Origin of the sequence: Alteromonas sp. 07-89-2 (assembly GCF_013113925.1) — a bacterium.
Classification (GTDB): Bacteria; Pseudomonadota; Gammaproteobacteria; order Enterobacterales; family Alteromonadaceae; genus Alteromonas; species Alteromonas macleodii.
This window is the reverse complement of sequence record NZ_VTYM01000023.1, coordinates 1-57,671: the sequence shown is the minus strand read 5'-3', so window position 1 is coordinate 57,671 and position 57,671 is coordinate 1. Positions and strand designations below refer to the sequence as shown.

43 protein-coding genes (1 of these 43 running past the window's edge) are annotated in these 57,671 nt (G+C 45.2%); 15 read left to right on the top strand and 28 right to left on the bottom strand.

From position 1 onward, the window contains the following. The 3 genes from F0261_RS14645 to F0261_RS14635 all read right to left on the bottom strand — a co-directional run. On the bottom strand, positions 1–224 hold the 5' portion of the coding sequence (locus F0261_RS14645; protein ID WP_014978343.1) for a hypothetical protein. Its footprint begins 43 nt before the window's first position; only the first 224 of its 267 coding nucleotides appear in the window; the start codon lies at positions 222–224; the stop codon falls past the left edge of the window. A 228-nt stretch (positions 225–452) separates the two neighbouring features. Then, a complete protein-coding gene (locus F0261_RS14640; protein ID WP_014948296.1) occupies positions 453–3,263 on the bottom strand; it encodes a bifunctional aconitate hydratase 2/2-methylisocitrate dehydratase in 2,811 nt (936 codons plus the stop codon). Positions 3,264–3,662: 399 nt separating this feature from the next. Next, positions 3,663–4,889 carry a PQQ-dependent sugar dehydrogenase gene (locus tag F0261_RS14635; RefSeq protein WP_171338331.1) on the bottom strand — a complete coding sequence of 409 codons (1,227 nt, stop codon included), beginning with the start codon at positions 4,887–4,889 and terminating at the stop codon, positions 3,663–3,665. A 117-nt stretch (positions 4,890–5,006) separates the two neighbouring features. On the opposite strand from F0261_RS14635, the gene F0261_RS14630 reads away from it, so the two are divergent. The 5 genes from F0261_RS14630 (at position 5,007) to F0261_RS14610 (ending at position 12,842) form a co-directional block, all read left to right on the top strand. Continuing rightward, positions 5,007–5,480 (top strand): hypothetical protein, encoded by a 474-nt coding sequence (locus tag F0261_RS14630; RefSeq protein ID WP_253819426.1) that lies wholly within the window; start codon positions 5,007–5,009, stop codon positions 5,478–5,480. A 112-nt stretch (positions 5,481–5,592) separates the two neighbouring features. Next, positions 5,593–7,161 (top strand): AMP-binding protein, encoded by a 1,569-nt coding sequence (locus tag F0261_RS14625; RefSeq protein ID WP_171338330.1) that lies wholly within the window; start codon positions 5,593–5,595, stop codon positions 7,159–7,161. A gap of 146 nt (positions 7,162–7,307) precedes the next feature. Further along, positions 7,308–8,453, top strand: a complete 1,146-nt coding sequence (locus tag F0261_RS14620) for an FIST signal transduction protein (protein ID WP_014978338.1) — start codon at positions 7,308–7,310, stop codon at positions 8,451–8,453. Then, a complete protein-coding gene (locus tag F0261_RS14615) occupies positions 8,450–11,749 on the top strand; it encodes a PAS domain-containing hybrid sensor histidine kinase/response regulator (RefSeq protein WP_014978337.1) in 3,300 nt (1,099 codons plus the stop codon). The genes F0261_RS14620 and F0261_RS14615 overlap by 4 nt, the downstream gene beginning before the upstream one ends. Continuing rightward, positions 11,742–12,842 carry a two-component system response regulator gene (locus tag F0261_RS14610; protein ID WP_014978336.1) on the top strand — a complete coding sequence of 367 codons (1,101 nt, stop codon included), beginning with the start codon at positions 11,742–11,744 and terminating at the stop codon, positions 12,840–12,842. The genes F0261_RS14615 and F0261_RS14610 overlap by 8 nt, the downstream gene beginning before the upstream one ends. A gap of 56 nt (positions 12,843–12,898) precedes the next feature. Here F0261_RS14610 and F0261_RS14605 read toward each other — a convergent pair whose 3' ends face one another. Genes F0261_RS14605 through F0261_RS14580 form a run of 6 tightly spaced genes read right to left on the bottom strand, consistent with a single transcriptional unit; the run spans position 12,899 to position 17,964 of the window. Continuing rightward, entirely contained in the window at positions 12,899–14,248 is a 1,350-nt protein-coding gene (locus F0261_RS14605; RefSeq protein WP_014948291.1) for a lipopolysaccharide assembly protein LapB, read from the bottom strand. Positions 14,249–14,254: 6 nt separating this feature from the next. Beyond that, positions 14,255–14,863, bottom strand: coding sequence for an energy transducer TonB (locus F0261_RS14600; protein ID WP_014948290.1), 609 nt, complete (start codon positions 14,861–14,863; stop codon positions 14,255–14,257). 3 nt (positions 14,864–14,866) lie between these two features. Then, positions 14,867–15,274, bottom strand: coding sequence for a biopolymer transporter ExbD (locus F0261_RS14595; RefSeq protein ID WP_014948289.1), 408 nt, complete (start codon positions 15,272–15,274; stop codon positions 14,867–14,869). 32 nt (positions 15,275–15,306) lie between these two features. Continuing rightward, positions 15,307–15,825, bottom strand: coding sequence for a MotA/TolQ/ExbB proton channel family protein (locus F0261_RS14590; RefSeq protein WP_012517279.1), 519 nt, complete (start codon positions 15,823–15,825; stop codon positions 15,307–15,309). A 2-nt stretch (positions 15,826–15,827) separates the two neighbouring features. After that, on the bottom strand, positions 15,828–17,192 hold the full coding sequence (locus tag F0261_RS14585; RefSeq protein WP_014948288.1) for a MotA/TolQ/ExbB proton channel family protein: 1,365 nt from the start codon (positions 17,190–17,192) through the stop codon (positions 15,828–15,830). 13 nt (positions 17,193–17,205) lie between these two features. Next, positions 17,206–17,964: a DUF3450 domain-containing protein gene (locus F0261_RS14580; RefSeq protein WP_171338329.1), complete on the bottom strand. Its 759-nt coding sequence runs from the start codon at positions 17,962–17,964 to the stop codon at positions 17,206–17,208. 76 nt (positions 17,965–18,040) lie between these two features. Between F0261_RS14580 and F0261_RS20140 the strand changes: the two genes are divergently transcribed. Then, on the top strand, positions 18,041–18,175 hold the full coding sequence (locus F0261_RS20140) for a hypothetical protein (RefSeq protein WP_301338820.1): 135 nt from the start codon (positions 18,041–18,043) through the stop codon (positions 18,173–18,175). On the opposite strand, the gene F0261_RS14575 is transcribed toward F0261_RS20140, so the two are convergent. The 6 genes from F0261_RS14575 to phoB form a co-directional block, all read right to left on the bottom strand. Further along, complete coding sequence (locus F0261_RS14575) at positions 18,172–20,868, bottom strand: TonB-dependent receptor (protein WP_171338328.1); 2,697 nt, start codon at positions 20,866–20,868, stop codon at positions 18,172–18,174. The two genes, F0261_RS20140 and F0261_RS14575, sit on opposite strands and share 4 nt — an antisense overlap. A 96-nt stretch (positions 20,869–20,964) precedes the next feature. After that, the gene (locus F0261_RS14570) at positions 20,965–25,035 is read right to left on the bottom strand and encodes a hypothetical protein (RefSeq protein WP_171338327.1); all 4,071 of its coding nucleotides are present in this window, start codon (positions 25,033–25,035) and stop codon (positions 20,965–20,967) included. A 206-nt stretch (positions 25,036–25,241) separates the two neighbouring features. Then, positions 25,242–26,033 carry a 2OG-Fe(II) oxygenase gene (locus F0261_RS14565; protein WP_014978332.1) on the bottom strand — a complete coding sequence of 264 codons (792 nt, stop codon included), beginning with the start codon at positions 26,031–26,033 and terminating at the stop codon, positions 25,242–25,244. Positions 26,034–26,095: 62 nt separating this feature from the next. Then, positions 26,096–27,124 (bottom strand): PstS family phosphate ABC transporter substrate-binding protein, encoded by a 1,029-nt coding sequence (locus tag F0261_RS14560; protein WP_014978331.1) that lies wholly within the window; start codon positions 27,122–27,124, stop codon positions 26,096–26,098. Positions 27,125–27,140: 16 nt separating this feature from the next. Next, positions 27,141–28,442 (bottom strand): phosphate regulon sensor histidine kinase PhoR, encoded by a 1,302-nt coding sequence (gene phoR, locus F0261_RS14555; RefSeq protein WP_014978330.1) that lies wholly within the window; start codon positions 28,440–28,442, stop codon positions 27,141–27,143. Between the two features lie 100 nt (positions 28,443–28,542). Further along, entirely contained in the window at positions 28,543–29,232 is a 690-nt protein-coding gene (gene phoB, locus F0261_RS14550) for a phosphate regulon transcriptional regulator PhoB (protein WP_014948281.1), read from the bottom strand. Between the two features lie 254 nt (positions 29,233–29,486). On the opposite strand from phoB, the gene F0261_RS14545 reads away from it, so the two are divergent. Further along, on the top strand, positions 29,487–31,217 hold the full coding sequence (locus F0261_RS14545; RefSeq protein WP_041449809.1) for a HAMP domain-containing sensor histidine kinase: 1,731 nt from the start codon (positions 29,487–29,489) through the stop codon (positions 31,215–31,217). Between the two features lie 117 nt (positions 31,218–31,334). After that, positions 31,335–32,246: a recombination-associated protein RdgC gene (rdgC, locus tag F0261_RS14540; RefSeq protein WP_171338326.1), complete on the top strand. Its 912-nt coding sequence runs from the start codon at positions 31,335–31,337 to the stop codon at positions 32,244–32,246. Between the two features lie 205 nt (positions 32,247–32,451). Here rdgC and F0261_RS14535 read toward each other — a convergent pair whose 3' ends face one another. Then, positions 32,452–33,015, bottom strand: a complete 564-nt coding sequence (locus tag F0261_RS14535; protein WP_061094220.1) for a helix-turn-helix domain-containing protein — start codon at positions 33,013–33,015, stop codon at positions 32,452–32,454. Between the two features lie 186 nt (positions 33,016–33,201). On the opposite strand from F0261_RS14535, the gene F0261_RS14530 reads away from it, so the two are divergent. Further along, on the top strand, positions 33,202–34,392 hold the full coding sequence (locus tag F0261_RS14530) for a benzoate/H(+) symporter BenE family transporter (RefSeq protein WP_171338325.1): 1,191 nt from the start codon (positions 33,202–33,204) through the stop codon (positions 34,390–34,392). A 126-nt stretch (positions 34,393–34,518) separates the two neighbouring features. On the opposite strand, the gene F0261_RS14525 is transcribed toward F0261_RS14530, so the two are convergent. After that, the gene (locus tag F0261_RS14525; RefSeq protein WP_171338324.1) at positions 34,519–35,355 is read right to left on the bottom strand and encodes an HDOD domain-containing protein; all 837 of its coding nucleotides are present in this window, start codon (positions 35,353–35,355) and stop codon (positions 34,519–34,521) included. A gap of 448 nt (positions 35,356–35,803) precedes the next feature. Between F0261_RS14525 and F0261_RS14520 the strand changes: the two genes are divergently transcribed. Continuing rightward, complete coding sequence (locus F0261_RS14520) at positions 35,804–37,498, top strand: Zn-dependent hydrolase (RefSeq protein WP_171338323.1); 1,695 nt, start codon at positions 35,804–35,806, stop codon at positions 37,496–37,498. Between the two features lie 82 nt (positions 37,499–37,580). On the opposite strand, the gene F0261_RS14515 is transcribed toward F0261_RS14520, so the two are convergent. From F0261_RS14515 to folB, 4 genes are all read right to left on the bottom strand, one after another. Next, positions 37,581–37,952: a histidine triad nucleotide-binding protein gene (locus F0261_RS14515; RefSeq protein ID WP_014948274.1), complete on the bottom strand. Its 372-nt coding sequence runs from the start codon at positions 37,950–37,952 to the stop codon at positions 37,581–37,583. A 177-nt stretch (positions 37,953–38,129) separates the two neighbouring features. After that, positions 38,130–38,930, bottom strand: a complete 801-nt coding sequence (locus F0261_RS14510) for an undecaprenyl-diphosphate phosphatase (protein ID WP_014948273.1) — start codon at positions 38,928–38,930, stop codon at positions 38,130–38,132. 8 nt (positions 38,931–38,938) lie between these two features. Further along, a complete protein-coding gene (folK, locus tag F0261_RS14505; protein ID WP_110288498.1) occupies positions 38,939–39,433 on the bottom strand; it encodes a 2-amino-4-hydroxy-6-hydroxymethyldihydropteridine diphosphokinase in 495 nt (164 codons plus the stop codon). After that, positions 39,433–39,786, bottom strand: a complete 354-nt coding sequence (folB, locus tag F0261_RS14500; protein WP_171338322.1) for a dihydroneopterin aldolase — start codon at positions 39,784–39,786, stop codon at positions 39,433–39,435. The genes folK and folB overlap by 1 nt, the downstream gene beginning before the upstream one ends. A 281-nt stretch (positions 39,787–40,067) precedes the next feature. Here folB and plsY point away from each other — a divergent pair, with 281 nt between their 5' ends. Further along, on the top strand, positions 40,068–40,670 hold the full coding sequence (gene plsY, locus F0261_RS14495; protein WP_014978323.1) for a glycerol-3-phosphate 1-O-acyltransferase PlsY: 603 nt from the start codon (positions 40,068–40,070) through the stop codon (positions 40,668–40,670). Here plsY and F0261_RS14490 read toward each other — a convergent pair. Next, positions 40,660–41,976 (bottom strand): ectonucleotide pyrophosphatase/phosphodiesterase, encoded by a 1,317-nt coding sequence (locus F0261_RS14490; protein WP_171338321.1) that lies wholly within the window; start codon positions 41,974–41,976, stop codon positions 40,660–40,662. The genes plsY and F0261_RS14490 overlap by 11 nt on opposite strands. A gap of 192 nt (positions 41,977–42,168) precedes the next feature. Next, positions 42,169–43,194: a tRNA (adenosine(37)-N6)-threonylcarbamoyltransferase complex transferase subunit TsaD gene (gene tsaD, locus F0261_RS14485; protein WP_014978321.1), complete on the bottom strand. Its 1,026-nt coding sequence runs from the start codon at positions 43,192–43,194 to the stop codon at positions 42,169–42,171. Between the two features lie 520 nt (positions 43,195–43,714). Here tsaD and rpsU point away from each other — a divergent pair. From rpsU to rpoD, 4 genes are all read left to right on the top strand, one after another. Beyond that, positions 43,715–43,930: a 30S ribosomal protein S21 gene (gene rpsU, locus F0261_RS14480; protein ID WP_012517258.1), complete on the top strand. Its 216-nt coding sequence runs from the start codon at positions 43,715–43,717 to the stop codon at positions 43,928–43,930. A 441-nt stretch (positions 43,931–44,371) separates the two neighbouring features. Then, entirely contained in the window at positions 44,372–44,818 is a 447-nt protein-coding gene (locus tag F0261_RS14475; protein WP_014978320.1) for a GatB/YqeY domain-containing protein, read from the top strand. Between the two features lie 203 nt (positions 44,819–45,021). Then, a complete protein-coding gene (gene dnaG, locus F0261_RS14470; RefSeq protein WP_049587032.1) occupies positions 45,022–46,800 on the top strand; it encodes a DNA primase in 1,779 nt (592 codons plus the stop codon). Positions 46,801–47,294: 494 nt separating this feature from the next. Further along, positions 47,295–49,127: an RNA polymerase sigma factor RpoD gene (gene rpoD / locus F0261_RS14465; RefSeq protein WP_014948265.1), complete on the top strand. Its 1,833-nt coding sequence runs from the start codon at positions 47,295–47,297 to the stop codon at positions 49,125–49,127. Positions 49,128–49,297: 170 nt separating this feature from the next. On the opposite strand, the gene F0261_RS14460 is transcribed toward rpoD, so the two are convergent. The 5 genes from F0261_RS14460 to F0261_RS14440 all read right to left on the bottom strand — a co-directional run bounded on the left by F0261_RS14460 (position 49,298) and on the right by F0261_RS14440 (position 57,402). Continuing rightward, positions 49,298–50,917 (bottom strand): methyl-accepting chemotaxis protein, encoded by a 1,620-nt coding sequence (locus F0261_RS14460; protein WP_171338320.1) that lies wholly within the window; start codon positions 50,915–50,917, stop codon positions 49,298–49,300. Between the two features lie 143 nt (positions 50,918–51,060). Next, complete coding sequence (locus tag F0261_RS14455) at positions 51,061–52,260, bottom strand: topoisomerase IV (RefSeq protein ID WP_171338319.1); 1,200 nt, start codon at positions 52,258–52,260, stop codon at positions 51,061–51,063. A gap of 34 nt (positions 52,261–52,294) precedes the next feature. Further along, entirely contained in the window at positions 52,295–52,699 is a 405-nt protein-coding gene (locus tag F0261_RS14450; RefSeq protein ID WP_171338318.1) for a substrate-binding domain-containing protein, read from the bottom strand. Between the two features lie 531 nt (positions 52,700–53,230). Next, the gene (locus F0261_RS14445) at positions 53,231–56,338 is read right to left on the bottom strand and encodes an efflux RND transporter permease subunit (RefSeq protein WP_171338317.1); all 3,108 of its coding nucleotides are present in this window, start codon (positions 56,336–56,338) and stop codon (positions 53,231–53,233) included. Between the two features lie 14 nt (positions 56,339–56,352). Then, positions 56,353–57,402 carry an efflux RND transporter periplasmic adaptor subunit gene (locus tag F0261_RS14440; protein WP_041449924.1) on the bottom strand — a complete coding sequence of 350 codons (1,050 nt, stop codon included), beginning with the start codon at positions 57,400–57,402 and terminating at the stop codon, positions 56,353–56,355. Between the last annotated feature and the right edge of the window lie 269 nt (positions 57,403–57,671).

Here is a 57,671-nt window from a genome sequence, read left to right as displayed (position 1 = left end):
AGGTCGCCAAACAATGCTCCCGGCGCAGAACGTTCTGCTCTCCTTACTTGATAAGATTCGTCGAGGCAGTGCTGTAGACGAGCATTCGCCACTTCGGCACTGTTGGTTTCATCTTTATCGATTTGCTCGATACATTTGTCGGTATGAACCATACTTGTGGTGCTACAGCCCCCAAGAATTAGGGCGAATAAAAGCGAAGTGAAAAATGCCTGTTGCTTTTTCATAGGTTGCCATTCCTTAGTACACAATGAAGAAATCTATTTCTGTATTACCTCAGTGTAGTACCTTGATGGCGATGTTCAATGAAATAATGGGGTCAGAGTACATTTCTAGCTGTTTATCGCTGGCTCTACAACCGTACTAATGTACTCTGACCCCATTATTTTATTTCGGGTACAAAAAAGCCCCAACCGAGGTTGGGGCTTTTAAATGCGTTTGAAAGCGTTAAGTACTTATACGCGCTTAACGGCTACATCTGCTTCGAACTTAGGCTTAACTGCCAAGTCTTCAGAAGGTGGGGCAAACTTAGTTAGGTCAATGCCTGCAACCGCTTGCTTGTACTCTTCTGTCGTTGGGAAACGACCAAGAACCGTTGAAAGTACTACTAGCGGCGTAGAGCCTAGTAGTGATTCACCTTTCTTCTCAGCAGAGTCAGCTACAACACGACCTTGGAAAAGACGTGTAGATGTCGCGATAACTGTGTCGCCTGGCTCAGCCTTTTCTTGGTTACCCATACATAGGTTACATCCAGGACGCTCTAGGTAAAGAATGTTGTCGTACTTGGTACGCGCCGCTTCTTTAGGCTTAGCATCGTCGAACTGGAAGCCTGCATATTTCGCTAGAACGTCCCAATCGCCTTCCGCTTTAAGCTCGTCAACGATGTTATATGTAGGTGGAGCTACAACTAGTGGTGCTTTGAATTCAACAGAACCGTTAAGCTTTTCTAGGTTACGCAGCATTTGCGCGATGATTTGCATGTCGCCTTTGTGCACCATACAAGAACCAACGAAACCTAGGTCTACTGGCTTACCATCGTAGTAAGAAACTGGACGGATAACGTCGTGGGTATAACGCTTAGATACGTCTTCGTTGTTTACGTCTGGGTCAGCAATCATTGGCTCGTCGATTTGATCAAGATCGATAACCACTTCTGCGTAGTACTTAGCGTTGTCATCTGGCGCAAGCGCTGGCTCTTCACCAGACTTGATTTCAGCAATACGCTTATCAGCTAGGTCAATTAGGCCTTGAAGCATGTTCGCTTCGTTGTCCATGCCCTTGTCGATCATGATTTGGATACGGCTCTTAGCAAGTTCAAGCGACGCAATCATTGTCTCGTCATTTGAGATACAGATTGATGCTTTCGCCTTCATTTCTGCAGACCAGTCAGTGAATGTGAATGCTTGGTCAGCCAATAGAGTACCGATTTGAACTTCAATTACACGACCTTGGAACACGTTCTCGCCAGAGAATTGCTTAAGCATTTGCGCTTGAGTAGCGTGAACCACGTCACGGAAGTCCATGTGCTCTTTCATGCTACCTTTAAAAGTAACTTTCACAGACTCAGGGATTGGCATTGCCGCTTCACCCGTTGCAAGTGCTAGTGCTACCGTACCTGAGTCGGCACCGAATGCTACACCTTTAGACATACGCGTGTGCGAGTCACCACCGATGATAATGGCACGATCGTCTACTGTAATGTCGTTAAGCACTTTGTGAATAACGTCAGTCATTGCATGGTAAACGCCTTTAGGATCACGTGCAGTGATTACACCAAAGTTGTTCATGAACGACATAAGCTTAGGGATGTTAGCTTGTGCTTTTTTATCCCATACTGATGCCGTGTGACAACCAGACTGGTAAGCACCATCTACAACAGGAGAAATCGTTGAAGCGGCCATTGACTCAAGCTCTTGGCACGTCATTGGGCCAGTCGTATCCTGAGAACCTACAATGTTTACTTTAACGCGCACGTCAGAACCAGCGTGAAGCGGAGCATCTGAATTTACGCCAACTGCATTACGGTTAAAGATTTTTTCAACCGCTGTTAGGCCTTGGCCTTCGTGAGACACTTCTTTCGACGCTGCATATACGGCTGGCGCTTTTGTACCTAGAGTACGTGCTGCGAAAGACTGTAGCTGCTTACCGAATACAACTGCGTAAGAACCACCGGCTTTCATGAACTCCATTTTTTGAGGAGTAAATGATGCAGATACGTCAGCAAGTTCTTCTGAACCGTTGTAAAGCTTCTTCGCCTTAGTATCGATAGTTAGTACAGTACCAGTTGCTACTGAGTAAGCTTCTTCAAGTACTGGGTCACCGTTTGCATCGCGAACGATTTCACCGTTTTCATCAGTTTTCTTAACCCAGTTCTTAAGGTCAAGACCAATACCACCGGTTACGTCAACAGTAGTAAGGAAGATTGGCGCAATACCGTTAGTACCAGCAACAATTGGCGCTTTGTTTACAAATGGAATGTAAGGGCTTGTTGGCTCACCTGCCCATAGTGCAACGTTGTTAACACCAGACATACGAGATGAACCTACACCCATTGTGCCTTTTTCAGCGATAAGCATCACTTTAGCATTCGGGTGCTTCTTACCAAGTTCAACAATTTCTTGCTGCGCTTCAGGAGAGATCATGCACTGGCCGTGAAGTTCACGGTCGGCACGTGAGTGCGCTTGGTTACCTGGAGAAAGAAGGTCAGTTGAGATATCACCTTCAGCGGCGATGTAAGTCACAACTTCAATTTTCTCTGGAACATCAGGAAGCTTGGTAAAGAACTCAGCTTTTGCGTAGCTTTCTAGTACGTCTTTAGCAATAGCATTGCCAGCTTTGAATGCATTTTCAAGACGCTCAGTGTCAGCTTCGTATAGATAAACTTGAGTCTTCAATACTTCTGCCGCAGGCTTAGCAACCGCTTCGTCATCAGAAAGTGCTAGGTCTAGTAGTACTTCTACAGACGGACCACCTTTCATGTGTGAAAGTAGTTCAAGCGCAAACTCAGGGGTAATTTCTTCTACTTTTTCTTCGCCAAGTACAATTTCTTTTAGGAATTGTGCTTTAACACCCGCCGCAGGTGTAGTACCTGGAAGCGTGTTATAGATAAAGAATTTTAGAGAGTCTTCGCGATGCTCGTTTGTTGTATCTTTAATTTGAGCAATAATTTCAGACAGCAGATCTGCACTGTCGATTGGCTTAGGGTTAAGACCTAGTTCCGTTTTACGGGTTTCGATCTCTGCCAGATATTCTGAATACAAACTCATATAGTTCTCTCGGTCTTAGTTTTACTTGGGCGTAGTGTTAAGTCGGTCTTAGCTATACGCATATAAAAATGAGGGATATTTTAACCGATTTTTAGCGGTTACGTAATGACTGAAAGTAAACAGTTAGGTATTCACCCGCCTAAACTGTCGTTGTGTTAAAGCACTTACATTTTTACTAGAAAAACGAATTTTAATTAAAAGCAAAATTAAGCCAATAATTTCATGCAGTTAGAAGCAAACCATTTGAAATCAATGACGATATTTAGCTTGAATGGTTTGACCAATAAAGATAAATAATAGTGTTGCATTTATGACAGACATTCATTTTATTTATGGTGCTACCAGTACAAATTACCATCAATTTTGAAACAAAATTTCATTTATTAATGTTTTCTGTGCCTAATTTCCTCTTGGCGATACTTCGATCACTCTTCCATTTTCACCATCGGTCAAAAGAAGCAGGTTACCTTGATGATCAAGCGCAATATCCCGCAGCCGTTCCCCAGGTCCCTCAAAAATTTTTGTAGAGATATATTCGTTCGATGCGGCTCTAACTGCATACAAAGCTTTAGCTTTCAAACTGGTAACAAGTAACGTATTAGCTAGCATCGGGAAACGCCCATGGGAATAGTAGATCATGGAGGATGGCGCTATAGAAGGTGTCCAGTCTACAATGGGGCCAGTCATTCCCGGATAGGTCGAAAAAGGCGAAATTCTAGCGCCGGAATAGTCTTTGCCTAGTGTAACAACTGGCCAACCATAATTTGCGCCTTGTTGAAGAAGATTTACTTCATCACCGCCATCTGGGCCGTGCTCATTCAAAAATAGGTTGCCGTCACTCCCCTTTACAAGTCCTTGGGGATTGCGGTGTCCAATACTAAAAATAAAGGGGTTATCAGGAAAAGGAGGGTTGGCCAACGGCTTGCCGTCTATTGTGAACCCTAGCACTTTTCCTAGTTGTGAACTGATAACTTGCGCTTGCTCGCGATAATCAAAGCCATCTCCTGTCGTAACCAAAAAGCCCTGTTTTGTGTTTAAAGCACTGCCCTCTAGTTGAAGCAGTTTCCCACCGTAGTGCACAGGCGTGTCTTTGGCTTGTGCCAGTGCTAACACTGGCTGAATGTTAGTTATGCCAGAAGTAAGGGAAAGCTGTCCTTTTACTATGGCAAGACGGTTTGCACTATCGCTCCCCTTGGAATAACTCAGCAACACGGTTCTGTCTTCAGGGAATTGCGAAGGTATAAGAAGATCGAGTACGCCTCCTTGCCCTTTGGTGTACAAGTCATCGAGCATTAAAGAAAACCGCGCACTTTCCCCCTTATTGTCAATAATTACCAGCTCACCATCTCGCGTTACTATCAATATATGGGTACTTGCCTGAGCCTTATCGATAACCGTCGTTAAGGCCTTGGGAAACGCCAATGAGGTAGCGATATCTTCTGTCACGACATGCTGGTCAAAATTTTCATAGGCCGTTAGATTTGAGCTACCTGCTTCACGTTGCTCAGTATTAGATGCGTCCTTATGAGTGAGTTCAGAGGCAGTAGTTACGGCAAAAGCAGGAGCTAAAGCAGCTCCCAATGAAGAAAAAGCCAGTAAACTGATCATCGAACGCCATGACTTCATTGTGATTGTCCTCTTTTACTTAACATACTATGGTATACCCTATTGCCACGCTCAAACTATTTGAGGCCTGTTGAGTCTTGTTCTAATACACTGTGCGACAAATCTTGGACTACAAAAATGAACAACCTAATACGACGCACTATTTTCCATTTTTTACCATCATGGGCCGTCGGCTTTCTACTAGCAAGTACGTTTCACTCGTGTGCCGTTTTAATCGGACTCATTCGAATTGATGTCGATATGAATCCAAGCGATTGGTTTTTCATGATATGGCAAGATGCACTAGGCCTTTTGCCTACTTACGGCGTGATTATTGCCATTACCTTATTGTTGGCGTTCTTGGCGACACATTTCATTGTTAAACGAATTAATCAAAATGCTAGTGGCTCTTCCAACCGGACCCGATTTATTCTTTTCACAATAGCGGGAGGCCTGTCGTTCTTATTAATGCTCATTGCCATGCAGCCCATATTGAATGTGACCCTAATTGCAGGCGCTCGCACTACCTTAGGACTTACCGCGCAATGCATGGCAGGCATCTGTGCTGGTGGGCTATATAGTTACTTAAGTAATAGTTCTACAAACAATTGATAACTAAAAATTATAATACTAAATAACCCAACCCTGATGTAAATGAAAAGTTAAGTTTGCTACTGTAAGGCATAAACACCCTACTTACTTTGCCCTACTAGGAACAAGCAACATGATAACTTATCCTGATAACGTGACCTGCTTAGCCGATTATATTGAACGCGTTTTGCAAAAATTTGCCGACAGGCCAGCGTATACGGCGCTTGGACAAACACTTACATTTGCCGAGATTGACCGTAACTCATCAGCGTTAGCCCGCTACTTTGTTCACGAAGCTAAATTGTCTCCTGGTACCAAAGTCGCCATACAACTTCCTAATTTAATTCAAAACCCTATTGTTGTTTATGCTGCCTTACGCGCAGGCCTTGTTGTAGTAAATACAAACCCGCTTTATACCGAACGTGAGATGAAGCACCAGTTCACTGATAGTGGCGCGAAAGCTCTGGTTATTCTGGGTGATTTGCTCCCCAAATTCACTAGCATAAAAGATGATACTAGTATCGAAACCGTTATCACCACATCGGCAACAGAGCTTTTAGACCCTAACACTGCACCAAATCTCGATGGTACGGTTTCATTTACACAAGCAGTGGAGCTAGGCAATACACTGCCTGCATTTGAACGTCCTTCTATTGCTCTAGATGAACTTGCCATGTTGCAATACACCGGTGGTACTACTGGGGTATCGAAGGGCGCAGCCTTAAGTAATAAAAACGTTTTAGCTAACTGCATCCAAATGCTCGACCGTATTGGTGAGGGCTTCAAAGATGGTGAAGAAGTATTGGTATGCCCATTACCGCTTTATCATATTTATGCATTTACGGTTGGAATGATGGCGCTCTTTGCCAAAGGTACTCAGATAATTCTTATACCCAATCCGCGGGATATCGACGGTTTCATTCAAACACTCAAGCCCCATAGAATTTCAGCATTCATGGGGATCAACACCTTGTTTGTTGGTCTTGGGAGACACCCTGAATTTGCAAAGTTAGACTTTTCTAAATTACACCTCACAATGTCTGGCGGCACCGCACTTACTCAAGCCGCAGTATCCATTTGGCGAGACGTAACCGGGAACACCATCACCGAGGGCTATGGGCTATCAGAAACTGCGCCAGTTGTATCTTTTAACATTCCTGGTAAAGAAGAGATTGGCACGGTGGGGCACGAACTAGAAGGCACTGAAGTTGCGTTACTGGATAGCCATGATAAGCCGGTGGCCGATGGTGAGTCGGGGCAAATTGCAGTTCGCGGACCTCAGGTTATGCTGGGTTATTGGAACCGAGACGACGAAACTGCCAAAGTCATGACCCAAGATGGCTTCTTTAAAACCGGGGACATTGGCATACGCACTGAATCTGGGGCAATTAAAATTGTAGATCGTTTAAAAGATATGATTATTGTCTCTGGCTTTAATGTCTATCCGAACGAAATTGAAGATGTACTTACAACTCACCCTAGCGTGATGGAAGCCGCAGTTGTGGGTAAACCCGATGAAAAGACCGGTGAGCGAGTGTGTGCATTTATTACTGTTTCAAGCGATGTATCGACACAAGACGTCATTGATTTTTGTAAACAGCATCTCACAAATTACAAGATCCCTAAGTCGATCACGATACTTGACGAGCTACCAAAATCTACCGTCGGTAAAATTCTACGTAGAGAGCTTCGCTCTGCGTAACAACAAAGCCGTCGCCTGGGCTTCTCTGGCGACGGCGTTTTATGTTAAAAATCAGTTTATTGCTACCAAAGGATGACGGCTAAGAATTGTAAAAAAGTGCAGCTCTTACTATAACTAAGATAATTCGCACGTATTCTCTTTTTGCCATGATTTCCAAGACACTATTTTTTGACAATTTAGATGAGTTAAAGTCGGAGAGTGCGGCGCTAAAAGCCTTTTCTCCCTCGCTACTTATTGCGTTTGCGTCAGCGTCCTTTTTTGAACAAGAACAACTCTACATTACACTTAAAGATGTTTGTCCTAATGTGATCGGGTGTAGCACAGCCGGCGAGATATCTGGGACAAGAGTTCTTGAATCTTGTATTTCCATTTGTGCGATCCGCTTCGAATCAAACGCACATGTAAAAGTGTACGAAACACATCTTACCGACATGCAGCACTCCAACGATGCAGGTGCTGCGCTGTTAAACCAAATCGATAAAAACGGGCTGAAAGGCATATACTTACTCGCCCCGGGGATCGACATTAACGGCTCTGCTCTCATTGAAGGGTTAACCGAGAACTTACCTAAAGGCGTAAGTATTAGCGGAGGGCTTGCGGGTGACAACGGCTCGTTTGAGCAAACTTTCGTTATGCACAACAACGGAGTAAGTACGAGAAGCGTTGTTGCAGTCGCATTTTATGGAGACCAGCTTTCATTTGAATATGGTGCTCATGGCGGTTGGCGCTCGTTTGGCCCTGCCAGAAGAGTGAGCTCTGCTAAAGCTAATGAACTGTTCGAATTAGACAATAAACCAGCCTTGGATATCTATAAGAACTATTTGGGTGAATATGCCAAGGACTTGCCTGCTAGCGGGCTTCTATTCCCTTTCGAGGTGCTTAGCGAGGCCGGTACTCCGACTGGAATTATAAGAACCATTCTGGGCATTGACGAAGAGGCAAAAAGCTTAATATTGGCGGGTGAAGTTAATGAAAACCAATTTTTGCGATTGATGCACGCGTCAACAGACGACCTTATAAGCGGTGCACTTGAGGCTCTTTCGCCCCTCTCTACAACGATTAACTCGGGTGATTCTCAATCGTTGGCACTTGTTACAAGCTGCGTAGGACGCAAGCTTGTCATGGGCGACCGAGTCGAAGAAGAGATTGAGGAAGTCGGTCGCAGATTGTCAAAGAATACACGTATTGCTGGCTTTTACTCCTATGGCGAAGTTAGTCCATCATCCAACACATCACACTGTGAATTACACAATCAAACACTCACTATTATGTTGTTAAGGGAAAAACCTTGAATTTGTTGTTAGAGCGACAGCTTAGACGGGCATTTAATGTTGACGACGAACTGCCCATAGAGCTTTGGCTTGAAAGCCTAAACTCAGAGACAGAAAACTCGAACGACTTAAGTGATACAGACATTAGAAAAGGCTTAGCGAAGCTTATACTCCGTATCGAAGAAGCGTACGCCTTTCATGAAAGAGACATCAAACTCAGAGATAGAAGCTTACAGATAAGCTCTGAAGAGCTCATTGAAGTAAACAAAAGAATTCGTAAAGAATACAACGACCAGCAGAAGGTTGTTGAAACCCTAAGGCTAGCTGTCAATCAGTTGCTCAATGAAAGAAACAAGCCACTTATCGACGAAGAGTTTACTAACCTCTCCGATTTGTCGTCTTTAATGTTTGAGCTGATAAGCGAACAGAAAGAAGCAAATAACGAGCTAATCTTGCAACGCAGAGCAATGGATAAGCATGGGATAGTGGCAACGGTCGATCTAAAGGGAACATTGCTGACCGCAAACGACAAGTGCTGCCAACTGTCTGGCTATTCGCGCGATGAGCTTATCGGAAAAAATACGTCCATTTTCCGCGTAGATAATATCTCTATAGAGGAACAACTCGAAATAGTAAGATCTCTTGTAAAAGGAGAGATTTGGCAAGGCGAGCTCAATAGTTATACAAAAACTAATATGCCATGGACTGTATTCGCTACTGTTGTCCCCGTTGTTGAATTTGATAATCGGGTAAACAGGCTTGTCGTTATTTGTACCGATATTTCTGAGCAAAAGCGTTTAGCCAGAAAACTCAAAGACGACCGCGCTTTCCATCAAAGTATCACTGATAGCATCGGCGAGGGTGTGTATGCCGTAAACGGTGAAGGTACAACACAGTTTCTCAATCCCGCTGCCTCGCGATTATTAGGGTGGTCGCTTGACGAATTACAAGGCCGACGTTTTCACGACACGGTCCATTATCAAAAAGGGGATGGAACCCTCCTTCCTAGAGAGCAATGTCCAGTTAACCTCACTATCCGAAGCGGTCAGTCTTACACGTCTTATGAAGACTTCTTCACCGATAAACGGGGCCGCCTTTTTCCCATATCTATTGTTGCAGTTCCTCTGCTCGATAAAGAAGGAAAGCCCGATGGACACGTGGGCGTATTTAACGACATAAGCGGTCAAAAAGCCATAGAACAAAAACTCCAAAAAGCGTACGACGAAGCCCAAAGTGCTAACAAGGCAAAAAGCGACTTCCTTGCCACAATGAGCCATGAAATAAGAACACCGATGAACGCCATTATCGGCCTCACTCACCTTGCCCTAGAATCCAACAACAATGAGCAACGTCAGGAATATTTAGAAAAAGTGCAGCGCAGCTCTACAGCATTGTTAGACCTGATGAATAGCATTCTCGATTTTTCTAAAGTGGAAGCAGATAAAATAGAGATAATTGATGAGCCCTTCACCTTAACAAAAACCATCGATAAACTCGCTCAAGTCTTTCAAGTAAAGGCGCAACAAAAGCAACTTCAGTTACTTTTTGATATTCGGTGCCATACTAATTTGCAATGTCGTGGCGACAGCGAAAAGATATACCAAGTACTGCTCAACCTTTTAAGTAATGCTATAAAATTTACCGCCAACGGCCACGTGATACTGACGGTTGAAAAGCGTGAAAATCAATTAGTATTCAGTGTTTCCGATACCGGTATGGGTATCGGTGAGCAAGTAAAATCAAAACTTTTCAAAGCCTTTGTTCAGGCTGATGCATCCATTTCCAGAGAGTATGGGGGAACCGGCCTTGGCCTTGCGATATGTAAGCGTCTGGTTGAGCTGATGGGTGGTGACTTATCCTTAGAAAGCGAGGTAGACAAGGGAAGCTGTTTTTCCTTCGCATTGCCTATCTGTTCTGATGAAGACCCTGGTACAGGCCCTCAACTTCCCGTATCGGTTCCAGACAATGTACTGTGTATTCAAACGCACCAAAGTGTGAGCCAAGGATGCGAAATACTTGCGGCAACATTGAACAGACATAACATTCGCTGCCAAATAATCGACCAGGTTGAAGGGCTATTGCCGAGTAAAGCCTCTCAAACTATCGCTTTTTTACCGGATGACGAGCAAAGCTGGAATAGCTTCATTAAACACATGCAGTTTGGTGAATATCAGTCGTTAAACCTTACTACATTAATCAGTCCCCTCAACAAGCAAGACGTGCAAAAGCGAATGGGAAGTGCCCTTGTTCAAAATATAAATATCATTGAGCTTCCGTTTACCGACACAGAACTTATTTCAACACTATCTCCAGCTCAACTATCACTCCGTAAGCGGACACTAGAAGGTCTTGAAAGTCGAAAATGGCGAACCAGACGCCTTTTAAACAAACATGTGCTTGTGGTAGATGACGACGCAATTAGTGTAGAGATTAGCCAGCAAATACTTTCTGATCTAGGTATTAATGTTGCTGTTGCTTCATCAGGTGAGCAGGCACTTGCGTTATGCGAAATGAGCAAATTTGACGCTATACTCTTGGATTGCTATTTACCCGGCATCTCGGGCTATGAAGTTGCAGAACAACTTACCCAGAAAACAGACTGGTATACGCCAATTATTGCGCTTAGTGCCGATGAGTCTCAGGAGGCTTCTGAAAGCGCGCTTACCGCCGGTATGTGTCAGCACTTGGTTAAGCCCGCTACCGCGGATGAAATCGTTCATACTATCGATATTCACATACATTCAGGCTACATTGAAATAAACCCTCCGGACGAAATGAGCCAGTTTATCTCGTCGCTGCTAACGTTTTATAAAACCTACAGTCAGCGTGGTGTTATGTCTGACTTGCTCGATATTTTTCATACACAGACGAACACGTCGAAACTGTTAACCTCTCTGCTTGAAGATGCTCAGCTTATTGGCGCTACAACGCTTGAGCAAAGCCTGCTTCCTCTTATAGAAGCACAAGAGAGAAATGAAGCTGTTAATGCAAGACACGTAACAAACTTATCGTTTCAGCTAGATGCGACGCTACGCCTAATTGCTCACACTATCGATAAGAACGACACCGACAATATCCATCAAAGCGGTACTAACTTCGATAAATCCTCCATGCTATCGACCCTACGCAACGTTGAGCAGGCGCTTCAATCTTATGACGCGAAAGCGGTTGAATACATCAATGCATTGGCAGCCAATTACAGCGACTCTGTCTATGCACATAAAATTAACCGATTGAAGCAGCTTGCTACCATTTACGATTTCGAAAGTGCTCAAGCGGTTATTACGCAACTGATAGGCGATATTACCGATGAATAATCAACGTAATGAAGCACATAGATTTAGCATATTAGTGGTTGATGATGAGCCCGCAAATATCGATATTCTATTAGGCATTTTAGGCCCTTACTATGATGTAAAGGTTGCGCCTTCGGGAACAATAGCGCTTAAGGTTACTCAGCAGTTTACTCCCGACCTTATATTGTTAGATATAATGATGCCCGGTATGGACGGGTTTGAGGTATGTAAAAAGCTCAAAGCTAACGAGGCGCTTAGCCATATACCTGTTATTTTCGTTACAGCCTTAACTCAAGGAGAGGACGAAGAAAAAGGTTTCAAACTAGGTGCAGTAGACTACATAACCAAACCTGTATCACCGAGTATCACCCTCGCTCGCGTTAAAACTCACATTAGTTTAGCCCATCAAATGCGGACGGCTGAAAACCTTGTAGCGGCGCGTACTAAGGAACTAAGTAAAAGCCAACAAAGCGCAATCAGCATGCTAGCTGCCGCTGGTCATTACAATGATACCGATACCGGTCATCATATTTGGCGGATGGCAGCTTACAGCCAATGTCTTGCTCTGGCTCACGGTTGGCCTTTCGAAAAAGCGTGCCTGCTCGCGCAAGCTGCTCCAATGCATGACACAGGCAAAATAGGTATTGCAGACGCAATATTAAAAGCACCTCGGCGATTATCTTTGAGCGAAATGGAGGTTATGCGCTCCCATGCTGAAATAGGGCACAGAATACTGTCTCAATGTGATACCCCGCTCTTTAACCTCGCAGCCGAGATTGCTTTATGTCATCACGAAAAGTGGGATGGCACAGGCTACCCACAAGGATTAAAGGAAGAGGCGATACCTGAAAGTGCACGTATCGTAGCTATCGCCGATGTTTTCGACGCCCTTACAATGAAAAGGCCTTATAAAAAAGCGTGGGCTGACGATGATGCTTTTGATCATCTTAAACGAGGTTCAGGCCAGCACTTTGATCCCGTATTGGTCGACTGCTTTCTTTCAATAAAGGAAGAGGTTTTAGAAACCAAACGCTATTGGAACCAGTTAGAGGCAGAAGGAAAGATGGCCTCGGTGTCTGACTTATTGCCTCAAGTACTTTTCCCTAGCGCATAAAAAAGGTCGAATATTATTCGACCCTTTTAAATGATGTATTAACGAAAGTACGATACTTAACTTGTACCTAGCTCAGCTGCAATGGCGTCTGCCTGACGCTTTTCGCCCTGCACAAACTGCTTCCATTGCTGTGCCATGGCACGACTTTTCTGATGCTTTTCTGCTTCAGCTAGCTGATTAAGCGCAAGGGCATATTGCTTCTTGTTGTAAAGTGCCATGCCTTTAATCAGATAAACCAAACCAGGGTTTCTCAAATCGCCCTTTTCAACCGCTCGGTCTGCCGCAGCAATTGCATCGTCGAAACGCTCTTCATTAAGAAGAATTTGCGCTAACTGTGCATCTAACTCACCGTCTTCAGACAGTTCAGCCGCTTGCATCATAACGGGAATGGCTTTGTCTTGCTCTTTAGCAAGTGACCAGCTTTGGCCTAAGAACTTAAGGTTGCGCAAGTTTTTCTCCAGCACGCCGTCGTTCATCGCCTGCTCCATCAACTTAGCACCTTTGTAAGGTACGCGATGATAGTAATAAAGCTGCGCCATGTTAAACACATCAGCGGATGTATTAACGAACCCTCGCTGATAGGCGGTTTCCATAATAGCCAACTGCTTGCGCTCTTCGCCTAGCTCACCGTACATACCCGCCAGCTGGATCCAATACTTAGGCTCGTCAAATAGCTTCACCATTTTAACCAGAACGTCTTTAACCTTTTGAGGCTGCTTGAGTTCATAGAAAATAGCACGCTGAAGTATTAACCAACCTTCGTCAGGGATCATGCCTTCCGCTTCGTGATCGGCAACGGCTTCAGAAATCCACGTTGCGGCTTGCTCGTACTGTTTATTCTGATAGTACGCTTGAGCCTTTATCACTTTGTTTTTCACCGGCACAGGGCCCGCATTAAGACTTTCCCAACGCTCTAAGTAGGTGATGGTATCGTCGTAATTACCCTGCATAAGGTTAAGCTGCGCCAAACTGAAAAGTGTAGTCATCTCGAACTTTTCAGGAATAGGCTGTTGCTCTACTACCTTGGCAAACGACTCCAACGCTTTTGCATAGTCTTCGTTGTTGTAATAAATGAAGCCGAAAAAGTTGTACATCATCGCTTTTTCGTAGGCGTTCATAGAATGAGACTTATCTTCCACTTCTTTCAAAATGGAAATAGCTTCTTCTACATTGCCCGCTTCATCAGCTGCCGTTTGTGCACGGGCTAGCTGCTCGTAGACTTTACCGCGAAGCGTAGGCACGCGACGGGTTTGCTTATCGCTAGCTTTTATTTCTTGTCCATCTTGCTGCTCAGCCTCTTGCGCTGTAGCGTTAGAAGCAATGAACATAGTAGGTACAGATACTGTGGCCGATGCAAATGCAAACGCCAGTGCACTAAGCAATGTATTCGTCTGTTTTCTCATCATGTTCTGTTACCCGTCAATTTGGAACGTAATACGGTTTTGTACACCAGACACTTCCGTTGCTTCGCCATTTACCACTCGAGGCTTATATTTGAACTTCATTGCCGCATCAATAGCCGCTTGTTCAAAAATACCTGAAGGGTTAGCTTCAACAACAATTGGGTCGCGTACTGCGCCTTGTTTAGTTACTGTAAATTCAACAATAACGAAACCTTCAATACCCCGTTGAAGTGCACGTCTTGGATACACTGGCGCAACCTTAACAATAGGAAGATATTCACCGTCACCGGATTCGAGGGCCAACCCGCCTTCTAGCGAGATGTCGTCTCCGACTTCAGCACCAAAGTCCATCGACGTACCTTCTGCATCTGGAGAAGGCGAGTCCATTTGAGGCTGCTCCATTTGCGGTGGCGGCTCTTCAGGCTTAGGTGGCTTCTTTGGCTTACGATCTTTTTTCTCAACCTGTTCATCCTGCTTAACCCTTACGAAGTCAAGCACGCTTCCCTTAGGCGGCTCAGTTAGTGCGCTGCCACCCATCTTGATAAGCGATTGCATCAAGAAGAACAGGCCTAACGTGATCGCAAGGGAAATAACAAATGCGATTAAATATCGTGGCATGATTTATTGCTCTTGGGCTGCAATCGAAACATCGTAAACGCCAGCGGCTCGCGACGCGTCCATAACCTTAATCAGTGTTTCTGTTGTGGCTTTTTTGTCAGCCTGAATTACAACAGAACCCTGTGGGTTTTCTGCGCGAAGACGCTCAATGTTCGCTTGTACTGCGCGAACGTCGATACGGCGCTTGTTAATCCAAATTTCGCCTTTATCTGAAATAGCGATAAGGATATTAGCGCGATCCTTTTTCACAGCAGTTGCTGCTTCTGGACGGTTAACATCGATACCCGCTTCTTTCACAAATGACGCAGTCACAATGAAGAAGATCAACATGATAAATACAACGTCCAGCATGGGCGTCATGTCGATGGCTGCTTCTTCTTCATCGACTAAGTTTTGAAAGTGCTGCTTCATAATAAATACCTTACCTTAACGCTTAGCTAGCATTAACGTTGAATAATCAATGCATCCTCAAGATGCGTGCGTTCTGATTTCACCATACGAGTTAACCAGGTAGCGGCGAATACGCCTGAAAGTGCGCCAACCATGCCCGCCATTGTGGGGATAGTGGCTTTCGATACACCTGACGCCATTGAACGAGCATTACCTGAGCCCGCAATCGCCATTACATCGAACACTTCAATCATACCGGTAACCGTTCCCATCAAGCCTAGCAGCGGACAAAGCGCAACCAGTGACTGGATAATTGGGATGCTGCCGTTTAGGCGCATGGTTAACTGTGAAATTGTTTTCTGACGAACCTGCTCTGCGAACCAAGAAGAGCGATCGGCACGTGCTGTCCACATTGCTATCGCTTCTTTCTTGGCTTGCTTGTGCCAAACCATCAGATACATCGCACGCTCGAGGATCAAAAGCCACATAACGAATATCAGCAGACCGATGACCAGGAGAACCTGGCCACCTGTTTCTGTGAAATCGCGAATTGCTTCTAGAAACTCGATCATGATTAGCCTCGCTCAGCGCGCTCTGCAATTACGCCAGACGCCTGTTCTTGTAGGATGTACACAATGTTCTTAGAACGTGTGTTAAGCATTGCATAGAGCAGTGTCATTGGAATCGCTACAACTAGACCTAGTACTGTTGTTACAAGTGCTGTTGAAATACCACCTGCCATCAGTTTCGGGTCACCCGTACCAAACAAGGTGATAGCCTGGAAGGTGTTGATCATACCGGTTACCGTACCTAGTAGACCCATAAGCGGTGCTACAACAGAGATAATCTTAATGATAGTTAGATTACGACCTAACTTAGGCACTTCGCCCAAAATCGCTTCTGTAAGGTGAAGTTCAAGTGCTTCAACGTCGGCGTCTGGGTGCTCGTCACGTACTTTAAGTACACGGCCAAGCGGGTTGTTTGTGTTTACTTCTTTGCTCTTAAGCTGTTTGTTCACTTTCATGCGAATAAGCGTCAGCGTTACAAGACGCTCAAGGGCAAGTAGAAGACCGAATGCACCAACGATAAGAATGATGTAACCTACAACACCGCCCTGCTCTACACGCTCTTGAAGGTTAGGCGCTTGAACAAGAAGACCTAGGATTGAACCACCCGTTGGGTCGATACCGAACTGCACTAATTCACCGCTTGATGCTTGTAGTTCAGCAGCAGAATCCATGTAACGGTCAGCAGGCTGACGTACAAGTTCAGATACTGTACCTGTTACACCGTTGTACTCTAGGTATTTACCATCAGCAACAAGTGCAAAAGGACCTACGCGAACAACAGACTTATTCACTTTTTCACCGCCCGCTTCAACAACGTCTGTCTTGAACGTAGTGACTTTGCCGGCTTCAGTCATTTCGCGTTGCATTTCAAACCAAACGCGCTCAATTTCTTCAATTGATGCAAGTTTTGAGCTTGAACCCATGTCTTGTGCCATCTTATCAAGGAAGTCAGCACGGCCAGGGATTTGTGCAGAAACCACTGAGTTATAGAATTTGTTTTTGGTGTCGCCAGCGATTTGCTGAAGCACACCGAATAGCTCTTTAAGTGAACCAAGACGTGTGTCTAGTGCACCGTTTAAGTCAGCCAGTTTGAATTCGTTTTCTTCGAACTGAGTTTCAAGCTGCTCTGATTGTGCAAGCATTTGGTCGCGCTTTTCACGAGTTTCGCGAAGAATGCGATCTTGCTCTGCACGTTGCGCTTGGAAATCACGCTCGCGCTGTTTGTTTTGCTGAGACTGTGCGAACTGACCTTCTTCTAGTTGCTTAAGAAGTGCGTCTAAGTCCATGGCACGGTCGCTTTGTGCGAAAGCACCAACGCTGATGCTAAGGGCTGCTAGACCAACAGCGATACGTTTTACTGTGTTAAACATTCTCATCAACCTCTTAGTCTGTAATTGACACTGGCAGCATTAGCAAGTCTGGTGCAAGTTGCTTCTTCGCCATGCGCAGACCTTTTGTAATTTGTGTACGGTAGCTGCTATCAAGCTCTTCCCACTGACGAGTTTGCTTGTTCCAAACACCCTGCATGCTTGCATCACGTGTTTGATAAATTAGCGCTGTGCGACCAAGGCGTAGGAATTCAACGTCACGCTCTTGACCGTTAATTGAATGAATACCGCTGTACGCTTCCATAGTGCGGCCGTAGTCCATCTCTACTTGATACGCTTCCATTACGCGGCGGAATTTCTCAGACGCAGCAACGTCGGCACGGTCCATCATAGCGCGAAGGTCAGCAACGCGATTCGCGCGCTCTTCTGGAAGGAATGGTACGTCTAGCGCAACAAACTGCTCTAGGCCGTCAATCATGCGCATCATTAGTGGCGTGATTTGACGCTCAACAACAGACACTTCATCGATAGCAGCATTTAGGTCTGCCATTTCTTGTTCTTGGTTATTGATTTGCTTACGAAGCTGAGTGTTATAAACCTCAAGGCCTTCGATTTCTTTCATCAATGTTTTGAACTGTTGAAGTTTGCTGTCGATTTGGTCGGTAATACCGTTAATCTTTTCTTGCGATTTCGCCGCTGACTCGTTTATTTTCGCTGCCTCATCGACAACGGGTTTTAAGACTTCATCGTCTTGTGCAAGCACGGGTGTCGCTGCTAGCGCACCTGCCACAAGCAAGGCATTGATAAGCTTCATACATTCAAACCTTTAAAGTTAAAAGAAATCGGTTGTATCCGACTATAAATTTCTGCGCGTAGGATAGGAGTTTTCTGTGACAGTTTTATTACGAAACTGTCATAAATCGATGACTATTGTCACAAATAGAAAAGCCCGGCAGGAAAACCGGGCTTTAGATGATTGTCGCTGCTCTCTTTTTGAAGAAGCAGCACTGGCTGTATTTTCTTAGAAGTTATAAGTAATTGAAGCGTTTATACCTGTACCTACGCTTAGCTTACGCAGCGTAAGACCTTCTTGCTCAATTTCTTTCTCATCGTTGAAAATGTTTTGCACACGTAATTTAATCGTAGTGTTGAAGTCAGGATAGTAAGTATAAACGGCATCCAATGAATGGAACGGTTTTTCAATACCATCTTCAAAACCACGTACGCCAGGCGCAATGATACGTTCACCGAATGAGTTATAGACTAATGACGCTGAATGCTCACCGTTATCAGAATCCCAACCTAACTGAAGGTTAGCAACCCACTCAGAGTGACCTACTAGACGACGCTTGTCGTTAGTAATGGTCGCCGTGATAGTACCGCCGTAAGCTTCACGTGCCTGCTGAGAGAACAGTGATTCTTGATCGCCACTACCAATAGTTACTTCTGAGTCAGAAAGCGTCATGTTTCCTGATACAAAGAAGTTACTGAAGTTATCACCAATAAAGCCAAGGTCGTGCAAGAATTCAAACTCGATACCGTACAGCTCACCTTCCTGTCCGTTAGCCGTTAATAGCTGAGGCACACCTTCACCGCCGTCAAACTGCACCATCTCGATAGGGTTTTCCATATCTTTATAGAAAAGCGCAATTGATAGGTTGTTACCCTGTGACATATACCACTCCCAACGGAAGTCGATATTGGTCAATTCGGTTTCAACCAGTGAAGGAGAACCACGTACAAGGAATTCTGTCAGCGGGTCAATAAAGAAGGTTGAGCTGATATCACGTAGGTCAGGACGAATTAGCGTCTGGCTGATGTTAAAGCGATACTGCATTTCTTCACTTGGGATGTAAGTGAAAGCCAATGACGGTAGTACATCAGATTCATTATAGATGCTGTCAATGATGGCATCAGTGTCGTCAGCAAACTGATCTGAATGCTCGACAAATGGAATTGATACTTGCTGGAAATCTTCATAACGAGCACCGCCACTCACGCGGAACTTCTGGTTGAAGAATGCATCAACCATGAAATAGCCTGCGGTAAGTTTGGTTGCCGCTGAGTACTTATCACCTGCACCTGTGTTGTCCTGAAACACAGAACGACCCGTTGAGCTGGTGTAGAAGTCATCGTTATAGATATTTTCTTGTGAGAAAATTTCATTCAAACGGCTACCTTCTTTAAAGTCAGAAGAAATACCAAAGTGACGCACCGCTAAGTCAATATTGTTACCGTCACGGGTTTTGTCGTAGTAATCCATACCGGCTTTAAGTTCAACGTCGTAGCCATCGCCAAAGAACGCGGTAGACACGTTGAAGCCATAGGTATCAGACTCATCATAAAGCACCTGATATTGGCGGTTAAGGTTAGTTCCTGGCGTATCATCAAGACGCTCAAGCTCTAATGCACCCGACTCATCGTAGAACTGCTGGAATGTTACTTCCATAATATCTGGCGCTTCACGAGACGCACGGCTAGTTCCCACGTACCAATCGAAAAACACACCATCTAACAAGTTAAGGAAGTTGTGCGTGCCTTTAAGCTGTGAAGAAACCATTTCACGCTCTTCGAAAATGATATCCATGCGGCGGAATTCTTCCACGCCAGGGTTAGATTCACTTTCGTCGAAGTAGTATCCATCGCGAACACGGTCTCGCATGTCGTGAAGGATCATGTTCACAAGTTCTACTTTGTGGTTGCTGTTGTACTCGTAACCCACGTTGAACATGCCGCTCCAACGCACGTTTTGCTCAGTTGACACCATGTCGCGATATTTAGTGAAACGTGGATTTTCCTGACCACCACCAATATCGTTACCTAACATCTCTTCGGCAACTGTCCATTCGTTGCTGTAAGAAACCGTTGCAAGGAAACCAAGTACAGAGTCGTTGTCGAAAACGTAATTGTTACCAATGGTCGTACCCAAGCTGAAGTTCGGGTCTACAGACTTTTCGTCTGGGCCGATGTCCCAGTTAAATGAACTTAGGATATCCTGCGTTTCAGCCAGTGTTCTTGTACGGTCACCCTCGAAGCCTGCAGAACCATTTGCAGCAAGACCCGAGCTGATAATGTCAGGCAGTGCACGAGTACCGTCATCACGACCTGTCCAATCATCGCCGCCACCAGAATAGAAAACACCAGTATCGCTGTTCTGCGTATTCCAACCGCCACCTGCACTTACGTTGAATACAAACTCAGATGGGATTGATTTAGTACGAATGTTTACGTTACCACCACCAAAGTGACCAGGCATATTGGGTGAGTAAGATTTCTGAACGTTCAGGCTTTCGATGATACTTGATGGGAATAAATCAAGCGGTACAACCGAGCGTGTAGGATCCGGACTTGGTACCGTCATGCCATTTAGCTGTGTGCTTGAATAACGCTCACCTAAACCACGAACGTAGATAAATTTACCGTCAACTAGCGTAAGACCTGTTACACGTCGAAGTGCAGCAGCGGCATCGCCGTCACCGGTACGAGAAATTTGTTCTGCGCCAAGAATATCAGCAACGAACGCCTGATTCTGACGTTCTTGTAAAACCGCCGTTGCGGTTCCTTTGAGTCGCGTGCCCGTAGCAACGACTTCTTCAATTACTTCGTCTTCTGATTGCTGTGCTACTGCTGATAACGGTAACGCGCTTGCGCCAAGAATGGACGCGATAGCCAGCGAAAGTCCACCGACTTTAAATGCTGACGTTTGATTGTTTTTCATTGTGTAACTCCTAAGAAACTGTAATCAGGTAGCTGCGCTTACACAAAAGCTAAGGCGTTAAAACGCCTTAGCTTTACTGTGTCTCGCATTCACTTATTAGTCTTGAAGACCAACAGTTACCCAACCCAGTGTCCAGTCAGACTCACCGTCGAATGCACCTTGGAAGTCTGTGCTATCAAAGAAAGCGTCCAAAGTAGAAGCGTCGAAGCCTGAACCTAATAAAACTGAATTGCTTGCAGGTACGAAACCTGTTGAGTCAAAGCCAAGTGCTGCAGTGTCAGCAAGAACGCTGTTGCCGTCTTGACCTTCAAACCACGCTTGCGTGCTGTCTGTACCAATTGTGTCTGAACCAAATGCGCTCGTAGATGAACATGCTACTGTTGAGTGCGTCACAGTTAGTGAACCTGCTGCTGCGTTAGCAATTGATTCATCACCATTCACTCGTAGGCAGTTGCTGTAGTTTGCGCCACCGGTAACCACTAGGTTTTTGATTGTACCCGCTGTACCGTTGCGAAGACGTACACCGTTTGTATTGTCTGCACCTAAAATTGTTACGTTAGATACTGTTGGTGTCGTCAATGGTGTCCACGCAGGGTTATCTTCGTTGTTGTCAGCTTCGAACGCATTGTCGCCGCCTGCTGCATCTTGTTTGATAACTACGTACTGCGCCTTACCTGTCCAACCGAATGACCAGTCTAGAGAATCATCACCGATAGCCGTTAGCACTAAGTGGCTTACGTTTACTGTACCGCCGAAGAACTCAACGCCATCATCTAGGTTTTGGTGAACTTGGATGAAGTCAACTTCAGTGCCGCTACCTACACCCGCAAATGAAATACCGTTTAGCTCATCACCTGCCGCAAGTGCTTTACCTGCGTGCTTCACGATAACGTAGCGAAGCGTACCTGAGTTATCTTCACTGTCTGCTCCACCGTATAGGCCTGCATCACCTTCTGCGGCTACACCACAGTTAGCAAGCTCTGCTTCAGACGTATCACCGTCGTCACCTGTGTTACATAGGTTTGTTGGTGCGTTACCTAGAATAACTAGACCGCCCCATTGGCCGATAGCTGTTTCGCCGCCAGTCATATCTTCTGAAGATGTGAAGGTAATTGGCAGTGTTGCAGTACCAGACGCTTCAATCTTAGAGCCACGACGAACAACTAAGAAATCATCACCATCTTCACCGAATACTGTCGTACCGCGCTGAATGTAAAGTGAAGCGCTGTCAGCGTTGTCGTTACCTACCGCTGTACGACCTTTAATTAGCCAGTGAGCATCGTTAGTTAGCGATACATCAGCAGTAAACACGGTGTCAGTAGCAAGCTGATAAACAGGCTTGTCAGTAATGTCTGGGAAGCTAGCAGACACGTCGGTCGCCAAGCCTTGCTCTAGTGCCGTTGTAACGTCAGCAGGAATACTATCGTTTACCGCAACAGTCCAACCGTCCATCCAGTTGTTGTCACCGTCAAATGCACCGATATAGTCAGTTGCTGCGAAGAAGTCATTCTCTTCTGATACATCAACGCCCGCACCAAGAAGTGGTGAGCCAGAGCGAGGTGTAAAGCCATCATTAGAAAGCATTAGTGCATCAGCGGTAAGCACGCTGTTACCTGTTTGACCTTCGAACCATGTTTGAGTAGTACCACCACCGATAGCGTCTGAACCAAAGTTATTGCCGGCTTCACAAGCAACCACTGAATGCTCTACAGAAAGCTCGCCAGATACTGCGTTAGCAATCGACTCGTCGCCGTTAACTCGTAGGCAGTTAGAGTAGCCTTCACCAGCTGTAACAACTAGATTGCGGATGTTACCCGCAGTACCGTTGCGTAGACGAACGCCGTTAGTTGTGTCAGCGCCAACGATAGTCACGTTAGAAATAGTAGGCTTAGTGAGTGGAAGCCACGCTGGGTTGTCTTCGTTATTATCCGCTTCAATAGCATTGTCGCCACCAGCAGCTGATTGTTGGATATAAACGTTTTGCGCGTTACCTGTCCAACCGAAAGACCAATCTAGCGAGTCATCACCGATATCAGTAAGTACAACGTTACGTACGCTAACTGTACCGCCAAAGAATTCAATACCGTCATCAAGGTTTTGGTGAACTTGAATGTACTCAACTTTAGTGCCTGAACCGATACCTGCAAATGAAATACCGTTTAGCTCGTCACCCGCTGCAAGAGCGCGGCCTGCGTGCTTAACTACTACGTAGCGAAGTGAACCTGTGCTATCTGCAGGGTTATTACCGCCGTAAAGACCCGCGTCACCTTCAGCAGCCACACCACACGCAGCAAGTTCAGCGTCAGAGGTATCTGAATCATCACCGGTATTACATAGGTTAGTTGGTGCATTACCTAGAAGTACGATACCGCCCCATTGGCCGATACCCGTTTCGTCACCGATAAGGTCTTGTACAGAGGTAAACGTGATAGGTGCACTTGCTGTACCGTTAGCTTCAATCATTGAGCCACGACGTACTACCAAGAAGTCATCACCTTGCTCACCAAACACAGTCGTACCTTGTTCGATGTATAGTGTTGCACTGTCTTCGTTATCGTTACCTACTGCAGTACGGCCTTTAATTAGCCAGTAAGCATCGTTAGTAAGTGTAACGTCAGATGTGAATGTGGTGTCTGCAGCAATTTCGTAAACCGGCTTGTCTAGGTCGAAGTCAGCCGATACGTCTGTTGCTAAACCTTGTGCAAATGCGTTTTGAACGTCAGTTGGGAAACCACCGTTTACGCCTACCGTCCAACCTACAGTCCAGTCTGTGCCGTTAGGGTTAAATGCACCGATATATTGACCGCCGCCAAGTGCTACAGGAGAAGAGGCCGTTGGGAAGTAACCGTTGTCTTCAAGCATTAATGCAGACGCAGCTAAAACGCTGTTGCCATCTTGGCCTTCAAACCATGCTTGAGTAGTGCCACCGTTAATAGTGTCAGAACCAAAGTTGTTCGCAGGTGTTTCACACGCAACAATTGAATCAGTGATAGAAAGCTCGCCCGACTCAGCGTTAGCAATTGCTTCGTCACCGTTTACACGTAGGCAGTTGTTTGCAAGTGCAGAACCCGTTACTAGAACGTTTGAAAGCACGCCTGCTGTACCGTTACGTAGACGTACACCATTGGTGTTGTCTGCACTAACAATAGTCACGTTTGAAATAGTTGGCTTAGTTAGTGGCAACCAAGACGGATTATCTTCGTTGTTATCCGCTTCGATTGCGTTGTCGCCACCGTCAGCTGACTGTTGGATATAAACGTTAGTTGCGCTACCAGTCCAGCCAAATGACCAATCTAGTGAATCGTCACCGATATCAGTAAGTACAACGTTACTTACGTTAACTGTACCACCGAAGAATTCAATACCGTCATCAAGGTTTTGGTGAACCTGAATATAGTTAACTGTGGTGCCTGAACCGATACCAGCGAATGAAATACCGTTTAGCTCGTCGCCTGATGCCAGAGCTTTACCCGCATGCTTAACTACAACGTACTCTAGCGTACCTGAGTTATCTTCTGGGTTATTACCGCCGTAAAGACCTGCATCACCTTCTGCAGAAACACCACAGTTTGCAAGTTCTTCGTCAGACGTATCTGCATCGTCACCCGTATTACAAAGGTTAGTTGGTGCGTTACCAAGTAGAACTACACCGCCCCACTGACCGATTGAAGTTTCTTCACCAGTAACGTCCTGTACCGATGTCATAACGATAGGCGCTGAAGACGTACCAGATGCGTCAATTTGAGAGCCACGACGAACAACTAAGAAGTCATCGCCGTCTTCGCCGATTACTGTAGTACCTTCTTGAATAGTTAGTACCGCTGCATCAGCGTTGTCGTTACCAACCGCCGTACGACCTTTGATGATCCAGTGAGCATCGTTCGTTAAGGTCATATCTTGAGTGATGGTTAAATCGGTATCTAAACGATAAACAGGCTTATCTGTAATCGTTCCTGAGAATTCGCTTGATACGTCTGTGGCAAAGCCTAGAGAGAACGGCGTATCTACATCAGGGGTAGTCGGTGTTGTTGGTGTTGTAGGTGTAGTTGGTGTTGTTGGAGTTGTTACTACTTCATCACCTTCATTGATATTGATGTCACCGCCACAGCCTGCAAGGACAAGCGCAGTCGTGATAGCACTTACCTTAAATATGTTACGAATTTCCATTAAATTCTCCAGATTTTTGTAATACGGATTCTAAGGTTTGCTAGAGAGTAAAGGAGATCGGTGACATTTTTGTTACAAAGTAAAAAACTTATCGAATTTATTTGAACTTTTTCAGCTTTGAACTAAAGCCAGCGTAAAGCTATTACTTTTCAATTAGATAAAACAAGATTGATTAAAAATAAAACTAAAAGCTTGGCTTGAGGCGTTTAGTTTTTCGTTCTAAACCATTTGGTTATGACAGTTTTGTGACCACGAGTGACAGGTTCTGCGAAATGAATACTGTTAAGGTTGGGGTCGCCAGAGGGCAGCAAATTATTCCAAAAGAGTGCCATCCCCTTTTTCGGTTTTACTGCAATATCTAGCTTGGTGAAGCGGGTGTGACCGCCGTCACATTCATCATTCAAGTAAATCATGCATGTCCACGTTCGCTGACCACGCGATAGACAATGCGCTTTGTACTGCGGGCTTCCTGGAGGAAAGAAGTCGTAGTGAGGTTTGTAATATTCCCCAACATTGTAGTGCTGGGCCTGAATAACTTCTCCTTCTCCCACGCCCAAACTAAGGGTTGAAACAATGCGACTATCAACGTCTTTGACCAGCTTATTACCGAGAAAGGCTAATTCACATGTTGAAGAGGTTCTAATGTCATCAGCGCTAGCGGCTCCTGCCAATTTAGAGGGCGCGAGTTTATCTTTAGTCAGCGCAACAATGTCGTCACACTCTTGGCTGCTCAAGAAGTCATCGTACGAGAAGAGCTGAATGTCACTGGGCTCGGCAAGTGGCTTAGCCTTTTCCACGCGGGCGATAGCACTTTTTGCTAGCTTCTCGTAGAAACTTGAAGAGGGTGAAAACTGATAATTAGTGGGCAAATTGGCGCCGAGCACTTTTTTAATAGTGTCGGGAGAAAAACCGTTTTCCGCTAGGGTTGTCACGATAGTTGGCACAGCTGTCCCTGATAGCAGGCATTTGACAACCCATTGTTTCCACGCTGGCGGCATATACGACACAGTTTTATCCTTTGCTTTTAACGGCGAGTGATGCGGCTTCTACTTTCACTTTTCTATTCCAATAATCGACGCTGGCGTACCAGTACGTCTTCACGAATGGGAAAATATCCGTCTCTTAATACCTGCTGCTGCCCTTCCTGTGACAAGATATAGCGCAAAAACTCCCTTTCCAGAGTAGGTAAAGGCTCACCAGGCTTTTTATTTATCACTAAATAAAGAAAACGGGCAAACGGATACGTTTCGTTGCGCACCGTATCAATAGAAAGAGGGATTAAGCTATCTAGCGACTCACCTAAAGGCAGAGCGCGAACTCCTGCGGTTTTATAGCCGTAAGCGGCATAGCCAATCGCGCCTGTACCGCTGGCCACGGACAATACTACAGATGCAGAGCCAGGTTGTTCGTTCACCGTATTCTTAAAGTCACCATCGCATAGCGCCATCACTTTAAACAAGCCGTAAGTACCCGATACTGAATTTCGACCGTACAGCCTGATAGGAGAACGATAGCCTATATCGTTAACGCCGAGCTGAGACCAATTAGTAATGGCGGTATTGCTGCCACAAAACTGGGTTTCAGAAAACACCGCGTCAACTTGCTCAAGGGTCATACCCGGCAGAGGATTGCGTCTGTCCACAAAAATGGCGATGGCATCCATTGCCACTTTTAATACCGTGGGCGGGTAACCGTGTGTTCGCGTAAAATCCCGTATTTCACTGGGTTTTAGTTCTCGGCTCATAGGGCCTATAGTGGCAGTACCTTCAATAAGTGCCGGCGGTGCGGTGGATGAACCTGACGCCTGTATTTGAAAGCCGACCTGAGGATAGAGGGTTTTAAACTCCTGTGACCAAAAGGTCATTAAGTTTGCCAGCGTGTCTGAGCCAACAGAGGATATTTTTCCTGCCACCCCAGGCTTACGTTCATAGGCAGGTACTTGATAGCTACCAGAAGCAGATGACGAGCTTTGAGTATTTTGAGAATCAGCCAGGGTTCCAAATGGTAACAATAAGCCTATTACTAAAAGTAACGTTGAAAGGCGATAGCGTTGCCCTTTCATCTTCTCATGCTTTTTGCTCACCAACACTTCTCGCCTCTTAGGGTTACAGTTGCTCTGCAATCAACTCGTTATCCAGTACAAACGAGAAATTGCTGCCCTCACCCAATGTACTGGTTATATCTAAACGGGAATTATGATGACTTAGTACATGTTTTACAATGGAAAGACCTAAGCCAGAGCCACCGGTTTTGCGAGAGCGCGCTTTATCCACGCGATAAAAGCGCTCGGTAAGGCGGTTTAGATGATTTGGCTCAATACCATCACCGTTATCTACCACAGAAAATTGCGCGCCATTGTGTTTACGTCGCCAGTACACATTAATTTCACCACCGGCAGGTGTGTAGTGCACCGCATTGAACACTAGGTTTGAGCAAGCACTTCGAAGCTCGGTCTCAACGCCGAAAACATAGAGTTCTTTGTCGATGTGGAAGTTTATTGTGTGATTTTTCTCTTTATTAAGCGCCTGCGCTTCTCTTTCCACTTGCGCAAGGACCACAGGAATATTCACAACATTTTCGTAGATGCGTTCCGAGCTTGCTTCAATGCGCGACAACACCAGCAAGTCCTCTATCAAGTTTTGCATACGGTGGGTTTGCGATGTCATTTCTTTCATCGCTTTTTGCATGAATGGATCGGAGTCTTCATCAATAGGAAGAATTTCAAGGTATCCGTTAATGACCGTTAGCGGCGTACGCAATTCATGAGACACATTTGCAACAAAGTCCTTACGCATTTCTTCAAGCTGGGACACCCGCGTTATGTCACGAGCAATCAGCAACAAGTGCTCATCGCCATACGGCATAATCCGGTATTCAAAGGTTTTGTTGGGGTTGGTAGGTGACGGTACTTCAATGGGGTATTTATAATTCCCTGCATGAAAGTACTGAATAAACTCCGGATGGCGCAACAAGTTGTCGATTCGACGCCCAGAGTCTTGCGGCCATTTAAGCCCTAAATCCAAGCGAGCAAGGCGGTTACACCAAATAATGCAGGCCTTAGCATCAACCACTACCGCCGCATCAGGCAAGGCTTCAGAACCCTCTCTAAAGCGCTTTACCAATTCACCAAGCTCTTTGCGCTTATTGCGGTTACGACGCTGAAGGTAATAAATCCCTTCATAAATATGTTCCCACACGCCACGCACGGTAGGTGGTGACATTTTACGACTATGCCATAACCAGCGATTTAGCTTGTAAAGATGCCAGTAGTTAAATAGCAGTAGCAGGGTTGCGCCAATAGCAACGGCGAATAACATATCATCTAAATACCACCCGACTAGCGCAAAAACCACAAGGAATAGCACTAAGCGCAATGTACTTCTCAACCAAGAGAACGGGTAATACATGAAATAGCTCGCGTTGTTAAAGGTGGAATTGGGCGCATGCCCAGATGGCGCAGCGGCATCAAGGGAATAACACCATGTTACTCCCTAAACACTACATTTATTACAGCTTAGTAGAAAAACGGTAACCCGCGCCGCGTACAGTCTGGATCATAGCATCATGTCCGTGGCGAGAGATAGCTTTGCGTAGACGTCGAATATGTACATCTACCGTTCTGTCTTCTACATAAACATTGGTTCCCCAAACATTATCCAGCAATAGCTCTCGGCTATAGACACGTTCTGGGTGCGTCATAAAGAAGTGTAACAACTTAAATTCAGTCGGCCCCATGTCTAACGGTTCTTCATTCGCCATTACGCGATGTGATACCGGTTCAAGTTTAAGACCATTAAATTCAATGGGCTCCTCGCTTGATGTAGGCGTAACTCTTCGCATCACTGCTTTTATTCTTGCCACAAGCTCTTTCGGCGAGAATGGTTTAGTAACGTAGTCATCTGCACCTGCATCCAGGCCGCGAATTTTGTCTTCTTCCTCGCCACGGGCCGTAAGCATGATGACGGGAATGTCACGAGTAAACTCGTGCTGCTTTAAACTTTTAGCTAGCTGTACACCGCTTCCTCCCGGCAACATCCAATCTAATAAGATTAAATCTGGGTAAGGTTCGCAAATTTTTTCTTGCGCGATGTCGAAATCTTCGGCTTCAATAATGTTAAAACCAGATTGCTCAAGCACAAACTTAAGCATTTCACGGATAGGCGCTTCGTCCTCAACCACCAACACTGTACGAGACATCGTAATATTCCTGCTCATTTTTAAACGCCGTTATTATTAATGTGGTCTGTGACAGTTTTATTAAAACGATTACATTTATGTGTCAAGTTTAATACAAGCTTGTTCCAAAGTTTAAATACATAATCTTGTTTATTCATACGATTACGCATATTCTTGAAATTACATAAAACCGACTGTTATTGTTGCAAAGGTGAGCAACTACCAAGCGTTGTCGGTGATTTAAAAGGTCTGATGTAACAGGGGTGTGTTTATCGATGGCTGCGGTCAAGACAGGGTTATCAAGGAAGCTCTTAGCCAGAGTGTTGTCAGTGTACTTTTCTCTCACGCTGCTAGTGACGGTAGGACAGATCTTTACAGAATACCTCAGCACGAAAAATCACGTTGAAGGCGAGCTTCAAACGCTAAAAAACACCTTTTCTTCTAGCCTGACCCGCGCTTTGTGGGAACTTAACCACGACCAAGTGCGTGCCATCGCCGAAGGGTTAATGTCGCTTCCAATAGTTGAAGGGCTTCAAGTTCGTGGTGAAAACGGTAACTACATTGCCGAGTACGGCATCCGTGCTCAGCGCTCTCCTGCTCCGGTTGACCGTGAAATAATTGAAGATCATCCCGGCGGCGTATTTAGCTACAGCTTCCCACTAGTATTTAAATTTTCAGGTCGCGAATCTACGGTTGGCGACGTTACCTTGTATTCTAGCTTTGATACTATTTTTAGCCGTATTGAAGTGGGCGTATTTTTTCTTATCGGTAATGCGTTAGTAAAAACCACTTTTCTGGTCTTCTTGTTCATGACCGCATTTCGCACCATGCTTTCTGAACCGCTGCAAACCATCACCGAGCAAATGGGTAATTTCGATCCTCAGCACCCAGAAGAGAGCAAACTCAGCATAAAGCTCGATGATGACAACGAGCTATTACAGCTTAAGGAATCATACAACCACGTTATTGACGACCTTATTATTTCAAACAATAAGCTGAAAGACGCGCAGAATGAGCTCACTCTTGCCAACAAGAAGCTAGACGACCAAAACCTGATTTTAGAACAAGAAGTGGCAAAGAAAACAGCGTCGTTGTCTCAGATCATGCTCGACTTAGAGCAGCAAAAAGACGAGCTTATTGCCCACCAGAGAGAGCTTCGCCAGGAAAACGAAAATCGTCAGTATATAGAAGCCGAACTGCGCAAACGTAACCAAGAGCTAGCCAGTTCGATGGATACACTTCATCAAGCGCAAGAGCAATTAGTCGAGTCGGAGCGCATGGCGTCGCTTGGTGGTCTTGTGGCCGGTATCGCGCATGACGTAAACACGCCATTAGGCGTAAGCGTGACCGCAGCCAGCTTTCTACAAGAGCGACTTAACAACTTAAAGACCGACTTCGAAGATAAAAGCCTGACCAGTAAGAACATGGCAAGCTTCATCGATGAAGCGGAACAAACTGCGCTATTACTTTTAAGTAACCTGGAGCGCGCATCTGATCTTATCGCCAGCTTTAAACAGGTGGCCGTTGACCAGACCAGTGAAACCGAGCGCGAATTTGTGTTGGGCGACTATATTAACGAGATCATTCAGTCGCTTAAGCCAAGTTTTAAGCATACTGAACATCAAATTAACGTATCCTGCCCCGACAATTTAGTTGTAACCTGTGCACCCGGCGCCATCGCTCAAATCGTTACCAATATGGTGGTTAACTCAATTACGCACGGCTTTGAAGGCAAAGCGGCCGGCTCTGTAACACTAGATGTAAAAGAAGATGGTAATAATGTTGTGATCCACTACCAAGATGACGGAAAAGGTTTAAGCGAAGAAGAGCTCAGTAAGTTGTTTGACGCCTTCTTTACTACCAAACGCGGAGAAGGTGGTAGCGGTCTAGGCACACATATTATGTACAACCTAGTTACACAGTCACTGCATGGACATATAGAGGCCGACAGTACGCTTGGCAACGGCTTACAGTACACCATTCGTTTTCCGAAAAAGAGTGCTTAACCTTTCTTGCCACTATCAATCTAAGGTGCCCGCTTTCTAGGGCCTTTTATTCAATTGCACCGCGAGTCTTACGTTGGTAGGCTTGCGCCCTATTTTTATCAAGAGAATGCTTACACTATGTGGTTTAAAAATGTAAAAGCCTATCAAATTACTCAGCCGTTATCGCTAGACGAGGGCGATTTAGAACGTGCCCTTAACGAACACGCTTTTCGCCCGTGCGGTAGCCAAGACTTAGCAACCATGGGGTTCGCCTCTCCGTTTTCTCAGGCGGGTAAGCAAGGCACCATGTTCCATGTTGTTCAACAGCGTTTTTGGATAACCCTAAAGAAACAAGAAAAGATCTTGCCCGGCGCAGTGGTAAATGCCGAGCTTGACGAAATGGTGGCCAAAATTGAAATGGAAACCGGTTCGCCGGTAGGTAAAAAAGCCAAGGCAGATCTTAAACAAGAAATTCAAACCCGCTTGCTGCCCCAGGCATTTACGAAAAACGCCTACACTCACGGCTTTATTTCGCTTGCTGACAACTTAGTCGTAGTAGACGCATCATCTGATGGCAAAGCCGAAGCCTTTTTGGCCATGGTAAGAAAAGCCATAGGCTCACTTCCGGTAGTGCCATTTACGCGTAGAAGCCTTCAAAGCGAGCTTACGCACTGGGTTACTGAGTCAACACCAGAAGGTGTAGGTCTACTTGAAGAAGCTGAACTTAAATCTACCGATGACACTGGCAGCGTTATTCGTTGTAAAAACCAGCCGTTAGACAGCGAAGAAATTAGTATTCATTTGGATGCCGGTAAGCTGGTTCAAAAGGTTGCATTCGAATATGCAGAGACGTTGACGGCTATTATGTGTGAGGATGGCGCCATTAAACGTGTTAAGTTCACCGATCGCATTAAAGAAGAAACTGACGATGTGCCAAAAGATCAGGTTGAAGCGCGCCTTGATGCAGAGTTCGCGCTTATGTCAGCCGAAATTTGTACACTGCTTAACTTCCTTCGTGGTGCGCTTAATCTTAACGACGATAGTTTATAAACTTATGGCAAATAAATATTAAGCCGATGAAAAAGATAGCCTAGCGCTATCGAAAAGCCTAATTACCTTGGGGTAGTTAGGCTTTTTATTAGGTACTGTTAATTAACTTGCTTGTTTGAACTGGCAACCGTCATTTAGCGCAAATACTTCTTAGCTTTTTTCCTAGCCTTTTTCCTAGCTTTTGCAAGAAAGTTGCCCAACCGCTTTAAGTTGGATAGTGAATAACCACAATAAAGCGCGTTTCTCCTACTTCATCTCGATAACCGTGGGGCTGGTCTGCGCGTAATATACACTGCTCTTGCGCTTGATAAGTTTGCCATTGACCATCTTGCAAAACCCCTAACTTTCCTTGTAGTACGTGAATATGTTCGGTGACGCCTATTTGATGCGCCGAAGAGTGCTGCTCATGAAAGTCCGTTAAGCATAGTTCAAACATTTCAAACTGGGTGGCTGAGTTAAACGGGAATAGCGTTTTTATAGTTACGTTTGGGTCGTTAGCGAACTTGTTATCGGCATGTTGAGACGTAGGTGCGGTTTCATCACCTGACAAGAAAGAAGAAAAAGAACACGCAAGACCGGTTGCTATCTTCCACAAGGTAGCGATTGTGGGGCTAGACTCGCCTCGTTCTATTTGCCCCAACATGGCTTTAGACACTCCCGTCAACTGCGCGGTTTTATCAAGGGAAAGCCCCCGAGCTTTACGAACAGACTGCAGGTGCTGTGCAATACTTCTTGAAATAGCAGAAGGCTGCGCATTTGCTTTTGTCATGTAATGAAGGCCTTTTATTTTGACGCTGAGTTTAATAAAGCAGTTGTGCGCTATAACGCACAGATGTTAAGTTAACTATTGTACGTTATAGCGCACAAAAAGGTAGAGTAGCACATTCGATAGACACTAAAAGCGTGTTTCATCGCTCGGTCGATTCCAAATCGAAATTCCATCACGAGGGTTTTCATGAGCAAGTGGAAGTTAAGTCATATCAGCGCAGGGCTAACCGCAGTTACAGTAGGTTACAGTAGTTCTGTTGTCATTATCATTGATGTAGCGCGTAAAGCCGGCGCCAGCGACGACATGGTAGTGAGTTGGTTGTTGGCGCTTGGGCTCGGTATGGGCATTACCTGCATTCTGTTTTCGTGGCTATCCAAACTGCCCGTTGTTACCGCTTGGTCTACCCCTGGCGCGGCCTTTTTGTTAACCAGTATCGGTGACTACCGTTTAAGTGAAGCTATTGGTGCATTTATGCTATGTGCCTTGCTTTCTCTTGTAACTGCGCAAAGCCGTAGCCTGCTTAAACAAATAAGCCGGATTCCCCCTGCAATCTCATCGGCGCTTTTGGCCGGCATTCTCTTACCTATATGCCTTGCTATATTCAGTGATGTTAATGACGCGCCGTACTTAGTTGCGTTATTTATCGCGACTTATTTAGTAGGAAGCCGACTATTTCCCCGCTATCTTATGCTGTTGTTGCTGGTCATGTCGGTGACCATTAGCTTGTTTATGAGTAGTGCAGATGGTGTGGTTGCTTTACCAAGCGACTCACCAGGGCTGTCATCAATATTCACCCTGCCCGAGCCTATTTGGGTAACGCCCACTTTCTCACTGAGTGCTGCCATTGGATTAGCATTTCCCCTTTTTCTTATCACCACGCTTTCTCAAAACTTGCCAGGCATAGCTATTCATCACGCCCATGGCTATACGCCCGACCACAAACCCATTTTGTCAGGCATTGCCATTGTTCAAGCCTTATTAGCACCTTTCGGTGGTTTTACCTTTAACTTAGCGGCGATAACGGCAGCGCTATGCATGGGCGAGCAAACGGATAATGAAAAGTCGCAGCGCTATAAAGCCGCTATAGCAGCGGGAGTGGCATATTTGTTCATGGGGTTATTAGCGTCTGTGGTCGTTGCGCTATTTGTGAGTATGCCCAGTATCATTATTCATCTGCTTGCTGGACTAGCCCTATTAGCTACGCTGCAAGGAGCAGTGGTTCGCGCCATGGAAGTAGAGCACCACAGGGCTCCTGCGTTGCTTACCATGCTGTGTACGGCGTCAGGATTTAGTTTATATTCCATGACCTCAGCGGTGTGGGGATTAGGGTTAGGTTTATTGCTGCTTTACGTTCAAAAGAAGCCTGTTAGCGCGTAGCAGCATTTGTTTGCTTTGTGCTTTTTCATTGTCAGCTTTGCATTTTTCAGCTTTTCATAACGAAAAGGCCGGTACTGAAGTTATGCTTCAGTACCGGCCTTTGCAGTATTTTGTAGCTTAAAACACTTACAAGAAGATCTGCTTCGCTGCGCTTGCAAGCTCTTCAAACTCATCAGAGTGAAGCTCGCCCATATCTTCAACCACACCGCGCTGAATAGCTAAGTTTAAGATCGCATCTTTTAGACTGTCTACCGCACCTGAGACTGCAGCGCCAACACGAACGAAATCAATGTAGGTTAACTCTTCTGGCATGTAGCTTAGGTCTTTCCAATTTTTTGAAACGTTAACGAAGGTTTCTCCGAAGCCCCACTCTGTCATAATGCTTGCACCAATACGACCAGCTAATTTATCGATTGCCACTTCAAGGAATGAAGGGTTCGCAAAGACTTCAGGGTGACGCTCAGCCTCAGTCAAAATAGGCAGAACACCAATGTTGTGAACCAGTGCCGCTAGTGTCATGGTATCCATGCTCATTTCACGCTTTTTGGTACGCGCTATGTAAAGCTGAAGCACCGCCATAGAGTTAGCCACGATATTAACTGTATTTGCCCACTCTTGCTGTAAATAGCGTGCGACAACGTCGTTTTTGGAAACGAATAGCTGCTCCATGGCCAACGCTGTAGAAATATTCTTAATTTGGCGCAGACCAATTCGAGTCACCGCTTGGCTGATCGAGGTCACTTTTACGCTGCGCCCCATGTAAGCGCTGTTCGCAATTTTAATCATTCTTGCGCTAAGCGATGGATCTTGACCAATCACATCTCCCATCGCGTTTAAATTAATGTCGGGATCGTCTGCCGCTTTGCGGACTTTCAATGCAATAGCAGGAAGCGTGGGAAGGACGAGTGTGTCATTGTTAATTTTTTCAACCAAAATGGTTGAAAGCGCGTTCTGTGTAGACATATTTCTACCCTTAGAAAGTTCCAAATAGCCTCGTGAAGGCGATAGGTTGCTTTACCAGTTAATCATCTCGACCACCAGCAAAACTGATGACTAAAATAGATTCGATGTTTGTGCGTTGCATTCCGTGCGTTAACTTACATAGGCCTCTATGCTTCACGCTAAAATACAAACCGTTTATTGTTTTATTATGGTATTTCTATCACCATACTATAGTAGCTCTTTAGTTTCGACCAACTAAAAAAATACATTGTCGATGCGAATTATTAGCAACGGTAGAACCACCAGAGCTTTTTAAAAGTATAGTCAACTGGTAGCAAACCACTATTGATATTAAGCAAATATTTTTCATACTTTTTTATTAAATCAAAAGCATAGCTATAGTGAGCTACCTATTCACCGCCCCGCATACTGTAAATCAATGCGGTTAAACCACACGGTAAGAGTCATTATGAAAAAAACAATTACAACTTATTCTCCTATTGCAGCTGCAGTAGCGGGTTTATTTATGCTGACCGCGTGCAGCAAAAGCGCCGATACAACACCAACTCAAACAGCAAAGCCTGAAACCGCTTCCGAGCAAACCTTACTTGTTGATGAGTCTCGCTTATCTATTTATCACGGCGTAGATCTTACCAGCGATTTGTCACACCTTAGTGACAATCAACACAAAATGCTTTCACTGTTAATTGATGCATCGAAAATCATGGACGACTTGTTCTGGAAACAAGCGTTCTTTGAAGATAAAGATGCATTTCTTTCGTCAATTAGTGACGAAAAAGTTCGCCACTTTGCAGCGATAAACTATGGACCTTGGGATCGCTTAAATGGCGATACACCTTTTTTAAGTGGCTATGAAGACAAAGCGCTGGGCGCTGAGTTCTACCCCCATGATATGGAAAAAGAGGAATTTGCCACGGCAGATTTTGGCGACAAACAAGGCCTTTATTCCATGGTGAAGCGCGATGAAGCGGGCAACCTTTATTCGGTGCCTTATTCTGAAGCCTTTAAAAGCGAATTAATGAAGGCGTCTGACTTACTTAAAAAAGCGTCAGAGCTTGCTGAAGATGAAAGCTTTAAACAATATTTGCAGCTGCGTTCTGAAGCCCTACTATCAAACGACTACCTGGCTTCTGACATGGCGTGGATGGATATGAAAACCAACCCTATTGAGCTGGTTATCGGTCCTATTGAAAGCTACGAAGATCAACTCTTTGGCTATCGCGCAGCGTTTGAAGCCTATGTACTCATTAAAGATTTAGCATGGAGTGAAAAGCTAGCTAAATATGCGGCTTTTTTACCTGAATTACAGCAAGGCCTTCCGGTTGCTGAGGCATATAAAGCGGAAATGCCAGGTTCTGATGCAGACCTTAACGCTTATGATGTTATTTATTATGCCGGCCACTCTAATGCTGGCAGTAAGACCATTGCAATTAACTTGCCCAATGATGAGCGAGTACAGCTAGAAAAAGGTACCCGCCGTCTGCAGCTTAAAAACGCAATGCGTGCAAAGTTCGATACTATTTTGGTGCCTATTGCGGATACGTTAATTGTACCAGAGCAACGTGAACACATTACGTTTGACGCCTTTTTCGCGAACACCATGTTTCATGAAGTGGCACACGGTTTAGGGATTAAGAATACCCTAGATGGTTCAGGGACTGTGCGCGGAGCACTTAAAGAGCATGCGTCAGCTCTTGAAGAAGGCAAAGCGGATATTCTAGGTTTGTACATGGTACAAAGTCTTCTTGAAAAAGGTGAAATCACTGAAGGAACACTAGAAGATTATTACGTTACCTTTATGGCTGGCATTTTCCGTTCCGTGCGTTTCGGCGCAAGTTCTGCACACGGAAAAGCGAACATGATCCGCTTTAACTTTTTTGCCCAGCAAGGCGCCTTCGAGAAAACAGAAGACGGCATGTATCGCGTAAATATGGAGAAGATGGGCGCCGCAGTAGAAGCACTATCTGAACTAATCCTTACGTTACAAGGTGACGGCGATTACGATGGCGTAGCGAAGCTAGTAGAAACTATGGGTGTAATTAAACCCGATCTTGCTTCAGATTTAGCGCGCCTAGAGGCAGCGAGTATTCCAGTTGATATTCACTTCAACCAAGGTAAGAAAGTACTGGGGCTTGCTAACTAAGTAAGTACTGTACTCATAAAATAAAAATGCCGCCCTGGGATAACTATCTAGGGCGGCATTTTTGTATTCCTATCTTTCCACGCTACTCTACGTGTTGCTTCATATTTTCAGTATACGGAGGCCAGCCTAGCGGTTTGCCTGCCAACACGTGAAGGTGAATGTGATATACCGTTTGACCACCGTATTCATTACAGTTCATTACCGTACGAAAGCCTTGGTCAGCAAACCCTTGCTCCTTTGCAATTTTTGCTGCAACAAATGACAAGTGCCCCACCACTTCGCGATCTTCTTCGGCTATATCGTTTACCGTTGCAATTTGCTTTTTTGGAATAACCAGAAAGTGAGTCGGTGCCTGAGGGTTTATATCTTTAAACGCCAGCGCCAATTCATCTTCGTACAATATGTCCGCTGGAATTTCCTTGCTGATGATTTTATCAAATATTGTTTCTGCCATATCTCACTTCCCTTACCTATTAGGTGATTACCAATTACGTTAGCGGCGTTAAAACATTTGCCTGCGAACATAATTAAAAATTAAGTGCTATTGTGCGGCGCTGGGGCACATTCTCATGCGAATAACCCCCTCATACGAAGCCCCCTCATACGAAAGACAACGCCCTTTTTTCTTTACTTAAGCGAAAACAAACCACAGTAGTATTACGCCTAACGCCAAGCGATAGATAACAAAAGGCAGCATGCCGATACGCGATATCCAGCTTAGGAACAAATAGATACAAAGGTAGGCGCTTACGAATGAAAACGCCGCGCCATAAAGCAGCGCATACCAGTCTACCGCTTCGTTGGCATTAAGCAGGTCGAGAGTGGCCAAAAGCCCCGCGCCTAAAATAACTGGAATAGACAGCAAAAAGGAAAAGCGTGCACACGCTTCGCGCTTAAGGCCTAACATCAAACCTGCAGTCATCGTAATACCTGAGCGAGATGTGCCAGGAATGAGTGCCAATACTTGGGCTAACCCGATATAGATGGCTTGCTTAAGTGTCAGTCCTTCAAGCTCTTGTTCGCGTTTTGCAGTGGCATCGGCGTACCATAGCAGCAAACCAAAAATAATAGTGGTACCCGCTATTACCAGCGCCGTACGTGCGTTTTCTTCTATCCAGCCTTTCATTAAAAAGCCAATAATAACCGCTGGAATAGTTGCCACAATAACGTACCAAGCAAGCTTACTGTCGGTAGATTGTTGCTTGCTAAACCCTTGTGTTACCCAAGCTACGGTCATCTGAGCGATTTCTTGACGAAAATAGATCATAACCGCAAGCAGGCTTCCCACATGAACGGCGACATCAAACGCTAAGCCCTGACTTACCCAACCAAAAAGTTCAGCGGGCAACAACAAGTGTCCAGAGCTGCTGATAGGAAGAAATTCAGTAACGCCCTGAATAATTGCTAAAATAATAATTTCAAAAAGTGTCATTCCTTTGCTTAACTCCAAGTAAAGTCAATCGGCCATAATTGCTGTTTCTGTTTATCAAAGTTTTGCCACATTTTGGCATAGGTTTCTTGCGTTTCAGGGTGAATGTCGTTGGGAACAAGTTCAGCTAACGGCCAAAGCACAAACGCGTTGTAGCAAATCTCTTCGCGAGGTAAAACCACAGGGGTTGTGGTCACCTTACTATCATAGGTAAGCAAGTCGAGATCAAGGGTTCTGGCACAGAATTTTTTGTCTGTATGCACCCTGCCATTGTCTTTTTCAATGGCTTTAAGAATTGCGCACACTTCCTTAATACTTTTTGACGTCGTCGCACGGGCAGCAGCATTATAAAAAGGGCTTCCATTGAAGCCCACCGCTTCGCTCTCGTAGACCGAAGACACTGCAACATCTGAGAAGTGCTGTTTCAGGGCAACTAAAGATTGCTTGGTGTAATGCTCACGTTCAATATTAGAGCCAATGCTGATTAAGATGGTGTGTTGTGACATCAATTGCGCTCTTTACGCATTTCAACAGCAACCGTTTGCGCATTGGGAAGGATATTAGGCTTAACAATTTTAAGTGTTATTGACGCAACGGTGAAATTATCAAGAACGGCGTCCATCACTTTATTACCTAAAGCTTCAAGCAGCTCAAATGTGCTTTCTTTGCCTGCTTCTACAATACACTCTGCCACTTTTGCATAGTCTACTGTGTCTGCAACATCGTCGCTTTGCATCGCAGCGCTTAAATCAACATCAAGTGTTACATCAAGAAGTAGCTGGGTGGTTCTTACTCGCTCCCAGTCATAAACACCAATCAGGGTGTCTACTTCAAGCCCTGTTATATAAATTTTTCCCATGGAATTTTTCATCTTGTTCTGTTATCAAACCAGTTTATCGCCGTTTTTATTGGCCCTACTACTGGTCTTACTACTGCGCTTTCACCCACATATTGCTGGTAAACGGTGGCATATCGCGTTTGGATGGAGTAGCTTTACGCTTGTGTGGCACAACTATACCGCTGTATGACAACTGGGAGCAACCAAGGTTTCACAATTTAATGCGACTAAAGCCCATTGAACTTGCACACACCAAATTTAACGTAATAAAAGGCAATATTTTTAATAATTAGAATGACAAAATGATTTCGCTAACTCTTTTGATGATCGCTGTTGCCTATCTTTTCGGTTCACTTTCAAGTGCTGTGGTTATAAGCCAGCTGTTTGGTTTACCAGACCCACGAACCGCCGGCTCTAAAAATCCAGGTGCTACCAATGTGTATCGACTGGGCGGTCGTGTTCCAGCACTCCTCGTGCTTGTCATGGATATACTAAAAGGCACTATTCCCGTTTACGGCAGTTACTTTCTGGACATAGAGCCAATTATGTTAGGCGTCATTGCTATTTTTGCGTGCTTGGGGCATATCTTTCCGCTCTATTTTGGTTTCAAAGGTGGAAAAGCCGTCGCCACTGCGTTTGGCGCTATGCTCCCAATAGGCCTCGATTTAGCAGGTTTGCTTATTTTGAGTTGGGTAGTAGCGGTGTTTCTTACAGGCTATTCTTCATTGGGCGCGCTTATCGCAGTATCTCTTGCGCCGTTATTTACATTTTTGATTAAGCCTTTATATACCGTGCCCGTGGCAATGCTTTCGCTGCTTATCATTCTACGCCACAAAGACAACATTGCCCGACTTCTAGCGGGCAATGAGAGTAAAGTATGGGATAAGGGAAAAGTTAAAGAGTAAGCGCCTTTTCCAGAACATCTAACTTACCATCTATCGGCGTAACCGGCGCAATGCCAAGTATTTTGGCCAACGCAGGATAAACCTCCAGATTGCTAAACACTGGTAGGGTGGTATTCGTTTTAAACGCAGGTCCCACTGCAACAAACGTCGCCCCCATATCAGGCAGCGTGTTCATGTAGCCATGCCCACCTTTACTAATATGCATGCTGTTGGCGTTTTTAAAGCGTGCTGGCGGGGCTATCTCAATAATAATATCGCCGGTTCTATTTCCCGCTTCCATATGTCGCTCAGCGCGCTGGGTATCGTTAAGCACAATGTAACGGTTTTCGGCTATATGGGTAAGACGTTCTGTTTCTTCGGTGATTTGTTTATCGTTCACGCCCACTTTGGCGTAAAGATGAACTTGCGCTCCTTCATTTTCAATAATGAAGCTATCAGGTATAGATAAAGACTCAACTTCTATAAGCTGACTTTCATCAATGGGTGTCATGCCGTGATCCGACACCACCACCAAGTTTACCGGCAAATCTAATGCGTTAATGCGTTCATAAAGTTGACCAATAAGCGCATCCACTTCCTGCACCGCATCATTGGTTTTGTCGGCAAAAGGTCCTTCATCATGTCCAACCGAATCGGTAAGCGAGAAATAACCCGCAATAAAGCGAGGGCGCGACACCTCAGGCAGTTTCAACCAAGTTATAATTTGATCTACCCGCTGCTGGTAATCGGCGTATTTAGAGTAGTGATAGAAGTAGCTAGGTAAGGTACCTGATATGCGTGAATCAGACTCTGGCCAGAAGAAGGTAGCTGCCTTCATGCCATGATATTCCACTAAGTTCCATAGCGGCGTTGCCGTAATCCACGTGCTGTCCATGCCGCCGTAACCCAGCTTGTACTGCGCGTAGCCTTCTTTCGTTGGGCGAGACTTATCAAAAAATCGATTGTTCACGATGCCGTGGTGTTTCGGTAATAACCCAGTGATCAGTGAAATATGGTTGGGAAAGGTATTTGAAGGATAAACAGGGGTCATAGACGACGCTCTTACCCCTTTCTTTGCAATAGCACCAAGGTGTTGCGCGTTGTGCAATTCGATATAGTCGTGGCGAAATCCATCAAGAGAAATGAGCACTACATACTGATCTTGCTGCTCTTGCTTAAGGCCTTTTACAAAGTCATTCAAGGGTGCTTTGCTTGATGCAAATGCATTGGACGCAGTGAGCGCTGCAAAGGTAAGCGAAATAAATAACGACAATGCTAAATAGAATAGCGATGCATTTTGTTTTGTTCCGTCTGTTGCTAAGCGCATGATGTTTAACGTCCTTACTCAATGTTCATTTTAGTAAAACAAAAGGCAATGGAATGCGCTCCCATTGCCTTTTATTTATGATTTTTTGTTTTACCTGCTTGCTATGCTCAATATTTCCCCAGTGAACTCAGGGAAGACATAGTAGCGTTTACAACGAGGTGTTGCGCCTAATTACCGTTTTTTTATGGGTATCTAAACCGCCGATAAAGTATCAAGGGGCCAGCGCGGCTTGGCTTGAGAAGACAAGGCCAAGGTTTCTCCAGCTTTCAATCGCTGCATGCCCGCATAGGCAATCATGGCACCATTGTCTGTACAATACGCTAAGCTAGGATAAAACACCTCACCTTTTAGCTCTTGCATCAGGGCTTTCATCTCACTGCGCAACATTGTATTTGCACTTACGCCGCCAGCAATAACCAAACGCTTCATGCCAGTCTGCTTTAATGCTCGCTTACATTTTATAATAAGCGTATCAACTACTGCTTCTTGAAACGCGTAGGCAATATTGGCTTTAATTTGCTCAGCATCACCACCGGTTAGGTCAGCATCGCGAATGGTGTTCGCCGCAAAGGTCTTTAAACCACTGAAACTGAAATCTAGTCCTGGTCTGTCGGTCATCGGGCGAGGAAACTTATAGTGTCCCGCTTCTCCCTTTTCAGCCAATTTTGCTAAAAGAGGGCCGCCTGGGTAATCAAGGCCAAGTAACTTGGCGGTTTTATCAAAGGCTTCACCAGCGGCATCATCAATAGACTCACCAAGTACTTCATATTGACCAATGCCTTCGACTTTAACTAGCATTGAGTGGCCACCTGAAACCAATAAAGCAACGAAAGGAAATTCAGGTGCGTCGTCTTCAAGCATAGGCGCTAATAAATGCCCTTCCATATGATGAACGCCCACTGCAGGCACATTCCACGCGTAGGCCAATGAACGCCCGACAGACGAACCCACTAACAATGCGCCCACTAAACCGGGGCCTTGGGTAAAAGCAACGCCGTCGATCTCTGATGGTTGGGTGTTAGCGTCTTCCATAGCCTTTTCAATTAAAGGAATGATCTTTCTCACGTGGTCCCGTGACGCAAGTTCAGGCACAACACCACCGTAGTCTGCGTGCAGCTTTACTTGGCTATATAGTTCGTGCGACAGCAACCCTTTTTCATCGTCGTAAACGGCGATGCCAGTTTCGTCACAAGATGTTTCTATTCCTAAAATACGCATGGGGAGTAACCCTTTTACTACTAACTTCAATGCTTCGTTTTTGGATTTGCTGTCGTCTTTTTATCACAACACGTGTTCACACAATTGTTGAGAGCCATAATGACTAAGCAAATATCAAAAACTGAGAAAATAATTCTGGCGATCTGATGCGATCATCTTTATGATCCCGCCGCGATCATAACACTACCCTAGTCAGGATCATCTGATTCCACACTTTTGATAACCATTTTTCAAAAGGGAATTAAGCAAGAAAACATTCTGAAAAGGGCGCTTATACAAGCCGAGTTAAACAACACGGTGCTTAACGAGCGCAGAGTTTACCTTTAATCCTGCATTCATGGAATGCCAGTGAACAGGTAAATGAACGGTAAATGCACAATATTGGCTATTTTTTGGCAATTCATCCTTTACTTTCTCTGTAGATATGATTAGAATTTCGCACCATTTTTAACCCGGGTGGCCTTTTTAGCGCACAATTTTACCCGGATTTACACAGTAAAAGTTTTGAGGTGAGTGTTTAATGCCTATCGTTAAAGTTAGAGAAAACGAGCCGTTTGATGTGGCGCTGCGTCGTTTTAAGCGTTCTTGTGAAAAAGCAGGTGTTCTTTCTGAAGTTCGTCGTCGTGAATTCTTCGAAAAGCCAACTTGGGAACGCAAGCGCAAGAAAGCTGCCGCTAAGAAGCGTCATCTTAAGAAGCTAGCTCGTGAAAACGCACGTCGCGTAAAACTCTACTAATATAGGGTTAAGTAACGAGTCTGAAAGGTGTTGCAATTGCAGCACCTTTCGCGTTTCTGGGCCTCTATTTTTTGGCCTTATTCTTATCGACTCCATTTTTTCCTTTTCAAATGGTTGCATTTGATTTTCAACCTGGGGCTTAATAATACCAGTCCGCATAGATGATTATCCACTCAGCGAGAGTTAAAATGTTCGTAATCGCGGCGTGTTACCGCAGGTATAGTGGTTCTACATCAAGGGGACACAACAAAGAGTACGGACATTTTAAACTCGCCCTTCGGGAAGGTCTGGCAAGCTTCCTAGCTCCATTCTGGGAATTTGAAAGGGAACAGCCATTCCTGCATTCCCACGCTTCGCTAGGAAACTTGCCAGCGCCTTCTGAGTGGGCAATTATCTGTGTGGATTGGTATAAACTCTACTAATAAAAAATCAGGAAACATCATGGCACTAATTGATGATTTAAAAGCAGCGCAAAAAGATGCGATGCGTGCAAAAGAAAAAGTACGTCTTGGTACTATTCGCATGGCAATGGCTGCCATTAAACAAAAAGAAATCGATGAACAAATTACGCTAGACGACAGTGCAATCTTAGCGGTACTGACCAAAATGGTTAAGCAGCGCCAAGACGCGGCTGCGCAATTTGACGCAGCAAACCGCGACGACCTAGCTAGCAAAGAGCGTGAAGAAATCACTTACATTGAAGATTTCTTACCTCAGCCTTTGACTGACGATGAGCTAAATGCACTTATCGACGAAACCATGGCTGCGACCGGAGCATCGGGTATGCAGGATATGGGTAAAGTCATGGGCGCCTTGAAACCTAAGGTTCAAGGCCGCACCGACATGGGTGCTTTGAGTGCAAAAATTAAGGCGCGTTTGAACGCTTAAACTCTGCCCTTTCGTAAAAGTGAAGCGTGTAGAAGGTGTGCATTGTCACACCTTCATTGTTCTCATTTTTACACTTCCCTGTTAAAGTAGATTACTGTTTTCATAATGTTGTAGCCTGTCGCTTGAAGCGCAGTTACGACTTGTGCTTTTCTCATTCTTTTGAACTGAATCTTTTTTAACTAACCCTTTTTGAAAGTACCCTCATGGCTGGAAAGATACCTCGCGATTTTATAGACGACCTGCTGTCACGTACCGATGTGGTAGAAGTGGTAGATAGCCGAGTTAAACTTAAAAAAGCAGGTAAAAACTACCAAGCGTGCTGCCCTTTTCATAACGAAAAGTCGCCATCTTTCACTGTTAGCCAAGACAAACAGTTTTACCACTGTTTCGGCTGTGGCGCTCACGGTAACGCTATCTCGTTTATTATGGAATTCGACCGCTTAGAATTTGTCGAGGCGATTGAAGAGCTAGCGCGCTATCACGGGCTTGAAGTCCCCCGTGAAAAGGGCAGTCGCCCTGCCATGAGCGAAGAGAAAAAGCAGCAACAGCAAGACGATTACGCAGTAATGGAGCAAGTTGCACGCTTTTTCCAGCATCAGTTACGCCAAAATGGTAATAGCAAAAAAGCCATCGACTACTTGAAAAACCGTGGCTTGAGCGGCGATATCGTTAAGCAATGGGAAATTGGCTACGCGCCAGACAGTTGGGACGCGTTGCTAAATACCTTTGGCAAAGATCCACAGCGCATAAAGCAACTGGTCGATTTAAAACTGGTCAATAAAAACGACCAAGGGCGTACTTACGACTTCTTCCGCGACCGCATTATGTTTCCTATCAGGGACAAACGGGGTCGTGTGGTGGGTTTCGGAGGCCGAGTATTAGATGACGGCGGCCCTAAATACTTAAACTCGCCAGAAACACGCATTTTCCACAAAGGCAGTGAGCTCTTTGGCTTTTATTCTGCCAGACAAAAAAATCGTAGCCTGGATACCGTCGTTATTGTAGAAGGCTATATGGACGTAGTGGCGCTCAGTCAATTCGACATTAATATTGCTACTGCTGCGCTAGGTACAGCTACCACACCTGAACATATTCAAATGCTGGTTCGCGCTACGTCTCACATTGTATGCTGTTATGACGGTGACCGCGCAGGGCGTGAAGCTGCATGGCGCGCGTTAGAAAACGCCCTGCCCGCGTTAAAAGACGGCGTGCGTATTTCGTTTTTATTCTTACCTGACGGCGAGGATCCTGACACTATGGTGCGTCAGGTGGGGAAAGATGCGTTTATGGAAATGCTAGATGACGCCATGCCGTTATCCCGCTTTTTCTTTGAAAACTTATTAAAGACGCACAATGTGGGCACGCCGGAAGGTAAAATTGCCCTTAAGAAAGCGGCAATGCCGCTTATCGAAAGCACATTAGGTGATGATCAAAAGCAAATGCTGCTCGAAGAATTAGCCAAGCACACTGGCGAGTTCGATCGGTTTAAACTTCAGCAAGATATTACCAAAGCCAATCAAGGTTCGAAGCAAGCTTATTCTCCGAATCGCAATCAAGTAAACAAGCCTAAACTATCACCGCTTCGCATGCTGATACGCTTGCTGCTTGATAAACCTGAATTAGCCACACTATGTGAAGACGTTCAAATTGATATTTTTGCGGGCAGCAACGCTGCTGGCATGGATTTATTACGCGATGTGCATCGCTATTGCGTAAGTCACCCTCAAGCAAAAACCGCGCAGCTTGTTGAAAATTTCCGCGACCATCCCCATTCTTCTACTATCGCGAAATTATTGTTACAAGAACACTTGGTTAAAGACGAGGATGCTGAACGGGTTTACAACGACAGCTTCGCTCGCTTACTGGACGGGCATTTCGATAGCCGCATTGAAACCTTAATTTCACGCTCGCGGGTTCAGCCGTTGACACAGGCGGAAAAACAGGAATTGAACCTGCTTATGAGGGAAAGACAGAAGAGTTAACCTTGGGCAAACTGACCTAGAGGTTAGCCTGTTCTTCTGTAGGCTTTTGCATAAGGCTTTTTTAAACACTTATGTTAGTGGGATTAAGTTAACAAGATTAGTTTAGCTAGAATACGCGCTGTCTGGAGTACGCGCTGTAAGTATGCGCTGTTTTGTAGCTTAAAAACACTGGCTAAAAAATCGGCCATCAATCTGGTAAAACCACCGTTTATTCTGCTATACTGGCTAATTCGCTGTGGGCACAGATAAACGTGTCTCATTCACTATAAAGTGAACAAAAATACAGCAGCACGAGTAGCAAAGATATAGCCGAACATAACGGGCAGATCCGAACCCGAGCAGATGTGCATCGCAACATAATGGTTTAGACCAGCGTGGCATCGAGCATTAACGGCCTTGATACAAAAGCAGTACTACAGCAGAACGGGGAACATACCTAGACGTATGTTGTCTTTTCTATTGCAAACTAATTGAATGTGAGAAGTGTAGGTTATATGGCGCAAAGCAAGCAGTCTCAGATTAAACTCCTGATTGCAAAAGGTAAAGAGCAAGGTTACTTAACCTTTGCAGAAGTAAACGACCACCTGCCGCAAGATATTGTCGATTCTGATCAAATCGAAGACATAATCCGCATGATTAACGACATGGGAATTCAAGTTTCTGAATCAGCTCCTGATGCAGACGAACTTCTCATGCAAGAAGCGAATGCTGATGAAGATGCTGCAGAAGCGGCAGCTCAGGCATTAGCTACTGTAGAAAGCGAAATTGGCCGTACGACTGACCCAGTTCGCATGTACATGCGTGAAATGGGTACGGTTGAACTTCTTACTCGTGAAGGCGAAATTGAAATCGCTAAACGAATTGAAGATGGTATCAACCAGGTACAATGTTCAGTTGCTGAATACCCAGAAGCTATCACTTATCTATTAGACCAGTGGGATCTTTACGAAGCAGAAGAAATTCGCTTGAGCGACATCATCTCTGGCTTTGTTGATCCTAACGATGAGCAAGACCTTGCTCCAACGGCTACTCACGTTGGTTCTGAATTATCTGAAGAAGAGTTAGATGATGAAGACGACGATGAAGATGATGACGATAGCGACGAAGACGATAGCGGTGTTGACCCAGAGTTAGCCCGTGAGCGTTTCACTGAGCTTCGTGAGCAATACCTTAAAACTCGTGAAGTTATCGAGAAGAAAGGCCGAGCTCATGCTGACTCTCGCACGCAAATCAATGCATTAAGCGATGTTTTCAAAGAATTCCGCCTAGTTCCAAAACAGTTCGATCGCATGGTTAAGAACATGCGTGAGATGATGGACAAAGTGCGTATTCAAGAGCGTCTAGTAATGAAGTTCTGCGTGGTTAACGCAAAAATGCCGAAGAAAGACTTCATCAAAGCATTTGCGGGCAACGAAACGTCTAATGCATGGTTACATGAAGCAGTTAAATCAGGTGCACCATACGCCGCTGACCTTGCTGTAAATCAGGAAGAAATTGAGCGCTGTATTAGCAAGATGAACCAAGTTGAACAGGAAACTGGCTTGGTGATCGCAGATATCAAAGACATCAACCGTCGCATGTCAATCGGTGAAGCGAAAGCACGCCGCGCGAAGAAAGAAATGGTTGAAGCTAACTTACGTCTTGTTATCTCAATTGCTAAGAAGTACACCAACCGTGGTCTTCAATTCCTAGACCTTATTCAAGAAGGTAACATTGGTCTAATGAAGGCGGTGGATAAGTTCGAATACCGTCGTGGTTATAAGTTCTCAACTTATGCAACGTGGTGGATTCGTCAGGCGATTACTCGCTCTATTGCTGACCAGGCGCGTACTATCCGTATCCCTGTTCACATGATTGAGACGATCAACAAGCTTAACCGTATCTCTCGTCAAATGCTTCAGGAAATGGGTCGTGAGCCTACCCCTGAAGAGTTGTCAGAGCGCATGTTAATGCCTGAAGACAAAATTCGTAAGGTACTTAAAATTGCTAAAGAGCCAATCTCGATGGAAACCCCAATCGGTGATGATGAAGATTCACATCTTGGCGACTTTATCGAGGACAGCACGATTATTCAGCCCCTCGACTCAGCAACTGGCGGTAGCTTGAAAGATGCAACGCAGGAAGTACTAGCAGGCCTGACCGCCCGTGAAGCAAAAGTACTTCGTATGCGCTTCGGTATCGACATGAATACTGACCACACCCTTGAAGAAGTAGGCAAGCAGTTTGACGTAACCCGTGAGCGTATTCGTCAAATTGAAGCGAAAGCACTTCGCAAACTTCGCCACCCTAGCCGTTCTGAGCAGCTACGCAGCTTCTTAGACGAATAGAAAAAGCATTGCTTTGACTAAAAATCCCCAGCCTTGGCTGGGGATTTTTTTATGCCTTCGTTTTATGCTAATTCCGCTTTACTAGCGCTAGTAACAATGACTTTTGAAATGTAATTAGCACCTACAAAAAAGCCTCCTTGCGGAGGCCCTAAATAGCATTTGATAAGGTATTACACTCTGAATTGCTTCGCAATTGACTCAAGGTGCTGCGCTAGGTCGGCAAGCTCATTACACATGCTGCCTAGTTCACCTGAACGGCTCGCTGTTTGCTCGGTACGCTCATGAATCTCATCAACGTGACGAACTATGTCAACCGCGACTGTGCGTTGATCTTCCGTGTTGTGCGCGATTTGCTCGTTCATTTGGTTGATGCGCCCAATAGTACTGGTAATAGTTTCTAGACTGCTTCCCGCTTTGTTGGCTGTTTCAACGCTGCTAGTTGCTTGTTCGGTACCACGTGACATTACCTCTACTGCCGAGTGTGCGGCACTTTGAAGCTGTTCAATGGTGCTTTGAATTTCTTCCGTAGACTGCTGTGTGCGCGATGCTAGCGTTCTCACTTCATCTGCGACTACCGCAAAGCCTCTACCCTGTTCACCCGCTCTTGCGGCTTCAATGGCGGCATTTAGTGCTAACAGGTTGGTCTGCTCTGCAATACCTTTGATCACATCCAGCACCGAGCCAACTTTATTAGAATCAGACTCTAAACGAGCTATAACGTCAGCGGTTTCTCGTACGTTCTCAGCAAGCTGCTGAATACTGGTAACGGTTTGCTGTACGATTTGACGTCCTTCACTGGCCGCTGTTGTTGCTTCGTTAGCGTCACTTGCCGCCTGCGCTGCGCTATGTGCAACACCGTCAACAGAGCCACTCATCGTATCTACCGCACGCTTAGCATTGGTTGCAGACTTTTGCTGTACATCAATGGTGCGCTGGGTTTCTTCCGTTACACCGCGTAAGTTCTGCGCTAGGTTTGATAGCGGTAAACTCGCTTCTACCACATCACGCACTACGCCTTGCAGTTTGTCCATGAATTGATTGAACCAATACACCAACTCGCCAATTTCATCTTCGCTTTTGGTTTCTATGCGAACCGTTAGGTCACCGTTTTCTTGAGCAATATCTTTGAGGGAACGAACCACGTCATCAATACTTTGCTTAATGCCGCGAACAATAGGTACCGCTGTTCCAAACAGCAATATAGTCACAACCACGGCTAAAATGACGCCTGTGCTAATTAACGAGGTATTGGCACTGTCTGTGTTTTTAAATGCTTCTTCAAATGCCGCCTGTTGAGCATCACGAAATTGAGACATCGCAGCGATGGCACCATCGTAAGACTGATTCATTTGGGCTGAGAGTTCGCCTAAACGACTGAAGTCGGCAGTGCCGTTGACCATAGACTGTGATACGTCGTAGGCAACATCGAAATAACTATCAAAGCCTGAGGAGATGCGGGAAATTTCACTACGAAATTCAGGGCTAATCGAAGCAATGTGGTTTAAGCCACTTTTTGCTTCTTCGGCGAGCTCTTGCGCCATGGTTAGGGTGTCTTGATCACCAGTGGTCACTGCGCTCGCAAGGGTATCGCGAACCTTTTGCATATCAACTAAGGTTGATGCTGATAGTTGAAGGGCAGGAAATTGAACTTTCTGAACTTTTTCTAGCGTTGCACCATTATTGAGTGCGGTATAGACAGTGATAAGCAAGTAAATAATAAAACTTAGCGCTGCGATCCCCGGAATGAGGAAAATCTTTGTCGCAATTGGCATTTTTTTTAGAAAGTTCATCAGCTATCCCACTGTTTTTTATAATTGCTTAACTACGTTTCAGTTTTACCTGAAAAAACATCATATCTAATTTATCTACCCACTAGCTAAAATCTTTAATGAATTTATGGCCTCGCACCAAAATGCAAGGCCATAACGAGTAGTTAGAACGTATAGTTTACGCCTACTTTAAGCAGTGTTGCATCATTTAGATCGTTTAGATCATCTGAATACCAAGTTACGTCAGTTTTAAGTGCAAAGCCTGGCTCAACGTCGTAACGAAGACCAACAGTAACTGCAGATACATCTAGCTCCTGTTGAGCAGCAATACCTGCCGCAGTTTGGTAAATACCCGGCGAGCCATTTGCGCCGTTCCACGTAGCATCAACCAAGGCATCACCTGTCGCAATCGTAGCTGGTAATGCAGCAATTAAACCTAGCTGAGTACCATTATCCGCTTCTTCAACTTCGTAAGTAATATGTGGTGTAAACTTGCCAAAGCGCATACCCGCCGTAACGTACCATGCTTTATTATCGGCAATAACAGAGCCATCAACTTCTGTTTGGGTAAATTCTGCCCCCACAAACCAATCATACTTATCGATATCAACAGCCACTTCAAAGAAGGTACCTGTATCTTCGTTAACACTTAGGCCTTCAGCGGCCAAAGACGCCGCAGGAATAAAGGCACCATATTGATTTAAACCACCAACAAATGTGTCAAAGTCAGCATTCGCAGCACTTGTTTTACCACGTGCAAGCAAAGTACGCGCACTGAACCAATCGCGTGTTGCTTCAAATGAAACAGCGACCACGTTTTCCAATTCTAACGCAGCAGGCGTTCCTGAAATGGTGGTATCAGCCTCAACACGACCAACGGTAAACTGTGCACCATATTCCCAGTTACCTGAGTAGTTCATGTAGTCAACACGAACACCGTCAATGTTGTTGAAGTCAATGCCGTATACAGCATCTGGTGGTGTTAGCCAGTGATACGAGTAACCGATATCTAATGACGCAGAGTACTTAAATAAAGGCATACGAAGACGGCCTGCACTGATGTTGAAGTTGTTGTTCAACATATAGGTCATGTACGCCCATTCAAAATCGGCGTCGTAATCTTCACTACCACGGCCAACCAGCTGGGCGGTCGCAGAGAGCTTATCGCTAACATCACCACGAACCTGAAGGCCAAATACACTTGCAGGGTCGAAGTTAAAGTCGCTGTCGTAATCGTACACTGACTCGTCATCGTCTAGTGTCATACCACCAATAAGGTTTGCAAAGCCGTTGATTTGAATATCAGCCAGTGCCGGAGTAGCTAACAGGCCAGCCATAGATAAGATAGCAAGTTTGGTTTTCATGCGTGTTCCTTAAATTCTTTGTATAAACGGTCAGTTAAAAGGTAGCGACTACTCGTACGCTGTCGTTAACAGCGCCAGCGTCGACGTAACCAATTGCGCCAGGGTTTCCTGCTACTTTAGATACAACTTCTGCATCGCTACCCAGAGCTTTTGGTGGTTGACCTTTACCGGTAAATACTAGTTTTGACCAAAACGCAGTTAATTGTGCTGCGGTTTTGTTTAATACCTTGCCGTTAAATTCATCGGTGGCAGATTGGCCATCAGCTAACGCAACTGGCTCGGCTTGCGTACCGCTTGGAAACGCCTTTGCTTTATTTAGAAATAAACGGCTAATACTATCTTTATCGAGGGTGTCAGCGTTACTTGGATGAACAATAACTGCTACATCGGCAAAAGCTACGTTACAGCACAATCCTGCTGCAAGTATCCATTTCTTCATGATATGTCCTCTAGAGTCTGTTGAATGCTTGCTCTTCGCTTTTAACTTTCTTGCTAACCCGTTTGCACGGAAAGTGGAGCTTTTAAACGGCTTGAGACAAACATGTGCGTGTGTGCTCATACTCATACAACGGGATAAGTATTGGTCACAATTGCCATATTCGCCAATTTGAGCGTGAAAATTTTAGCGTTTAAAAATTAATGACTTATACAAGCGGTTGATTTTGGCGCGAAGTGTAGATGAAGTTGTAAGTTAAGCAACTATACAAATGTCTAATACATACCTTTATGCATTATGGCCACAAATAAGAATTTATGATGAGAGCAGTGAAAAGCAAATTATTTTATATTATTTAGTAAGTTAAGTAACATCATCACAAAGCACTTAGTGATGAGCGCTGATATTTACGTATATAAAAACATACGCGAAAGATAATTCTTATAGCCCCCTCCTGTATATTTTTAAATCAACCCTTGTTGAGCGTGTATTGAAGAAAATAAGGGATAAGCGGGGTTTGTACCCCGCTAAAGGTTACGATTCGCCTTTTTTATAAGGGATTGACTGCTCCAGCTTCTCTATCTCCATTGTTCGTTGAAGTGGAGAACCGGTATTTCTTGCCAGCCAACTATAAGCGGTGGGGACAACATAAAGTGTCATGAAGGCAGAAACGAGAACACCAGAGAAAATGACCATACCTATAACCATTCTGCTTTCTGCCCCTGGTCCAGACGCGAGTACAAGTGGTAAGGAGCTAAATACCGTAGTGAAGCCCGTCATTACGATAGGACGTAGGCGCTGCGCGGCTGCGCGTTTAAGCGCATATTCAAACTCCATACCGGCATCCCGTAGTTGGTTTGCAAACTCGACAATAAGAATACCGTTTTTTGCGGCAAGTCCAATTAGCATAACCAAACCAATTTGACTGTATATATTGATCGTCATATCGCTAAAGAATAGCCCGATATAGGCTCCAACAAGCGCCAACGGCACGGTCAGCATGATGACTAACGGGTGCACCCAGCTTTCAAATTGCGCAGCCAATATTAAGTAAGTGACAGCGAGTGCCAGCATAAATACATATACAAATGAATTACCCGCTTCCTGATACAGCTGTGACTCGCCTTTGTAATCTATTGATACATTGTCAGGCAGTTCTGTACTTACAATGTTTTCTAAATATTCAAGTGCCTGCCCTAGCGTATAACCGTCCGCCAAGTTGGCGGAAATAGTGACAGCACGCATTCTGTTGTAGCGATTTAACTGTGCTGACGTGGCTTGCTCTTCAAACGTGAGTAAATTGTCCATAGGAATGAGCTCGCCAGTACGGGATGAACGCACGTACAAATTTTCTATGCTGTTAGGGCTTCGAAAATCTTCCTCTATACCTTCCATGATGACATCGTATTCTTCGCCCCTATCAAGGAATGTTGACACCCTACGCTGACCCAGCATCACTTCCAGTGTGCCGCCAATATCACTAATTGATACCCCAAGATCAGCGGCCCTGTCGCGGTTAATATTCACCAATAGCTGTGGAGAGGTTTCTTTATAATCGGAGTCTAGTCGAATGAGCCTTGGGTTCTGCGCTGCCTTTTGTAGAACAATGTCTCGCCATTCAACCAGATTTTCGTAGGTATCGCCTTGTAAGACAAACTGAACAGGACGGCCGAGGCCTCCTCCGGAAATCCCGCTGCGCATGATGGCAAAAGCACGAACGTCAGGCACGCTGTTAAGTTTGGCGCTAATTTCATCCATGAGCGAAAATGTACTGAAATCTCGCTCATCCCAGTCTGCAGAACCCACTATTGCGATACCCGCATTACCGCCGAAACCAGGTGTTCTAACCAAAAGGCGATTGATTTTCCCACTCTCGCGGTTAGGCATTAAGATACTTTCAATTTTTTCGAGATTCTTTGCGTTACTTTCGAAACTAGCCCCTTCCTGCGCGTTCATCAAAATGAAGAAATTGCCTCTGTCTTCTTTGGGAACGAACTCGCTAGGCACTTTTTCAGAAAGCTGTACCAATGCAACGATAGCAATAGCAAGCATAAGCAGCATCAGAATGGGCTGATGCAACGTTTTACTTAGCGTATTGAAGTAGCCGTTCTCTAGTTTAGAGAACTGCTTGTCCATCCAACTTCCAAAGCCAGACGACCGCGTTCTTTTTTTAAGGATTTTCGACGCCATCATGGGCGACAACGTAAGTGCGGTAAAGCTTGAAAACGCTACCGCAGCAGCTATGGCCAATGCGAACTCCGTAAATAGCCTTCCAATGTTGCCCTCAAGGAAAACCAACGGTACAAACACAGAAATAAGCACCAGCGTTGTTGCAATAACCGCAAACCCAACTTCTTTAGCGCCGCGGTAGGCGGCCAAAATAGGTGGTTCGCCCATTTCTATGCGTCGGTAGATGTTCTCAAGCACAACTATGGCGTCATCCACCACCAAACCGATGGCTAGCACCATAGCAAGCAGGGTAAGAAGGTTGATCGAAAACCCCAGTGCATACATCACGATAAAAGCGGCAATAATAGAAACGGGTACGGTAACTGCCGGAATCAACGTGGCGCGAATATTACCTAGGAAAAGGTAAATAACGATCACCACCATGAGCATCGCTATACCTAAAGTCTCATATACTTCATCAATCGACGCCTCAATAAATACCGACGAATCATAGCTGGGTACAATAAAAATATTATCAGGAAGGGTGGCTTCAATTCTTTCAATTTGCGCTTTCGCTGCACGGGCAACGTCTAAGGTGTTGGCTTTGGACTGCTTAATAATACCGAGTCCAATCATATTGACCCCATCACCACGAAACTCGGTTTCGTCATCTTCTGCGGTTAATTCAACATGGGCTATTTCGCCAAGCCGCACAAGATAGCCGTTGTCGCCTATCGCAACCGTCAGCGCGGCAAAGTCGTCAGGTGTAAGAAAGGTTCGCGCAACCCGTACTTCAAAGTTACGATCAGTACTTTCCACTTCCCCCGCCGGCAATTCCACATTCTCGGCGCGAATGACTTGCTCTACATCGTTTACCGTAATACCTCTTGCCGCCATTGCATTGCGGTCTAAGAACACTTTCATGGCATAGCGCCTGCCTCCCCCAATTTGAACTCGAGCGACACCGTCGACAATTGAAAGCCTATCCACTAATACGCGCTCGGCGTAGTCAGTCAGCTCCATGGTATTTAGGTTAGTGCTTCGCAGGTTGTACCACACCACGGCGCTTTCATCGGAATTTGCTTTAGACACCTCAGGAGGATCAGCTTGGTCAGGCAAGTTATTGAGTGCGCGACTTACTCGCTCACGCACGTCATTCGCGGCAGCATCAATGTCACGAGAGAGCTTAAATTCAATAGTAATGTCTGAACGACCATTACGAGAGGTCGAGGTAACGTTTTTTATCCCCTCAATACCCGATATTCTATCTTCCAATAGCTGGGTGATCCGAGTCTCAACAATATTAGCCGATGCCCCTGTGTAGGTCGTACTCACCGAGACAATCGGTGGGTCGATATCAGGGTATTCACGCAAACTCAACATGGTAAAAGCGACAATACCGAAAATGATCAGCAGTAAATTAATAACCGTTGCGAAAACAGGGCGCTTTACAGAAACGTCTGACAATAACATGACGATATGCTCCCTTAGCGGTTTAACACGTTAACCGGAGATTGGTCGCGTACCCGAAGCGTGCCTTCGGTAATGACCTCATCGCCTTCGTTTAACCCACTAACAATTTGCACCAGCCCGGGACGACGCTCACCAATTACCACTTCGGTTTGATGTGCAACGTTATCTTTGACAACATACACATACTGCTTGTCTTGAACGGGAACCAGCGCCTTTTCCGGCAATACCAAAGTATTCAGCACTCGCTTTTCAACAATTACGGTAAGCAGCATACCTGGGCGTAGACGATTATCTTGGTTATCTATCGTCGCACGTACCCGAATAGAGCGGCTAATCGGGTCGAGTCGCGTGTCAATGTTAGAGATTTTCCCTGTAAACTCTTCTCCGGGGTAAGCCACCGAGGATGCACTTAATGCCTGCCCTTTAGCCACGCTTGCAAGATGGTTTTCAGCGATACTGAAATCGACCTTAATTAGACTGATGTCATCTAAAGTAGTGATAGTGTCACCAGGTTGCACCAAAGAGCCGATACTGATTTCGCGATTACCTAATAGTCCGCTAAATGGCGCACGTATCTGTAAGTCGTTTAGCTGAGCTAGCGCAATATCTAGCTGAGCTTGTAAGGCTTTCACCCGTGCTTGCTGCTCGTCTAGAAGTTGTTCAGAGGTAGCGTTTGACTGACGCAAGTCAGAAATTCGCGTGAACTGGCGTTTGGCCTCATCAATATTCGCCTTAAGTTCCTCTACCCTGGCGCGTTCTTCCGTATTGTTTAGCTGAACCAGTAACTCGCCTTCGGTGGCTTTATCGCCGTCTTCAAAATTAATCGTTTTTACGGTATCGGTAACTTGTGCGGTAATATTCACCGACTCATTGGCGGTAGCAGTACCTAATGACTCAATCGTAATGGGGAATGCCTGTGATGATACCAAGGCTGTTTTTACCGGCGTCGCCCGCACGCTACTATTACTCGCGCTCTCTTCTTCGGGCTTATTCAAATACACTACAACACCTGCAAGTAGTACTACTCCAAGCAACAAAGGCGATAAAGATAATCGTGAAGACATAACCTTTCCTAATAGGTAAAAAAGTATCCCATTGCGCATTTTTAACTCGTAAAAAGGATACTCAAGTACACAAAATCCGCTTGCTGTTGTTAACGAGCGTTGTAAACCGTTTAGTTTGTGTACCGCGTTATTATTTTTATACCAATCCGCATAGATCATTGCCCTCTCAGAAGGCGCTGGCAAGTTTCCTAGCGAAGCGTGGGAATGCAGGAATGGTGTTCCCTTTCAAATTCCCAGAATGAAGCTAGGAAGCTTGCCAGACCTTCCCG

What these genes read in the sequence shown, in the direction of transcription:
- F0261_RS14640 (WP_014948296.1), bottom strand. Translation starts at nt 3,263, where the DNA reads ATGAGTTTGTATTCAGAATATCTGGCAGAGATCGAAACCCGTAAAACG.
- F0261_RS14635 (WP_171338331.1), bottom strand. Translation starts at nt 4,889, where the DNA reads ATGAAGTCATGGCGTTCGATGATCAGTTTACTGGCTTTTTCTTCATTG.
- F0261_RS14630 (WP_253819426.1), top strand. Translation starts at nt 5,007, where the DNA reads ATGAACAACCTAATACGACGCACTATTTTCCATTTTTTACCATCATGG.
- F0261_RS14625 (WP_171338330.1), top strand. Translation starts at nt 5,593, where the DNA reads ATGATAACTTATCCTGATAACGTGACCTGCTTAGCCGATTATATTGAA.
- F0261_RS14620 (WP_014978338.1), top strand. Translation starts at nt 7,308, where the DNA reads ATGATTTCCAAGACACTATTTTTTGACAATTTAGATGAGTTAAAGTCG.
- F0261_RS14610 (WP_014978336.1), top strand. Translation starts at nt 11,742, where the DNA reads ATGAATAATCAACGTAATGAAGCACATAGATTTAGCATATTAGTGGTT.
- F0261_RS14605 (WP_014948291.1), bottom strand. Translation starts at nt 14,248, where the DNA reads ATGATGAGAAAACAGACGAATACATTGCTTAGTGCACTGGCGTTTGCA.
- F0261_RS14600 (WP_014948290.1), bottom strand. Translation starts at nt 14,863, where the DNA reads ATGCCACGATATTTAATCGCATTTGTTATTTCCCTTGCGATCACGTTA.
- F0261_RS14595 (WP_014948289.1), bottom strand. Translation starts at nt 15,274, where the DNA reads ATGAAGCAGCACTTTCAAAACTTAGTCGATGAAGAAGAAGCAGCCATC.
- F0261_RS14590 (WP_012517279.1), bottom strand. Translation starts at nt 15,825, where the DNA reads ATGATCGAGTTTCTAGAAGCAATTCGCGATTTCACAGAAACAGGTGGC.
- F0261_RS14585 (WP_014948288.1), bottom strand. Translation starts at nt 17,192, where the DNA reads ATGTTTAACACAGTAAAACGTATCGCTGTTGGTCTAGCAGCCCTTAGC.
- F0261_RS14580 (WP_171338329.1), bottom strand. Translation starts at nt 17,964, where the DNA reads ATGAAGCTTATCAATGCCTTGCTTGTGGCAGGTGCGCTAGCAGCGACA.
- F0261_RS14575 (WP_171338328.1), bottom strand. Translation starts at nt 20,868, where the DNA reads ATGAAAAACAATCAAACGTCAGCATTTAAAGTCGGTGGACTTTCGCTG.
- F0261_RS14570 (WP_171338327.1), bottom strand. Translation starts at nt 25,035, where the DNA reads ATGGAAATTCGTAACATATTTAAGGTAAGTGCTATCACGACTGCGCTT.
- F0261_RS14565 (WP_014978332.1), bottom strand. Translation starts at nt 26,033, where the DNA reads ATGCCGCCAGCGTGGAAACAATGGGTTGTCAAATGCCTGCTATCAGGG.
- phoR (WP_014978330.1), bottom strand. Translation starts at nt 28,442, where the DNA reads ATGTATTACCCGTTCTCTTGGTTGAGAAGTACATTGCGCTTAGTGCTA.
- phoB (WP_014948281.1), bottom strand. Translation starts at nt 29,232, where the DNA reads ATGTCTCGTACAGTGTTGGTGGTTGAGGACGAAGCGCCTATCCGTGAA.
- F0261_RS14545 (WP_041449809.1), top strand. Translation starts at nt 29,487, where the DNA reads ATGGCTGCGGTCAAGACAGGGTTATCAAGGAAGCTCTTAGCCAGAGTG.
- rdgC (WP_171338326.1), top strand. Translation starts at nt 31,335, where the DNA reads ATGTGGTTTAAAAATGTAAAAGCCTATCAAATTACTCAGCCGTTATCG.
- F0261_RS14535 (WP_061094220.1), bottom strand. Translation starts at nt 33,015, where the DNA reads ATGACAAAAGCAAATGCGCAGCCTTCTGCTATTTCAAGAAGTATTGCA.
- F0261_RS14530 (WP_171338325.1), top strand. Translation starts at nt 33,202, where the DNA reads ATGAGCAAGTGGAAGTTAAGTCATATCAGCGCAGGGCTAACCGCAGTT.
- F0261_RS14525 (WP_171338324.1), bottom strand. Translation starts at nt 35,355, where the DNA reads ATGTCTACACAGAACGCGCTTTCAACCATTTTGGTTGAAAAAATTAAC.
- F0261_RS14520 (WP_171338323.1), top strand. Translation starts at nt 35,804, where the DNA reads ATGAAAAAAACAATTACAACTTATTCTCCTATTGCAGCTGCAGTAGCG.
- F0261_RS14515 (WP_014948274.1), bottom strand. Translation starts at nt 37,952, where the DNA reads ATGGCAGAAACAATATTTGATAAAATCATCAGCAAGGAAATTCCAGCG.
- F0261_RS14510 (WP_014948273.1), bottom strand. Translation starts at nt 38,930, where the DNA reads ATGACACTTTTTGAAATTATTATTTTAGCAATTATTCAGGGCGTTACT.
- folK (WP_110288498.1), bottom strand. Translation starts at nt 39,433, where the DNA reads ATGTCACAACACACCATCTTAATCAGCATTGGCTCTAATATTGAACGT.
- folB (WP_171338322.1), bottom strand. Translation starts at nt 39,786, where the DNA reads ATGGGAAAAATTTATATAACAGGGCTTGAAGTAGACACCCTGATTGGT.
- plsY (WP_014978323.1), top strand. Translation starts at nt 40,068, where the DNA reads ATGATTTCGCTAACTCTTTTGATGATCGCTGTTGCCTATCTTTTCGGT.
- F0261_RS14490 (WP_171338321.1), bottom strand. Translation starts at nt 41,976, where the DNA reads ATGCGCTTAGCAACAGACGGAACAAAACAAAATGCATCGCTATTCTAT.
- tsaD (WP_014978321.1), bottom strand. Translation starts at nt 43,194, where the DNA reads ATGCGTATTTTAGGAATAGAAACATCTTGTGACGAAACTGGCATCGCC.
- rpsU (WP_012517258.1), top strand. Translation starts at nt 43,715, where the DNA reads ATGCCTATCGTTAAAGTTAGAGAAAACGAGCCGTTTGATGTGGCGCTG.
- F0261_RS14475 (WP_014978320.1), top strand. Translation starts at nt 44,372, where the DNA reads ATGGCACTAATTGATGATTTAAAAGCAGCGCAAAAAGATGCGATGCGT.
- dnaG (WP_049587032.1), top strand. Translation starts at nt 45,022, where the DNA reads ATGGCTGGAAAGATACCTCGCGATTTTATAGACGACCTGCTGTCACGT.
- rpoD (WP_014948265.1), top strand. Translation starts at nt 47,295, where the DNA reads ATGGCGCAAAGCAAGCAGTCTCAGATTAAACTCCTGATTGCAAAAGGT.
- F0261_RS14460 (WP_171338320.1), bottom strand. Translation starts at nt 50,917, where the DNA reads ATGAACTTTCTAAAAAAAATGCCAATTGCGACAAAGATTTTCCTCATT.
- F0261_RS14455 (WP_171338319.1), bottom strand. Translation starts at nt 52,260, where the DNA reads ATGAAAACCAAACTTGCTATCTTATCTATGGCTGGCCTGTTAGCTACT.
- F0261_RS14450 (WP_171338318.1), bottom strand. Translation starts at nt 52,699, where the DNA reads ATGAAGAAATGGATACTTGCAGCAGGATTGTGCTGTAACGTAGCTTTT.
- F0261_RS14445 (WP_171338317.1), bottom strand. Translation starts at nt 56,338, where the DNA reads ATGTTATTGTCAGACGTTTCTGTAAAGCGCCCTGTTTTCGCAACGGTT.
- F0261_RS14440 (WP_041449924.1), bottom strand. Translation starts at nt 57,402, where the DNA reads ATGTCTTCACGATTATCTTTATCGCCTTTGTTGCTTGGAGTAGTACTA.